Below are 42,236 nucleotides of genomic sequence, written 5' to 3'. Positions count from 1 at the left end.
TACAAATCCTGGTTAGTGTCTTTGGCTTACAGGGTTGGAAAATATACACCGTACGTTTATTACACCGAGTTTAAAGAGCCTTATTCAAAAGACATTGCTCCAGGCGGTATTTCGGCTGGATTTGAAGATGAGGAAACCGGTACGTTGGACGTTGATTATAATACACTCGCCTTTGGTACGAGGTATGATATTAACCCACGACTTGCACTTAAAGTCGAATACACGATATTCTCTGACGAAGGTGATGCGGCCGTTTTCATTGATGAAAACCAAGATGGTATGACAGATTCAAAGGGCGTATTTGTTGGTTTGGACTTCAAGTTTTAAGGTAAGAAGATGAAAAATTTAATGTTTATTCTGCTGTTTAGTTTTTCTTTGCCGTCTCTTGCCGGAAATGTGGTTGTGGTGCACAAAGATAATCCAACGACATTTTCTATATCGGACGCCAAAAAGATATTTCTAGGGCGCAAAGGTGCATTCGACAATGGTCAGCGCGCAGTGCCTATTACATTAGTTGAGGGAAATACGATTCGGCAGTCGTTTAATCGAATGGTACTAAATAAGTCTGAATCTCAATATTCGGGTTACTGGGCCAAAATGTCTTTTACGGGTCGTGCTGTCCCTCCAAAGGAGTTTGTATCATCACAAGAAATAAAAGAGTACGTAAGTAATAATCCGGTCGCCGTTGGCATAATGGATGATAAGTACGTCGATGATAGCGTACGAGTCGTCGCCGAATTTTAGTAAGGCAATCACAACTTTTCAAAACGAACCAAAAGGTTCGTTTTTTTATGCCCTAATGCCGCTAAATTTGCTAATAATATTAATTAGATAACCAGTTTTTTAATTTAGTAAGCAAAAAAAGCGAACAAAAAAACAAAAATACTCAAACTTTTTTTAAACCTCCCACGACTATAGAGACAGAATAAAGAGCAAGCGCTCGATAAAGGAAATAGACAGGACTTATTTTGTTTTTTAAGCAATCTGACGACACGCTGATCACAAAGGCATTAAATGGCGACCAACAAGCCTGGCATAAGCTCGTAAAGCGTTATGAAGCTTTGGTGTATTCCTATGCGTTAAGAATGACGAGTAACTCGTCTGATGCAATGGACTTAATGCAAGAAACTTTTGTCTCAGTGTGTAAAAACTTGCATCAGTTTAAAGGACAAAGTGCATTTAAAACCTGGTTAATGTCGTTGGCTCATTTTCGCTGTGTGGATTATTACCGTCGAAGAAAATTGGATCTAGATGATGAGCAAATAGTCGACAACCTAGTAAGTATTGACGAGGGTGGTCATCCAAGCCAGCACTTTGAAAAGAACAAAACAAAAGGCGAGTTACTGTCATACCTGAGCCAATTACCCTTTGAACAAAAACTAGTGGTAGAGCAAAAGGTTTATCAACAACTGACGTTTGAACAAATAGCTGAGCAAATGGGCGTATCGACGAATACGGTTAAATCTAAATTTTATAGCGCGTTAGATAAATTAAAGCGAGCAATAGAGAGTACAGAAAATGCAGCATGACGAAAAACAAAATGAGCTCGAGTCGCTTTTTAATAAGTGGTTGGTGGGTGACGTGCTGACACACAGTGAGTTGGCAAAGTTACGTAACGACTCGCAATGGCATGAACGTATGATGGTCACAGAGCGATTACAAACAGATAACGCCGCACTGACCGAATCTTTGAAAGTGCCTGAATGGAATATAGATCAAACATTCAGCCGCCATACGTCAAAACAAAGCTGGTGGAATCAAAATGGTTTTTCTGCTCTGGCTATGACGTTTTCTATTTTTGCGTGCTCTGTTTTGGCTTTTGACTTAAAAGTGCATTGGACCGATTCAGGTTTAACCGTCATGACAGGTCAACAGCAACAACAAGCGTGGCAACAAGCACAAAACGAACGTTTACAAAACCAGCTTGATAATTGGTTATTACAAAGCAACGAACATATTAGCGATACTTTTGCGATGCTCGAGCAACGCCAAGCTGAGCAGTCTGCCAAAATTGCGAGCTACCTAATGGAAAGTAGCCGTTTAGAGCGACAAGAGGACTTGCAACGGCTCGCTAAAGCGTTTCAGACACAACAAGCGGAAGACTTGCAATACATAGAGTCTGAAATCAACCGTTTGCAATATAGATTTCGAATGGCCTCGATGGGTCACACTAATGAGTACGACGGTGCGCCTGTGCGCGGCCTAAGTGAAGAGTAACCCAAGCGACTTGGTTCTTTAAAACCAACGTCAATTGATCAGAAAAGGTAAATAAAATGAATATTAAGTTTTCAACATTGGCTGTCACTGTTATGAGTCTTCTGGCATTCGTTGCGGTAGACGCAAAAGCAAATGATAAAGACATTAGTGACCAAATCGGCCAGGCTAAAAAAGACATAAAAATCATGTCTTCTATTCTTAAGACGTCCCTAAACGAGCAGCTTGGCAGACATTCGAGCCGAGTAGAAGGCAGCTATTTGGCCAATCAAGGCTTGTTTTTTGAATTAAGTAGTAGCGGTCACATCGCGCCGAGAGTGTTTATTTCTAGAAATGGCGAGCACTTTTCAAGTGATCCGTCAGCGCCCGTACCTCCGCCTCCACCGCTGCCTAATGCCGTGAGTGAATCTGATATTGAAGAAGGACTTGAGCTCGCCCAAAGCATTACCGAAGCCATTGTAGAAATGGAATACGCAACAGAAGAAAACGAAGAATTTCTTACTATGAGTCGTCATGAGTTACATGATATTGAGCGTGAAATTCACCGCGCGACAATGATTGCTGAAGCGGTGAGCGGAGTCACATCAAAAGAACAACGAGAGGCACGTGAAAAACAACGCGAACTGCGTAAAAAGCACCATGAGCTTGCCAGAAAGGCGGCTCGTGTCGAGCGAGAAGTACGCCGCGTAGAGCGTGAGATCAGGGATGCCGAATTAGCGTCTGAGTTAGGTGACGATAAGAGCAAAGCCAAACTATCATCACTTGAAACAGTAATGAAGGACTTGAGTAAGAAGCTCAAAGACATCAATAAGGATATGGTTCAATACAAGGTTGAAGTGAAAAAAGTGTCGGACAAGGCGCGCAAAGAAGCGCAAGACAAGCAACGAGAACTCGTTAAGTCGTATGCCAATGTTATTGCTGATGTGACCTGTAACTTTGCTGGAGGCCTGCGATCTTTAAAAGATGACGAGCATGTGACGTATCACGTCAACGGTTTCGCTAACCAATATTTTGTTTTTAAGTATAAAGACATCGAAAAGTGCTCAGCGGGTAAAATGAACGCAAAACAATTGTTATCTAAAGCGACGATATACACGTTTTAATCTGACAGTCTTTCATTTTGACAGCCTACTTCAACAACGAGGTGGGCTTTTTTATTTCTGTATCAGGAAATCACTATTCGTACGCTCTCTTCAGTAGCTCGCTGATATAAAAATAAAATCCTAACTATCTGATATCACACATTCCCTTTTTGACCTATGAAAGGCACAATAAACCCAATTATAAGTTCTCGTAAAAAAGGGTTTTCTTTTGCAATTTCAGTTCGGTCAGTTAGAAATAATCATCTTAGTGTTAGCCATTGTCATCATAGCGTTGTTTGTCGCGCGACTACGCGCTTTAAAGTCTATACAAGCCCTACAAAGCCAACTCAATGAACAGCAGTTACGCATTGAGCAAGCCGATCTCAAACTTTCCGAGTTGACCAATAATTTACAACGTAGTGACGATGCTAAGCTCAATTTCCAAACACAAGCGCAAGTCGCAAACCAACAGCTATCGGGTGCGAACGCTGAAATAGAAGGGTTAAAAACCCGTATCGAAGAGCGCAACCAAGCAATAGCAGAGCAACGTGTATTGACTGAAAAAGCCCAAGCGCTACTTGATGAAAAGCAACAAGCCTTAATGGCGGTGACGGCAGAGCTAACTGAAATCAAAACAAGCCTAGCCGAAAAACAGCAATTCTTTGAAGAGCAACAAGCACAAGTTGAAAAACAAAGAGAGCAACTCAAAACTGAGTTTGCCAATCTTGCCAATAAAATACTGGAAGAAAAAAGTCAGTCTTTTAGTCAATCAAATAAGTCAGAGCTTGATGCGATTTTGAAGCCGTTTAAAGAGCAAGTGGAAGGCTTCCAAAAACGCGTTAATGAAGTGCATTCTGAGTCTATTAAAGGCCAGGCGACAGTAAGCTCAGAGCTGAAAAAAGTGCTGGAAGTCGGCATGCAGATGACGTCGGAAGCTAACAACCTAGCAACGGCGCTAAAGGGCGACAAAAAAACCACGGGTAACTGGGGTGAAGTACAACTAGAGCGTACGTTGCAGTTAGCGGGTCTGATTAAAGGTTCACACTACGATACTCAGGAAAACCTAAAAGACGAAGAGGGCAACCGTCGTTTACCTGATTTTGTGATAAAACTACCTGATAACAAACACATTGTGATTGATAGCAAAGTGTCATTAGTTGCGTATGACCAAGCGATATCGGCAGAGTCAGAGGCTGAACGTGCAGCGGCGTTAGACAGTCATTGTGAAGCAGTTAAAAACCACATTAACGACTTGTTTAAGAAAGACTATTCTAACTTAGTCGGGTTGCGAAGTCCGAGTTTTGTTCTAATGTTTATGCCTATAGAGCCGGCGTACATTGAAGCGTTAAAACACCGTAAAGACTTGTTCAATTATGGTTATGAGAAGAACGTTATTTTGGTATCACATACGACGCTTATGCCAATATTAAAAACCGTGGCGAATTTATGGCGCATTGAGCAAGGCAATAAAGAAGCCAAAGAGATCAGTCAAAAAGCGGGTGATATTTATAACCAAGTTTGTATTGTCGCAGAGCGCCTACAAAAGTTGGGTAAAACCTTAAATACGGTTAGTAATCAATATAATGACACCGTTAAGGGACTGGCAGGTAAACAAGGTTTGGCGGGCAAAGTAGAGCGATTTACTCAGTTGTCTCATAAAGTCACTAAGTCGATGCCAGCGCTTGAGCCGAATCACGTGGATGTCGAACACGAAAAGCTCGAACTTATTGCTGAAGCGGTCAGTTCTGCTCAAGAAACTGAAACGCAGGACGCAGACAAACAACAAGACGTAGCGCAACAAGTACAAGACAATTCAGAATAATTTTAGAAACGCGGTAGTTTGTTCATTCATACTTACTTAGCAGTTTAAAGAAGGTCAGGTGTATGCAAGATCAGCAAGAAGCATTTAAGCAAAAACGAAAATTCATCGTTCGTTTAGGCAAAATGCTACACAAGTATGGAACGCCCGCGTACCGTCTTGAAGCGCACTTGATGACGCTGGCCGATGCCTTGGGTTTGCGTTCTTCTTTTATTATTTCACCGACCTCAATGACCTTTGTGCTTTGGACCGAAGGGCACGAAGATGAATATACCCACGCGGCACGAGTAGAGCCCGGTGACTTGGATATGGGCTCCTTGTCTAGGACTGATGATGTTGTTGATTTGGTCTTAGGCGGTGAACTCAGTGTTGAAGAAGCACAATTGCGCCTAGATGAAATCGAGTTTATGCCAAACCCTTATGGGCGTTGGGCAACGGCCTTATCCTATGGCTTGACCGGTGGCGCATTTGCCATGCTGATGAATACCAGTGCCAATACGGCGTTGTGGTCAGCGTTACTTGGCTTAATCGTCTATGTTTTTATTTTGTGGTCCGAGCGCTCAAAGGGTGTGGCAAACATGCTTGAGCCTTTGGTCTCTATGGTCTCTGCGATTGGAGCTTGTGCAATAGCAGCATACATAGACCCTGGCATAAACATACATCTAGCGGTTTTATCTTCCATTATCGTTTTGGTTCCGGGCCTTGCCTTAACCATCGGTTTGCAAGAACTCTCTGCGCGTCACTTAGTGTCTGGTACCGCCAAGGTGATGGATGCGGTGATGATTTTATTTAAGCTATTTTTTGGTGCCTTTGTGGGTATCGAAATTGGTCACAGTGTCTTTGGCCAGGTCGAATATATGATTCAGCCAATGTTACCGAAATGGAGTGCATGGCTAGCCATATTTATTTTGGGCTGGGCTTTGATCATTGCCTTTAGAACCCGTCGAAGACATATTATTTGGTCACTCCTTATTGGTTTTGTTTCCTATGGCTCTAGTCACTATGGCGCGGTTTATTTTGATTTGGGCATAGGTGCATTTTTAGGTGCATTTATGGTGGGAGTTTACGGCAACTTATTTACTCGAATTGCCAATGCACCCGCGGTAATTGTTACTATGCAGGGTTTAATTGTCTTGGTTCCAGGCAGCAAAACCTTTATCAGCCTTAACTCTTATATTGTGGGTGAAGGCTTTGCGTCAGCAGAGCTGGCAGGACAGCAATCATTGGTTATTTTGATGTCGATTGTGGCTGGACTCATCTTTGCAAACTCGGCACTTCCTCCAAAGAAAAGTCTTTAAATTACATTTCTCTAAAATGCGACTGGTTAATATTTGTTCACTTGGTCGCATTTCATCGATTAAAATTTGCACTCTTCGTGCAATCGTTATACGTTATTTTTTGTTGAATAAAAAATAATCATATCAACACGGCACCACAAAGTGGTTCGGGATATAACAATAATAAATATAAAAACATTCAGGGGACATAGCCAGTAGATCGAGCGTGTGGGTTTTCGTCGGTCTAGGCTCTGAGGTGGGTAGTACAGAATTCCCTTTTTGTTTTTAACAATGGAGGATTCTGTGTGACTGCTAAGCAATCTAGCTGGCTAGCGCTGGCTGCCGTATTTGCTAATACCGCCAAAGCAGATGAGATGCGTCTCAACCTGACTCAAGGTGTGACGGATATAAGTGCAAGTGTCTACAACTTGCATATGATCATCTTCTACATATGTTGCATCATTGCCGTATTAGTGTTTGGAGTAATGTTTTGGTCCATGCTCCATCATCGTAAGTCCAAAGGGGTAACCCCAGCCAACTTCCACGAAAGCACCAAGGTGGAAATTATTTGGACTGCAATTCCGTTTCTCATCTTAATTGGGATGGCGATACCTGCAACTCAAACCTTGATCGAAATGGAAGATACAAGCCAAGCCGATCTTACCGTTCAGGTAACGGGTTCCCAATGGAAGTGGCACTACAAGTACTTTGACCACGACTTAGAATATTACAGTTTGTTGGCTACGGCCCCTGAGCAAATTGTTAATAAGCGTGAGAAATCAAACAACTACTTACTTGAAGTTGACCGTCCATTAGTCATTCCAACTGGTCAAAAAGTTCGATTTTTGATCACCTCTGACGACGTAATCCATTCTTGGTGGGTACCTGAGTTTGCCGTTAAAAAAGACGCCAACCCAGGCTTTATCAATGAAGCGTGGACACGTGTTAACGAGCCAGGTATTTATCGAGGCCAATGTGCGGAGCTCTGTGGTAAAGACCACGGCTTCATGCCAATTGTTGTTATTGCTAAAGAACCTGCAGACTTTCAGGTTTGGGTAGAAGAGCAAGAAGAGCTGGCCCGTTTAGCCAAAGAAGAAGAACAAAAGCTTCTGGCAATGAACATGTCCTATGACGAACTAATGGCAGTAGGCGAGAAGGCTTACGTGACCAACTGTGCGGCATGTCACCAAGTAAATGGTGAAGGTATTCCTGGTGTATTCCCGGCTCTGAAAGGCAGCAAAATTGCCTTAGAAGATATGGATGCTCATATTGATGTTGTCGTTAATGGTGTGCCTGGTACAGGTATGCAGGCTTATGGCAAACAGCTTGGCTTGAAAGACCTAGCTGCCATCATTACCTACGAGCGAAATGCTTGGGGCAACGATACCGGTGATGTGGTTCAAGCATCACAAGTTTACGCATATCTTAAAGAGCAATAGGAGGCAACATGAGTTCTGTAGATAATACTGCTGTCGATCATCACGACGACCACGAACATCATGGTGCCCCTAAAGGCATCATGCGTTGGATATTAACCACCAACCACAAAGACATAGGTTCACTTTACTTGCTGTTTTCTCTACTGATGTTTTTCATTGGTGGGGCAATGGCAATGGTTATCCGAGTTGAGTTATTTCAACCAGGTTTACAGGTGGTAGAGCCTGATTTCTTTAATCAGATGACCACAGTACACGGTCTAATCATGGTCTTTGGTGCCGTGATGCCAGCCTTTGTTGGTTTGGCCAACTGGATGGTTCCAATGATGATAGGTGCGCCCGATATGGCATTGCCTAGAATGAACAACTGGAGCTTCTGGATTTTACCATTCGCGTTTTTGATCTTATTGCTGTCGTTATTTATGGAAGGTGGTGGTCCTAACTTTGGTTGGACTTTCTATGCACCACTTTCTACGACGTACAGTAATGACAGTACCGCATTCTTTGTATTCTCGGTTCACATAATGGGTATCTCATCCATCATGGGTGCAATCAACGTCATTGTAACGATTTTCAATATGCGTGCTCCTGGCATGACTTTCATGAAAATGCCATTGTTTGTCTGGACCTGGTTGATTACGGCTTTCTTACTGATTGCGGTTATGCCAGTACTCGCCGGTGCCGTTACTATGGTCTTAACCGACAAGTACTTTGCAACGTCATTCTTTGATGCTGCAGGTGGTGGCGACCCAGTTCTGTTCCAGCATATTTTCTGGTTCTTTGGTCACCCAGAAGTGTACATCATGATTTTGCCAGCGTTTGGCATCATCTCTCAAATCGTCCCAACGTTCAGTCGCAAAAAGCTATTTGGTTATGCATCAATGGTGTACGCGACAGCGTCTATTGCGATCTTATCCTTCATGGTTTGGGCGCACCACATGTTTACGACGGGTATGCCGTTAGCCGGTGAGCTGTTCTTCATGTACTTCACTATGTTGATATCCGTGCCCACCGGGGTGAAGGTTTTCAACTGGGTGGCAACCATGTGGCGCGGGGCAATGACCTTTGAAGTGCCGATGATGTTCTCAATCGCCTTTATCGTGTTGTTTACAATCGGTGGTTTATCAGGACTCATGTTGGCTATTACACCAGCTGATTTCCAGTACCACGATACCTACTTTGTTGTCGCGCATTTCCACTACGTACTAGTAACAGGTGCCATCTTCTCAATTATGGCTGGTGCTTACTATTGGTTACCAAAGTGGACGGGTCATATGTTTGATGAAGGTCTTGCAAAGCTTCACTTCTGGTTGTCTCTGATTTCGGTCAACGTGTTGTTCTTCCCAATGCACTTTGTTGGGTTGGCAGGCATGCCGCGACGCATCCCTGATTATGCAACACAATTTGCCGATTTTAACGCGATTATAAGTATCGGTGGCTTTGCCTTTGGCTTGTCGCAGCTATTGTTTGTTGCTGTGGTCTACAAGTGCATCAAAGGTGGCGAAAAGGCAACGGATCAAGTTTGGGAAGGTGCAGAAGGTCTAGAGTGGGAGGTGCCATCACCAGCGCCATATCACACCTTCGAAACACCACCAACAATCAAATAGCATAACTATATTTGACCGAATACAAGCATGAGGGGAGAGAGGATGAGTACGCAGACTCCAAACGAAGCCAACAATACACGACTAATAAAAAAACTAGTCCTAACGGTTGTGTTTATGTTTGGGTTTGGGTTTGCGCTCGTCCCTTTGTATGACGTCTTTTGTGATATCACCGGCCTAAATGGCAAAACGAGTAGTGAGGCAGCGACTTTATCCGAACAAATCGACAAAGAGCGATGGGTGACGGTCGAATTTATTGCCCACACGCAAGGTAATTTGCCTTGGCAGTTTGAGCCAGAGGTCAAACGGATGAAGGTGCATCCGGGTGAAATGCATGAAGTTAACTTTTTAGTTTCAAATCAATCGGTAAATGACATGGTGGTACAGGCTGTACCTTCTGTGAGTCCGGGTTTGGCAGCGCAGTATTTCAATAAAATTGAGTGTTTTTGTTTTAATCGTCAACCGTTAGAACAAGGCCACGAGGAAGCACTGGGGTTGCAGTTTTATATCGACCCAGAACTTCCAGTTGAGTATACAACTGTCACCCTGTCTTACACCTTGTTTGATATCTCCAACAAGATTCAAAAAGATGAGTTTGCCGACTTGTTTGCTAACGCAGAATAAATTGCTCATAGAGAGGGCATTACAATGACAACAGAATATCAAAAGTATTATGTACCTGCACAAAGTCCATGGCCAATCGTTGGTGCGATTGGCTTGTTCATGATCGCCTTTGGCGCAGGAGGTTACGTCAATGACGTAAGTAAAGGACAAGATGGCTATAGCGGTTATTTATTATTTGCTGGCATCTGTACCATTATTTTTATGTTGGTGGGTTGGTTTCGCAACGTCATCGACGAGTCAATGCAGGGTTTGTACAGCTCACAAATGGACCGTTCGTTTAAACAAGGTATGGCGTGGTTTATCTTTTCTGAGGTAATGTTCTTTGCTGCCTTCTTTGGCGCTTTGTTATACATCCGAATGTTCTCAGTACCTTGGTTAGGTGGTTCGAGTAACAATGCGATGACACACGAAGTCTTGTGGCCAACGTTTGAAGCTATCTGGCCGCTTGTCAAAACGCCTGACGGCACAACAACTCAAGCGATGGGTCCTTGGGGCTTACCACTTATCAACACAATTATCTTAGTTGTGTCTTCCGTGACCTGTCACTTTGCGCATGTTGGCTTAGAGCAAAACAAACGCAAGCAATTGTCCATCATGTTAGGACTGACTATCTTGTTAGGTTCTGTGTTCTTAGTGCTTCAAGTAGAAGAGTACATTCACGCTTATCGTGAATTGGGCTTGATGTTAACAAGTGGTGTTTACGGTAATACCTTCTTCTTATTGACGGGTTTCCACGGACTACACGTGACCTTGGGTACGATTATGTTGATCATCATGTTCCTAAGAATTGTACTCAAAAACCACTTTACGCCGGAAAACCACTTTGGTTTCCAAGCAACAAGCTGGTACTGGCACTTTGTTGATGTGGTGTGGTTGTGTCTATTTGTTTTTGTTTACATTTTGTAGGCAGCTAAGAGCGAAGGTATGGGTTTGGGTTGGGCTCGATAATACCGAGTCCAATCAAGACCAAAATCAATAACAAAAGGCTGACGGTAAACATTAAGCGTCGGCCAATAAAATGGCTCATTGAACGGTTTTTATTGTCACCTTTTATCATCGCGATACCCGCCTTGGATAGGTTGTAAATAACGCTGATCAATAAGCCTACAATGATAATTTTTATAAAGATTTCCATGGTGTTACCTATTTGGGCTGTTGGGGTATGGTGTAAAAAACGTGATAATTCTTAACCGCTTTTCGATTGCTTTTTGGCCTTCAGTTGTCACTTTGACTGCTTTTGTCATTTTGTGCAAGTTAGGTATGTGGCAACTTGACCGGGCTGAGCAAAAACGCAACCTTTTACAAGAACACCGTTCTCAAACACTGCTAAATTTTGATCAATTTGCATCAATTGCCAACGACTCTCCTGAAGTTCTACACGGTCGTGAAGTGCAAGTTAGAGTTCAAAGAACCGACGATGTTATGTGGCTTATTGACAATAAAGTGAATCAAGGAAAGGTCGGTTATTCGGTTGTCGTGACAGTCCAATTGGTCGGTACCGAGTTGCGTTTTTTAGTTGATTTGGGCTGGTGGCCAGCACCGGAGCAACGATCGGAATTACCAAAGATACAACTACCAAATAACTTTGATGTTATCGGCAAAATAAAAGCAGACAAGTTCGACTCCTTTCAACTTGGCGAGTCTGAAATTTCTGATAGTTGGCCACAACGTATTCAATCATTAAAGACAGCAGTTTACTACGACTATTCGTCGCCAATTTTACCGATAGTCGTCTTTGCTCAGTCCAATACGATTTTGGGTCACCCACAGCTTTATAAGCCAGTGGTAATGCCACCCGAAAAACACGAAGCGTACGCATTACAATGGTTTTTATTAGCAGGGTTTGCACTTGTTGTGTTCTTGGCGGCGAGTTATCGAAAAGAGCCTAAACCTGTCACTCCAACGAAGGAAGATTAGTATGAAAGCAAAAACATTTTTTGGGATTTTTGTGGTGATGGCCGTTGTGCCATTGGCGTTGGCTTACATGACGTTACAGTTTAATTGGTTTACGCCAGCAGCTACCAACAAAGGTGAATTCATGGCGGAAGAAGTGTCTATTTCGATTGAAAAAGAAAACCCGACTTGGAGCATTGTTTACCAACCTACTGGTAGTGATTGTGATCAAATTTGCAAAGAGCAACTGTACGGCTTAAATCAAACCTATATCGCGCTAGGTAAGTTACAAAAACGTGTTGAGGCGTACGTACTTACAGATGCGTTGGACATTTCCGATTATCCAGCGACACGTCCGTATCAAAAGCAGTTTGCTGAACTAGACCCAAATTTTTTATACGTCGTTGACCCCATGGGTAAAGTGGTTTTGCGTTATCAAGCAAGCCCACAAAGAGAGCAAACTATTATGACCAGTAAATACATCTTAAGTGATTTGAAAAAGCTGCTTAAGTATGCTCGTATAGGTTAAATAACCAACAGGTCCCGAGCGGCAATTTTACTCCTACCCAACTTACAAAAATAATAAAAAGAGGGTGTTATGTTAGAGATTCGATACAAACTGACACAAGTGGCATTGGCACTCGTCTGTGTCGTGATTATTCTTGGTGCCTACACGCGATTAACAGATGCTGGCCTTGGTTGTCCTGATTGGCCAGGCTGTTATGGCTTCTTGACCGTGCCGACGGGGGCAGAAGAAGTGGCGATTGCCGAACAAGCCTATCCAGAGCGTCCTGTGGAGGCTTTTAAAGCCAGGAACGAAATGGTCCATCGCTATTTTGCTGGCACGTTAGGATTACTGATTTTACTGCTTTGGTCGCTTAGTTTAAGAGCAAAACAACAAGTTAAATTGACGACGTTAATGTTGGCTACGGTTACATTCCAAGCGGTTCTGGGGATGTGGACGGTGACAATGAATCTCATGCCGCTAGTGGTCATGGGGCATCTGTTAGGGGGATTTACGACCTTTTGCTTAATTTTAATATTGGCACTTAGGCTCAGGCATCAAATTCGAATAAAACAAGATAAGTTAGCCGAGCACTCAGAGCAATTAGCGAACGATAAACGACTTCCTGTCGTTATTAAAGCGGCGGCCGCCGTGGTGATTTTACAAATCGCTCTTGGTGGCTGGACAGCGGCGAACTATGCTGCGGTAGCTTGTACAGATTTGCCTATTTGTGAACCGGGCTGGCAACAAAAATTTGATATAAAACAAGCACTGTCAGTACCAACAGGATATGCCGATTATGAATATGGTGTATTTCCGTTTGAAGCGAGAATGTCTATCCATGTGTTACATCGATTCGGAGCAATCGTCGCAACACTCACTTTAGCATTACTGGTAATGATGATGGTGAAACACGCCAAACTCAGACCTTTTGCACTTTCGATCACGGTATTAACCTTAATGCAGATTACCTTAGGGGTATCGAACGTTGTTTTCCATTTACCTTTATATGTGGCGGTTGCCCATAACTTTGTCGGTTTACTTCTTCTTGGCTCAGTGATCTTGAGCTGGTTTTACCTCCACAAACACAACCACCTGACATCACCGGTCCATTTTAACCAAACGCGCTATAGCCAAATGGCTGAAGTTGAGCAAGGAGCCTAACTATGCAAACCACGTCTATTTCAAAACAAACCGTTTCGATATTTGGTTTAGCTAAAGACCTTTACGAAATTACTAAGCCAAAAGTCGTCTTTATGTTAGTTGTCACCGCTATCGTAGGTATGGTGTTGGCTCAAGAAGGTTGGCCACCATTAGATCTATTGGTCTTTGCTTCTGTCGGAATTGGACTTTTATCAGCAGCGGCTGCCGCATTAAATCATATTGTCGATCAGAAAATTGATGCCAAAATGGCTCGCACCTACAATCGGCCCATCGCCAAAGGAAGAGTAACGAACGAGCAAGCCGTTGCGTTTTCATTTTTACTGGCAGGGTTAGGGTTTGTCTTACTGTATGCACTGGTAAACCCTTTAACAGCCTGGTTAACACTCGCTAGTTTATTTGGCTATGCAGTTGTCTATACATTAGTGTTAAAGCGTCTTACACCACAAAATATTGTGATAGGTGGCTTGGCAGGTGCAATGCCACCATTGCTCGGCTGGGTCGCAATGACCGGTCAGGTTCACCCTTATTCATTACTTCTTGTGATGATTATATTTACGTGGACCCCACCTCACTTTTGGGCGTTGGCTATTCATCGACGTGATGATTATGCCCGAGTGAATATTCCGATGTTACCGGTCACACATGGTTTGTCATTTACCAAAAATGCGATTGTGCTATACACGGTCTTATTGACGTTAGTGTGCTTTTTACCGTATTTGGTCGCAATGACAGGGCTAATTTATTTGGTTTCAAGTACGCTACTGAATGTCATCTTTTTAAAGTACGCATGGCAACTCAAAACGTCAGACGATAAACAGTTGGCAATGGAGACGTTTAAGTTTTCAATTTGGCACCTGTTAATTTTATTTGTTGCTTTGCTGGTCGATCACTTTTATTTAATTAGGCTTTAACCGATCTATTCTGGTGTGTATATAAAATGAAAAAAAACCAATCGATAATTATCGCTGTTGTAGCAATTCTCTCTTTTGTAATTGGTGTGAGCTTATTCCAGTCTAGCCAGCCCAAAACGGATCCGACAACATTGGTTTATCAGTCTCCAAGAGCATTAAAATCATTTTCATTAGAAGCACATACCGGAAAAAGTTTTTCAAATGAAGACTTAAAAGGGAAATGGAGTTTGTTATTTTTGGGCTATTTATCCTGTCCGGATATTTGTCCTATGACAATGATGAAGTTGAGCAAAATTTTGCCTGAGCTAAAACAGATAGATAGTGATACTCAAGTGCTATTTTTATCTGTCGATCCCAAACGCGATACACCAGAGAAAGTCGGTCAGTATGCTAATTATTTTCACCCAGAAATTATTGGCTTACGGGCCGAACACAAAGACCTCTATCCGTTGGTTCGTGATCTAGGCCTGATGTATTCTATCCCGAGCAATGAAGTAACTGATAATTACTATGTCGATCACAGTGGCTCAATTGTCATTATCAATCCTAAAGGTCACATTCATGGCATGTTTAAGCCTGAGGTAAATCTAGGTGAAGTGCCAACAATTGATCCTAAAACTTTGCTAAAAGATTTCAAAATTATCAGTACGTAACATTTTGTAAGAAAAAATGTATTCTATGGATTTTTAGATATTTAGGTCTATTCTATTATTTCGAGAGAGAATTCGGAATTGGTTAGAGCCTAAATATGGCAATGAAACTCCAAACAAAACTTCATATCAGTGATGCAGAGTCGCTCGCCGAGCAACTTGTGTCTTGTTTAGAATCTTCAGAACCTATCGTTTTGGATGTCAGTGACGTTACTGACGCCGATACAGCCTCTGTTCAAGTACTTTGTGCATTGCAAAAGTCTCTTTCTTTAACTCAAAACAGTATTGAGTGGTCTGGTGTTAGTAAACCGCTGGCGGATGCTGCCAAGCAGTTAGGTGTACAAGACCTCTTAAATCTTCCAAGTTAATTTTCATTTTAAGAACCTAAGGAATCCATTCATGAAAAGAATACTTGCCGTTGACGACTCAGCATCAATGAGACAAATGGTGGGCTTCACCCTTAAAAATGCTGGCTACGACGTTACCGAAGCAAAAGACGGACAAGAAGCATTAGATATCGCGAAAAGCAGCGAGTTTGACGTGATTATCTCTGATGTCAATATGCCCAATATGGACGGGATTGAGTTGGTTCAAAACTTAAGAACGCTCCCGCAATTCAAATTCACGCCTATCCTTATGTTGACGACCGAGTCTGGCGCAGGAAAAAAGGGCGAGGGTAAAGCAGCCGGAGCGACAGGTTGGATTGTTAAGCCGTTTAACCCTGAGCAACTTTTGGCTGTAATCAAAAAGGTCGCCCGCTAGACGGATTAGGTGGAGTGGGTGTGACAGCATTCCACCTTTTAGCCTATCGCGCTTAAGTCACTGACCGTATGCAATACCAAGCACAGTCGTAAGATTTTAATCAGCGGAATTGACACTATGAGTATTGATTTATCCCAGTTCTATGAAGTTTTTATTGATGAAAGCTTTGAAGGTTTAGAAACGATGGAAGCGGAGCTTCTAAACCTAGAACCCGGCGACGTAGAAAGTGAAATAATCAATAATATCTTCCGTGCTGCCCATTCAATTAAGGGCGGCAGCGGTACCTTTGGCTTTAATGCCATCGCCGAGTTTACTCATGAGATTGAGACGCTGCTCGACCAAATCCGCAATGGTGAAAGAGAGCTAGCTGCGAATCACGTCGACTTAATGCTGAAGTCCATTGACTGCCTGCGCGATATGTTAAGGGCAATTCAAAATGACGAACCGCAAGAGTCAGAAGATGCGGTTCAGTTAACACAACAGTTTAGAGCGATTTTGGCCGATGAGACCCCAGATCCTAGCGGCACCGATTCTGGTTCTGATGGAAGTGTGGAAAGCACCGCGCCTGTTGCCACCAAAGTCACCAATATTTTAGACATTACCTTTGCCCCAGAGCCTCACCTATTCAAAACCGGTAACGAACCACTGTTCATTTTCGAAGACTTAGCCGAATTTGGTGAAATGGAAGTGGTCGCTAACGTCGATAAGATTCCACAGCTCAACGAACTTGTATCAGAAGACTGCTATTTTTCTTGGAATATCACCCTAGACACATCTTCCTCAGCCGAAGAGGTCCAGCGAGTGTTTGAATGGGTCGAAGACGATGCCAAAATTGAGATCAAAGTTGTTGCTCAGTTTGAAGAGGAAATTGAGGTTGATTCTGAGCTAGATACATTGAGTGATAGCGAAGGTCAATCGTCGAGCCCAATACAAAGCGCAGAGCCAGTCAGTAGCGGCCCGGCTAACGCTGAAAATAACGCCGATCATACCGCAGACTCAGCTCCTTCTAACACGACACCGACTAAACCAGACTCTGCAGCAAAATCAGAAGCCCCTAAGAAAGAATTCAGGCCGGTTGCGAGCAAACAAAAATCTACCGACAAAGCCAAGTCAGATTCGAGCTCTATTCGAGTCGGGACTGACAAGGTCGATTCTTTGATTAATATGGTCGGTGAACTTGTCATTACCCAGGCTATGCTCAATGAATTGGGTGAAGATGATCAGTTTGACCACAGCAAACTCGTCGCGTTGCGCGAGGGACTTGCCCAACTGGCACACAACACTCGTGACCTACAAGAAAGTGTGATGAGAATTAGGATGTTGCCTATTTCTTTTGTGTTCTCAAGGTTCCCAAGGCTCGTTAGAGACATCTCTCAAAAACTCGACAAACAGGTCGAATTAAAATTGTTGGGTGAAGGCACAGAATTAGACAAAACCGTGATGGAAAAAATCTCAGACCCTATGGTGCATCTGATCAGAAACTCTTTAGATCACGGTCTGGAAACAACCAGCGAACGAATTGAAGCCGGTAAACCAGAGACTGGCAATGTGACGCTGAACGCTTACCATCAGGGCGGCAATATCGTCATCGAAATTATTGACGATGGCCGCGGACTGAATACTCAAAAAATCAAACAAAAAGCGATTGATAATGGCTTGATAGAAGAGACCGACGTCTTGAGCGATCAAGAAATAAATGAGCTCATTTTTCAACCCGGCTTTTCAACGGCGGACGAAGTCAGTGATATCTCCGGTCGCGGTGTCGGAATGGATGTGGTTAAGCGAAATATCAACGCGCTGAATGGCACAGTTGAAGTCGCTTCAGAACCCGGAGTTGGCTCGACGTTCACTATTAGATTACCTCTAACCTTAGCCATTCTCGACGGTCAGCTCGTCAAAGTCGGTGACAATATTTATATCATTCCTTTGGTGTCGATAGTCGAATCTCTTCAAATCGACAGAAGCAAGGTCAATTCGGTCGGTGGCGGAGTGGATGTATTGCGACTCCGCGAAGAATACATTCCTATATTGCGTTTGCATCAACTGTTTAATCATCCTGAAGCAAGTCAGTCCTTAGACGACGGGTTATTAGTTGTCGTTGAAAGTGATAATGAAAAAGTCGGTTTGCTTGTCGATGACTTACTTGCTCAACAACAGTTTGTAATCAAGAGCTTAGAAGCAAACTACAAAAAAGTAGACGGAATTTCAGGGGCGACCATCTTAGGATCTGGCAGTATTTCACTCATTATCGACATTTCGGGTGTCGTCAAAATGGCCGGCCTCAAAAAGCCGGGGCAGGCTGGTTTAGATTTTACCAAACCACTTTCGGAGGCCGTGTAAATGCAAAGCGTATCAACGACAAGCAATGACCCACAAGAGGCCATTAATTTAATTACAGCTGAAAGTGAAAATAGCGATTTGGTGCAGTACCTCACATTTATGATGGCTGATGAAGAATACGGTATCGAAATTTTGTCAGTCCAAGAGATCCGCGGTTGGGAAAAAACCACCGTTATTCCTAATTCTGAAGCCTTTGTAAAAGGCGTAATCAATCTAAGAGGCACAGTGGTTCCTGTCATAGATTTGAGACTTAGATTTGGTTTACCCAAAGTGGATTACAACGAATTAACCGTAGTCATAATCGTCAAGGTCGAGCTCGAAGGCCAAATCAAGATTATGGGTATTGTTGTTGATGCAGTTTCAGATGTTTACAACATCGAAAAACAACAAGCGAAAAAGGCGCCTGAGATTGGCGACGTTGAAAATAGGGCCTATATTGAAGGCTTGATAAACGTTGGCGACAAGATGGTGGTGTTATTAGATTTGGAAAAAGTATTGTCGCTCTGATGTTTGCGACACAGCAACCTAAAATAAAAGGTAGGATTTAGTATGGGATGGTTAAGCAATTTATCGAAACCTAGCTCAACCGAGAGTGATTTGGTTCTAAAGGCTCTCGACAAGTCTTTGGCGGTAATTGAGTTTGAACCAAACGGGACAATCATTACGGCCAATAATAATTTTCTTAGCGTAATGGGCTACCGACTGGATGAAGTTCAAGGGCGACACCACAGTTTGTTTGTCGAGCGCGAATACGCCGCTAGTGATGAATACAAGAACTTCTGGCAGCGTTTAGGCCGTGGTGAATTTATGTCAGATGAATTCATGCGCGTGACCAAAGACGGCAGCGAAATTTGGATTCAGGCGTCCTACAATCCTGTTATTGATGAAAATAATAACGTCCTAAAGGTTGTTAAGTTTGCCTCTGATATTACCGAGCGCAAGGCCGTTGCCGCAAACTACCGAGGTCAAATTGACGCCATCAACCGTTCGCAAGCAGTTATCGAATTTGAACTAGACGGTACCATTCTTCATGCCAACGACAACTTTCTGAGTGTCATGGGCTATTCACTAGATGAAATAAAAGGCCGACATCACAGCATGTTTGCGCCACCTGGCGTTGCCGAGTCCAAAGAATATAAAGACTTTTGGGCTAAGTTAGGTCGTGGCGAATTTGACAGTGGGGAATACAAGCGCATCGCGAAAGATGGCAGTGAAATTTGGATTCAGGCATCTTATAACCCTATCTACGACGCCAATGGCACCCCATACAAAGTCGTGAAGTTTGCCTCAGATATTACCCAAGAAAAAGTCCTCAATGCAGACCGTCGCGGACAACTCGATGCCATCAGCCGTTCACAAGCAGTCATCGAGTTTGAACTTGACGGTACTATTTTGGACGCCAATGAAAACTTCTTGACGACATTGGGTTACACAAGAGATGAAGTTCGCGGTCGCCATCACAGTATGTTCGCTCCTCCTGGTGTTGCTGAATCTGCAGAATATAAACAATTCTGGGAAAAGCTGGGACAAGGAAACTTCGACAGCGGAGAGTACAAACGCATTGCCAAAGACGGCAGTGAAATATGGATTCAAGCTTCTTACAACCCAATCTTTAACCTCAATGGCGAACCGTACAAAGTGGTTAAATACGCTACGGACATTACTGAACAAAAACGAATGGAAGAGGAAGCAAAACGTTCAGCAGACTTAGCTCAGGCACTTAAAACATGCCAGGCAAGTGTCATGATTGCTGATAACGATCTGACCATTGTTTACATGAATGACGATGTAGAACGCATGTTCCGTCGCCGTGAAGCTGAGCTCAAAAAAGTCTTTGGTCAATTCGACGTTGACCGTTTGATTGGTACTTGCGTTGATGACTTCCACAAAAATGCATCACATCAGCGTTCGATGGTTGAGCGCATGCAACAGCCTTACAACACCAAAATTAATGTTGGTCCATTGGTCTTCGAATTATTTGCAACTCCGTGGCGTAATTCTAAAGGCGAACGTTTAGGAACGATCGTTGAGTGGGTAGACAAAACAAACGAAGTGTCTATCGAAAAAGAAATTGCCAGTGTAATTAATGCCGCTTCTGAAGGTGATTTAAGTATTCGTTTATCAACGGACGACAAAGAAGGGTTCTTCAAGCAGTTATCTGAGGGACTTAATGAAGTCGTGGGAATATCTGAAGGCGTAATTCAAGATACCGTCAACATGTTAGACGCGTTGGCTCACGGTAACCTGACTCGTCGAATCGACAAAGAATACCAAGGCATGTTCGACAAGTTAAAACGCGATGCGAATGCAACGGTCGAAAAACTAACTGAAGTTATTGGTCAAATTGATAAATCTGCAACGACGGTTTCAGCGGGCGCAGAAGAAATGGCGCAAGGCAATGCTGATCTGAGTCAACGTACTGAAGAACAAGCATCGAGTCTCGAAGAAACCGCATCAAGCATGGAAGAGATGACAGCAACGGTTAGACAAAACGCCGAAAATGCTCAAACTGCCAATGAGCTAGCAGAAAATGCGGCGAGCAAAGCCGAATCAGGCGGTGAAATTGTAAGCCAAGCGGTGATGAGCATGGCGGAAATCAATGACGCGAGTAAGAAAATTGCTGACATCATTGGTGTGATTGATGAAATCGCTTTCCAAACCAACCTACTCGCATTGAATGCCGCGGTAGAAGCAGCTAGAGCGGGCGAACAAGGTCGAGGTTTTGCGGTTGTGGCGGGTGAAGTTCGTAACCTAGCACAACGCTCAGCGGCAGCGGCAAAAGAAATCAAAGACTTGATCAGAGATTCCGTCACGAAAGTGGAAGACGGTACGTCACTAGTGAACCAGTCTGGTGAGATGTTGCAAGAAATTGTAGAAGCCGTTCGCAGAGTGAACGACACAATTGGCGACATCAGTGTTGCGTCGCAAGAACAGACATCTGGTATTGAGCAAGTAAACAAAGCAGTGTCACAAATGGACGAAATGACGCAACAGAATGCGGCATTGGTTGAACAAGCGTCGGCAGCTGGTGAGTCAATGTCTGAGCAAGCTAAAGCAATGCGCGATCTCCTTAGCTTCTTCACGTTATCGGAAGGTGGAAGCACTCAAGCGAGCATAAGCCATCAACCACAAGTGGCCCGTTCAACACCGAGTCCGCAAAATGGCATCGCTCATAAGCCAATGGCGCCATCTTCGTCTGATGAGGAATGGCAGGAGTTTTAATTAATAATCAAAATTGAGTTTTCCAAAAGGAATCGTATCTGTGGAAAATAAAGAGTTTTTGATGACGGATAAGGATTACCGTTATATCAGCGAGCGCGTGTATGAGACTTGTGGCATTGTCCTGTCTGAACAGAAAAAAGACATGGTTTATGCCCGAATCTCAAGACGAGTTAGAAAGTTTGGACTGAGCTCTTTCTCTCAATATATTGATTATCTAAAAGAAAATGAAGACGTTGAATTTGTTGAGTTCATCAACTCGATCACCACAAATTTGACGTCGTTCTTTCGAGAGCGACATCACTTCGAGTTCCTTGAAACTCAAGCATTGGCCGAGATCAAATCGCGCCATACGGCAGATAAACGTGTCAGAATATGGTCCGCAGGTTGTTCATTAGGCATGGAGCCTTATTCCATTGCGATGGCGCTATACAATGCTTTCCCCTCAAATTGGGACTTCAAAATATTAGCAACCGATCTAGATACAAACGTATTGGCAACGGCCAAAGAGGGTATTTATGAAGCGAATCAAATCGACGGTATCAGTAAGGCTCAATTAAAACAGTTTTTCTTTAACGATCCCAAAACAAACCGCTACAAAGTAAAACCTTTGTTGACACCCAATATCCATTTTAAGCAACTCAATTTATTAAAGCCCTGGCCAATGAACGGCCCATTTGACGTTATTTTCTGTCGAAATGTCATTATCTATTTTGACCATCCAACAAAATTGGCCTTATTCAGTCGTTTTGCAGAAATGTTGGCCCCTGGCGGGTATTTGATATTGGGCCATTCAGAAACCATGAGTCGTGAAACAAAGGAATTTAAGCCGTTAGGACAAAATATCTATCAAAAGGTTGGCGTATGAATATGGATTTTAAGCCAACCTTACCCAAGTTTGACCACATCAAACGATATTTTGACCAGTCTAGAAACAGTGTTGTGGCTAAGATCTTACCCGGAGAGTATTACGTAACGACTGAACAAGAAGCCATCGCAACGGTCTTAGGGTCATGCATTTCGGCCTGCATCTGGGACGAAAAAAGAAAAATCGGTGGTATGAACCATTTTATGCTGCCGTTGAGGGGCACCGACCATTCTCAAGCACGATGGGAGTTTCATGACAGCTACAGTTGCCGCTACGGTATCTGGGCAATGGAATGTTTGATTAATGAATTGCTGAAATACGGCGCAAAGCGAGAGTCTATGCGCGTCAAAATATTTGGCGGGGGTAACATTATTCAAGACATGAATACACCCATCGGTGACCAAAACATAAAGTTTGCATTAGAATATATCAAAAAAGAGTCACTCGACATGATCGGCTCTGATGTCGGTGGGCCTTGGCCACGCAAAGTGTTATTTTATCCGCAAACAGGTAAGGTGCTCGTGAAGCGACTACAAAGTATGCACAACGATACGATTCAAAAACGTGAAGTTCAGTATCAAAGTGCCATTATTGAACCTGACAACATACAGTCTGACGTCGAGCTGTTTTAAGGGTGTATTTATGATCAAAGTATTAATTGTTGATGACTCTAAACTTATACGTATGATTGTCCGCGAACTGATTGAAAAGTCAGGTGACATGGAAGTGGTAGGTGAAGCAGAAGACCCAATTGAGGCCAGAGAGCTGATTAAAAAGCTCAACCCAGACGTTCTGACACTCGATATAGAAATGCCAAAAATGGATGGTATTACCTTCCTCAAAAATCTTATGCGTTTAAGACCCATGCCGGTGGTGATGCTTTCCACTCTCACCGCTGAAGGTGCGCCTGTCACATTAGAAGCATTAGAAATTGGTGCCGTCGACTTTCTCGAAAAGCCCAAAGCGGATGTCGTAAACCAGCTCAATCGTTACGCTGAAACGTTACTCGAAAAAATTAGGGCCGCTGCAAAAGTCCGAATTAGCCAGTTGCTTAGAGCGCGTAAACAAACCGAATCCGTTCGAGCGCCAACCAAAGTTAACTTTGAGTTTAAGAAAAACCACCTTATTGCCATTGGTGCATCGACAGGTGGAACAGAAGCCATTAAAGAGGTCATTAAACGATTACCAGCTTCGTTCTCACCGATTGTCGTCACTCAACATATTCCGCCAGTATTCAGTAAAACTTATTCAGAGCGTCTAGACCGAACGGTCGCGATGAATGTGCACGAAGCTGAACATGGCCAACTCATTCAAGCCGGTAACGTCTATATTGCACCGGGAGATCGCCATTTGACGGTTCTTAAGCGTGGCAGCAAATTGTATTGTCAGCTTCACGATGGAGAGCCGGTCAACCGTCATAAACCATCAGTAGACGTGTTGTTTGATTCTGTTGCAGCACAAATGGGTAAATATGCCTCTGGCGTCGTACTGACAGGAATGGGCGGCGATGGCGCAAAAGGCCTATTAAATATGAAAAACGCAGGGGCTTATACACTCACTCAAGATGAGGCGAGTTGTGTGGTTTATGGTATGCCAAGAGTTGCAAAGGAATTAGGTGGCGGGCTTCAAGAACTGCCCTTAAATAAAATAGCAGACCGCCTAATGGAGTTAGCCGGTCGGACTATTTAAGTTTTTTAACCAAGATTGTTTGCGATTGTTATTCCGTCAGAGCTGGCTCAGCCAACACTTCTGGTAAAGTAATCCACAACTTACTGGTCCAATAAAAGCGCCCTGAGTGCTTAATAGACGGCGCGGTACAGTTGTATTTCACCCGACCTGTCTTCAATGCCTCAGGGGCGGTAATTTTAAAGGACAAATCGCCAGTCCAATCCGGTTTGTAAGGGCCCGACTGACCAGTGATAAAACACGCCAGTTGGCTTTTGTAAAAGTCTTTAGCACCTAGGGTGACGGACCATTGTGGTGCTTTGTTAGTATCTTCACCCATCACGTTAACGACCATCGTATCGGTAGGCGTTTGTGATGCAACGTCAAATGGCAGACTTTTTATTTTTGCCTTTAACGTTTTTGGGTTGGCATAAATGCCATTCGCTGGAAAACGAGTTAATGCCTGTAAATCACTGCCATTGCCGATGGCACCAGAGTGTTGGGCAAAGCCGACAAAACCGTGTTTTTTAAGAATCGCTTTAATGGTGTCGTTGTACTCACCAAATGGATAAGCAACCATTTTGTGATTTTGGCCGAGCTTTTCTTTGATCATTTGCTCAGTCATTAAAATATTCGATTCAATTTCCTGTTCCGTTAAACCATCTTGCACGAGATTCTCATGGGCCAAGGTGTGGTTCATGATTTCACCACCGTGTTGAGTTAGCTCTTTGAGTTGATCCCAATCCATGTAGGTTTTGCTTGGCTTAACCATTTTGGGGTTTACAAAGACGGTAAAAGGCAGGTTTCTCTCTTTTAGAATAGGAAAGGCATTGTGATAGACATTGGCAAAACCATCATCAAAGGTTAGGGCAGTCCAGTTGTGATCGACCGGTTCATTCGCCTTAATAGCATCAACAATTGTGGTCAGAGGCACCACTTTTAAACCCAACTCATCAATCATATCTAAGTGCTCAACGAACTGTTCTGTCGTTACGCTGGTGGATTTTGGAGTATTTTCATCGACATGATGATAAATTAGAACGGTTGCGCTGTGCGCCTGTTGTGTCCACATCACAGCAAGCAACAGTATCGTCACTACGCTTTGAAACATAATTGTTGAGATATTTTTTTGCATATGAATCCTCTGATCCGTGTTACCTCGTCATTAGGCACAAAATTAGATTTAAAAATTTGGCACCTTGCTTGGCCTATGATTCTAGCAAATATTAGCGTGCCTTTGCTCGGATTTGTCGATACAGCGGTCATTGGCCACTTACCAGAGAGTCATTTCTTAGCTGGCACTGCATTGGCAAGCCTTTATCTATCAGTGATTTTTTGGTTGTTGGGCTTTTTGCGCATGTCAACGACAGGTCTAGTTGCTAAAGCCCGGGGTCAAAAATCCACAGACAAAGTGATGCAGCATTTATGGCAAGCGTTGTTACTGAGTTTTGTCCTGTCAGTGATTATTTTGGCGATACAACAACCGCTATTTCAGTTGCTTACCTTTCTATCTTCCGATGACATTGCCATGGCGCAAACCTATGCGGCAGCCAAAAGCTATTTTGATATCCGAATTTGGGTGGCGCCCATTGCATTGGCAAACATGGTGTTGTCAGGCTTTTTAATTGGTTCAGGAAAGACCCGTTGGGTATTGCGCGCTGTTATTATCTGTAATCTAGTGAACTTGGTTGCAGATATTATCTTAGTGCCTGTCATGGGCATGGGCGTTGAAGGTGTTGCTTACGCTTCTATTTTGGCCGAAGCAGTGCAGTTCGGTATTATCGTTAAACTGATTTGGCCCGAAGTCAAAACCGTCTCGTTGCGGTTTGCTGATGTCGTTAGCGGTTGGGCGCGATTGCTCAAAATGAACGGCAACTTGTTTGTTCGAAGTGCCTTGTTACAGCTGTGCCTCTCCTTTATGACGATTTATGCCACTCAGTTTGGCAGTCAGGTCGTGGCGATTAACTCCATTTTGATGCAGTTCTTTTTGTTTTTATCTTTTGCTTTAGATGGGGTGGCGTTTGCGCTTGAATCTTTAGTAGGTAATGCCTTTGGCCAAAAGAAACAACGTCGCCTGAATGCTTTTATCCAACGAGGCTTAATCATTGGGACGCTTTTTGCGGTTGGTTATCTGGTGGTATACCTATTGTTTACGCCTTTGATTATCGGCTTGCTAACGGATATCCCAGAGCTACGAGAACAGATCTCTGATTATTACCTTTGGATTTACCTGTTGCCGTTGTGTTGCTTTATGAGCTTCTTGATGGACGGTATATTTGTTGGTCTTAGCTGGGACAAAAGAATGCGTGACAGTATGGCTATCGCTGCAGGTGTGTTCTTTGGGTTGGTGTGGTTGGCGCAACCACTACAAAATCATGGGCTTTGGTTGGCATTTTGTGCCTTTATGCTGATGCGAGGCTTGGCACAAGGCGTGATGTTAAAACGAAAAGTACTTATTTGATGTGTTTGTATTTTTCTTTGTTGAGTTTGGCTTGGTGTCTAAAGAACGCCACTCGGTTCGCAAAGATACCGACATAACCTCTAGCAGCGATCACAAAGCCAATCACCATGAGTAATACGCCCGGTATTTGCACCCAAACCCACTGAGCGCTACCGACGTACACAATCATTAAGCCTAAAAAGAAAAGTAGTGCTCCGGCAATAAAAAAGCGGACACTGCGCTTGGGGTTTTCTCCCAGTCGAACCAGTATCCGCTGTAATTTATCAGGCTTGTCGTTAGCCACAATCTATCTAATTGGGTTAGTCAATTAGTAGTATGAGTGCTCGCCAGCTTGGTGTTCTGTTACGTCTTTAACACCTGTCACTTCACCATCAAACTGTTGAAGCATTTGTTTTTCGATGCCTTCTTTTAACGTAACATCAACCATAGAACAACCGTTACAACCGCCACCAAACTGAAGTACGACCGTACCGTCTTCGGTAAGCTCAACTAGGTTTACGTGACCGCCGTGGCTAGCCAAACCTGGGTTTACTTCTGACTCGATGAAGTATTGCACACGAGCTTTAAGAGGTGCGTCATCAGCAACTTTACGCGCTTTTGCGTTTGGTGCCTTAAGAGTAAGCTGAGAACCCATTTGGTCAGTAACAAAATCGATTTCTGCATCTTCTAAAAACGGTTGGCTTTCTTCATCAACCACAGCTTCAAAACCGTTATATGGAATGATCTTATCTTCAGGTTCTACAGAGTCTTCAGGGCAGTACGATACACCGCACTCGGCGCTGCTTGTACCAGGGTTCACTACAAATACACGAATACGTGTGTTTGGAGCTTGAGTATCGAGCAATTTGACAAAGTGCTGCTCAGCGCTTTCTGAAATATTGATCATAATAATATCTGACTAATTTAGTAGGTTATTGCAATGGCGCAATCATACGTAGATACGCCTATTACTGCAAGTAAAGACGGGTTATTGGTGACGTAAATTGGCCTAAATTTAACCTAATATATAAGGGCATTTTGTTATAAATAAACCCTTCCGTACTTCTGTTGGTCTTGGTTTTTGGCGGTGTTTGTCTCGTAATTGGGCGTTAGGCTTGTTGTTTTTGCTGATTAATTGCTATGTTGTCGGTCATAATAACAACGAATATGTATAGACAGCGACAGGAACATAGAATGACCAAAGGTAAGTCTAAACTTAGTACTGCAATAAGCGCCTTATTATTAATGGCCAGCAGTGGTGCAGCCGTAGCACAAAATTCACATCAGCACAGTGCAGAACATGACGAGCATGCTCATAGCACAGTGAATGTGGTTGGCCACGAATACAAAGTCGACTTGGGCTTTTATTTGCCCGATGAACAGTACAATCCCGCTATTCCTACACCTGAGTCAGTATTAGGTGCGCAAGTAGGCGAATGGCACGTGCGTCACGACCAATTAGTGGCTTACTTCAAAGCCCTGGCGGAATCGAGCGATCGTGTCTCAATTAAAACCATTGGTAAAAGTCATCAGAATCGTGAATTACTGCACGTTTATTTCAGTAACCCGAAGCATTTATCGCGTTTGGACTCTATCAAACAGGCCCGTTCGGAGTTTTTTGAGAAGTCGAATGCAGCAGATAAAGAGCCGCTAATTGTGAACTTAAACTACAGCGTGCACGGTGATGAATCTTCAGGTAGCAACGCATCATTATTGGTTGGTTACTACTTAGCGGCGTCAAACAGTGCGCAAGTTCAGCAATACCTAGACAACATGGTTATCATCATTGACCCAAGTCTAAACCCAGATGGTTTGAGCCGTTTTGCACATTGGGCCAATCAGCATAAGGGCATGAATCTAAATAAAGATTCAAACAACCGCGAGCACAACCAGCCTTGGATCCGTGGCCGAGTAAATCAATATTGGTTTGACTTAAACCGCGATTGGTTATTGTTACAACACCCAGAATCACGTGCGCGTATTGCTGAGTATCAACAGTGGCGTCCACATGTACTGACCGATCACCATGAAATGGGCACAAACAGTACCTTTTTCTTCCAGCCAGGCATCCCGTCTCGTAAAAACCCATTAACACCGGATCGCAATGTCGAACTCACCAAAGAGCTAGCGGTGTTTCATGCCAATGCTTTTGACGTGACGAATACTCTGTATTTCACTGAAGAAGCTTTTGATGACTTTTATGCGGGTAAAGGCTCTACGTATCCCGACTTACACGCGTCTATTGGTATCTTGTTTGAGCAGGCTTCAAGCCGTGGTCATTTGCAAGAATCCATCAATGGTGACTTAGACTTCCCTACGACCATCAAACACCAAGTGATGTCGTCGTTCTCAACATTAGAGGGTAGCTTGGCGAATCAACGCAAGCTAAAAGACTTCCAAAAAGAGTTTAAGCAAAAAGCCAAACAAATCGCTAAAGACGCCGACTTTGACGGTTACATTATCAGCGAAGCAAAAGACAAAACCCGCTTTAATGCGCTGATTGACCTGTTACAACGTCATGGCATCAAGGTGTACGGCGTTGGTCGTGACAGCAAAATTGACGGAAAAACTTATGCAGCCAAACATTCTGCGTATATTCCGTTAGATCAAAGCCAGACTCGTTTGATTCAGTCTGTATTCTCGACCCAAAAGTCCTTCAACGACAATACGTTTTATGACGTATCTTCGTGGAACTTAGGATATGCCTTTGACATCGAGTTTGCCAAAGTTGAGTCAGCTCGTAAGCTAAGAGTAAGCAACCAAGAATGGCAAAAACCAAATGCAGAGACGCCAAAACTAACCGAATCGTATAGCTTAGCGATCGATTGGCATGACTTTAATGCACCAGGCTTAGTCTATGAATTGTTAGAAAACGGTATCGTCATGAGAGCTTCTCTGACTGACTTTTCTGCTAAAACAAAAACATCACCAAACCAGTCCTTTGCAGCAGGTACTATGCTGATCAATGCCGGCCTTCAAAACGACGGTTGGCTAGAAAAAGTTCAAGCGGCTTTGGCTAAGTACCCTGTAAAAATCAGTGCCATTACAAGTGGTTTAACTGCCACAGGTGCGGATTTGGGTAGTCGTAAAATGATGCCTGTTGAGCTACCAAAAGTGTTAATGGTCGGTGGCATGGGTGTTAACTTATACGAAGCGGGAGAAGCTTGGTACATGCTAGACCGTCACGTAGGTTTCTCGCCAAGTATCGTAAACAAAAGCAGCCTGCGTTATGTCGACCTGAACAAATACACGCACATCGTAATTCCAGATGGCAACTATGGCAGTGCAGACGACAAATTAGCCGAGCGAATCGAAGCATTTGTTAAAGCCGGTGGTATTGTTTGGGGCCAAAAGCGCGGCGCGCAATGGTTAGCAAAAAAAGGCTTATTAGACGTTCAAACTATTTCTCAACGCGAGATGTTTAAGCGTTTTGATGACAGTAACTTGAGCTTTGGTGATAAGGAAGCATTAGGTGGTCGTCAACGTGTTGCTGGCGCCTTCTTTGAGACCAAGCTTGATATGACGCATCCGTTAACGTTTGGCTTGTCTGACGATACGATTGCTTTATTCAAGAACCGCACAGACTTGCTACTAGAAAGCAACAAACCGTTTAGCGCAGTCGCGACTTATACGAATGAGCCATTGTTATCAGGGTATGCAGATGACAAAAACGTCGAAAAAATTGCTAACGCGTTAGGCGTCGTCGCACAACGCAAAGGCCGCGGTGTGGTCATTGGTATGACGGACAACCCTAACTTTAGAGCAATTATGTACGGTTCAAACCGTTTATTTGTAAACAGCTTGTTCTTAGCAAATGGCGTGAAGTACTAAAAACTAGTTTTCAAAAGTATCGAGCTACAAAAACTTACAGGAGCGTCACACAAAGTGTGGCGCTTTTTATTTTCTCCTATTCATGCGCTTTTGTTTCTAACACCTTGAGTGCCGCACAAACAACATAAACCTTGTTTGCGCCCGCGTTTTTTAAGGCCTTAGCTGCTTGATTAATGGTGTTGCCCGTCGTTAACACATCATCAACCAACAACACATTTCCCGACAGTATCGGCTGTTTACAAACAAAGACACGCTCAACATTTTCTCTGCGTTGAGGTTGGTTCAACATGGCTTGTGGTTTGGTATATCGCCGCCGTTTTAAAAATGGGTAACAATGGGCGCTCACTATCCAAGGTTCATATCCTTTGTACTTATTTTGTATAGACAACTTGGTGGAGTGGGTAAGGGCCTCCAGAAGTTTTTCGGACTGATTGTAGCCTCTCCGCCATTGCCTTAAAGGGTGAAGTGGCACAGCACAGGTATAATCAAACTCCCATGTTTGTTGCTCTAATTGTCGAGCCATGTAATAGCCCATCGTCCTTGCGTATTCAGTGTGTTTACCGAACTTCAAGCCTGATACCCACTTTGTAACAGGCCACTGATACATCAAAGCTGCACAAACGCCATCAACATGCGTTAATATGAGCGCTTCATTAGCTTGGGTACAGGTTATATCAGTTCCAAATGGAAGAAGAGGTAGCTTGGACTGGCAGTAAAAACAAATATTAGTGGTGTCAGGTGACTTGATTGTTGAGCCATTTATCAAAAGCGGCTGCTCACACGTAAAGCAGATTTTGAGTTGGTTCATCATCCAGTTCAACATAAGTACGTCTCCTCAATCGTTAGGTATATAAATATGCAACAAACGGACGCTTTGCCAATTGTGCTTTTGCACGGTTGGGGCATGAATAAAGAAGTATGGCGGGGCTTGTTAGCGCAAGTACCACAAGGCTTGGCGAACCGCGTGTACAGGTTGGATTTACCTGGCTTTGGCGATAACAAAACTGTCCCAAACCTGTACTCGATGGAGAACTTAAGTACATGGCTTGATACAGAAGTCGAGCGTATCCTGAGTGAGACCAAAGCCAAACAATGCCATGTCGTAGGGTGGTCGTTGGGCGGACTGGTTGCCCTGCAATATGCGTTAGAATATCAAGATAAGGTCAATTCGCTGGGGCTCATTGCCAGCACAACGAAGTTTCAAGCTGAATCAAAAGAAGGCCAACTCGATTGGCCAGGCATAAAGCCTGAGGTACTTAGTAACTTTGCCAAGCAACTCGAAGCAAACCATCAACTGACTATACAGCGGTTTTTAGCGATTCAAACGTTGGGTAGTGAAAGCGCCAAGCAAGATGTAAAACAATTAAAGACCTGGTTGTTGGACGCTGGGGAGCCCGATCAAAAAGCGTTAGCGGGCGGCTTAGATTTGCTCAAAACCGTCGACTTAAACCACCGGATAGGTGAACTTTCCGTCCCGGTGTTTGGCCTGTATGGCAAGCTCGACAGCTTGGTACCGGTAGCTGTACTCGATAGATTAAACGCCTCTATACCAAACCTCGAGGTGAGCATAATCAACAAAGCGTCTCATGCGCCTTTTATCTCTCATGTAGAACAAAGCGCGCAGTGGTTCGAGACTCACTTTTAAGGTTTACTACCCAAAGTTCGGTGTACTGGATTACCTTGGGTAAGTTTATCTTTTTTAAATAGAGTAGCTTAGGTAGAAAGGGTGCCGAGGTGCTTTTCATTTAGTCAATTTTGGTTAATAATTAACCGTGAGGTTGTGTGTGTTAAATACACCAATATGTCGTTATTTGTTAGGAGTGTGCGATGGAATTAAGACCAATACCAGCTGCCATTCAGTCAGGCCTAAATGGCCTACAAGATGCCCAACGAGGTGTTGCTGAAGCTGCGCATAATATTGCAAATCTGAACACAAATGAAACGTCTGTCAACGCGAGCGTTGGGGCAGAGCAGGTGGTGTCACAATCTCAAAACCAAGCGTCGGTATTAACAACGGAAGCCGTCAATTTGGTGGTGAATGAACACTTGGCAAAAGCCAATGTAAAAGTCATTCAAACCGCCGATGAAGTACTCGGCACCTTGATAGATACCAAAGTTTAACGTCGAACGATAACGGATAAAATGACGGTATGGCCTTAAATATTACGCCACAGATACCACAAGTCATCGTCAATGCAGCGGCGCCGACCACTGAGGCATTGCAGCGCACTAATGCCCAAAAAGAAGTGGTACCAGCTCCGGTTCAAGTTGAAGCAGCCGTCCCTCAAAAGTCACGTGAACAAGACGCCAGACCATCCAATAACAGTGCCGCAGGTGATACCACCTACGACAACATTTTCAAAAACCAAGACAAAGTCATTCCTGAAGACGCCAATGAGCAAGGTCAGTCTGAGCAACAGTCCGGACAAGGCGCAAGTCAAGATTCGGGTGAACAAGCCAGCCAAGCTAATAGCCAACCAGGTAGCTCTGAAAACGAGTCAGATGAGCAAACAACACGTGCTGATGGCCAACCTTCTGAGTCATCATCTGAAGAGACAGAACAAGCCGAAAAGCAAGCGCAGCAGCAAGTTGACCAACGTGAAAAAGAGCTAGAGCGAGTCGAACGCCAAGAGATTCGTGAACTTGAAGCTCGCGACCAAGAAGTTCGCGCTCATGAATTGGCCCATGCTGCCGTTGGTGGTGCCTATGCAGGTGCACCAAGTTATGAGTATCAAACAGGTCCAAATGGTAAAAAATATGCCGTTGGTGGCGAAGTCCAAATAGACGTTTCTAAAGAAGCCAACCCACAAGATACCATCGAAAAAATGCAAACGGTGAGAGCCGCTGCATTAGCGCCAGCCGAACCGTCCTCACAAGACCGTAAAGTCGCGGCAGAAGCGAGTCAAAATATCGCTGAAGCTCGAATGGAGATGTTACAAGAAAATGCCGAGCAGCGCGAAGCAACCGCGGCGAATGTCTCAAGTCGTTTTGAAGAACGCGATGAAAATGTAAGTCGAGTGGCTGATGTCGTCGCCGCTAAGTATCAGTCTAGTTATCAGGCTCAAAACGACACCCAAACGGGGTTTTCTACCGTCGCCTAAGCCAATATCTAGGCAACTGGCAAATACAACTCACTGTGTTTTTCCTTTAACCACCTTTTTGTATCGCTACACACATCACAAAACTGCTTATTGAGATCCCAAAAACGACGACTGTGGTCCATGTGTTTGAGGTGACACAGCTCATGAATAATCACACAACGAATCACCGACACTGGCGCACCCATCAATAACGGATTGAGAATGACTTTACCGCTTTGATAACAGCATCCCCAGCGCCATTGATAAAACTTAAAATCCAACGAACTACTATGTAATTCTGTCTCGGATTCACATTGCTGAACCAAGCTAGGCAAAAATGATTTGGCTTCGTTTAAATAAAACTCGTGCAGTAGTTTGCGTATTTGGGCGTTGTGGTTTTTGACGCGGCTCGACAAATAGACTTCGATAGTTTGGCCGTCTTCGTTTTTGATAACCGCTGACGATGGGCAATCTGTATGAATATCGAGCTCATAAGCCGTGCCTAATAACCAAATAGGCTCACCCGATTGATACAAACGAGTAAAAGACTGTTTTTGCTCTGAGGATTTTAACGCGCGTTTAATCCACGACTGCTGGCTGATCAGAAAGTCTCGAACAAAACCATTGGTGCAGTGAGGAGGGGACTTAACCGTGATCTGCTGGTTTTTTACTTCAATACTCAGGCGAGTACGGCGCTGGTGGACTTTTAGGATATACGGTGTTGGCTCTGTGTAAACATCGAGCTGAATTTCAGCTCGACCGGCCACCACCGTTTTATTTAGAAACAATATTACTTCTTAACTAGTTCTAATGCTGCCGCTTCAACTTGATCGAATAGTTGATTGTACGTGCGAGCGTCAAAACCTTGGTTAATGATTTTGTATTTACCATTAACGATGAACGTAGGAACGCCAGTAAGGATACGCTTGCTCGCTAATTTGTTTTGCTCAGACTTCATGCGCTTCGCTGCTGCTTTAACCGCAAAGCTGTTGAACACTTTGTTGAACTCTTCTTCGCTAACACCATTGGCTAAGAATATTTGGCGTAAGTCTTGTTCACCAGTGAATGCAGAGCGCTGCTTGTGAATGTGAGCAAAAATCGCATCACTTGCTTGTGGCTTATTTAATTTCTCAGCAGTTACTAACGCTTTTGTTAACATGAACTGAATGTCTGGGCCCGCTGCACGTAAGAAATCAACGTGGCTCTTTTTAAATTCAAAACCTTTTGCTTTTGATTGTTCTTTTAAACGCTCAGCAAGTGGTTCAAACGCCAAACAATGCGGGCAGTAATATGAGAAAAATTCTTTGATTTCTGGTTTAGCAGTAGCGGTTTCACTGATGACTTCGTAGTGCACGCCTTCTTTAAGAGTTTGAGCAGAAACCTGCAGGCTTAATAAACAAATGGCGAAAAAACTAAGGATCTTTTTCATGTGGTTTGTAATTCCTATTTTAAATTAACTGGCGACTTTTGAGATGCCCATTTAAGCGCTTACCTTACCAGAATATTGTCAATATCCAAGTGTTTAGAGACTGACTCAAAAGCCTAATTTAAGTGGCGCCTGTTGCAACGCCGCGTACTGTTCTTTGATTGCTAAAACTTGTTCTTCCCAGTATTTGTCTGTATTGAACCAAGAAAAGTTCCTTTGAAAAGCAGGATCTTGCCATCTTTTTGCTAACCAAGTGGTGTACATCAACATTCTGCGGGCACGCAGTGGCTCAATTAGCTTAAACTCACTACGGTTAAATGACTGAAATTGTTCATATCCTTCGATGAGCGTATCAAGCTGAAGGGTTTGTTGCTGGCGGTCACCATTGAGCATCATCCACATGTCTTGAATGGCAGGGCCAGAGATACAATCATCAAAGTCGACCAATAAGGCATCGTCGCCGGCATCGTGTTGTTGCCATAAAATATTACCGCTGTGACAGTCACCGTGCAGACGAATCGTTTCAAAATTCCCAGAAATATCCTTTGTGCTTTCTTTAATCAACATTTCCAAGTCATTAAAAAACGCCAACTCTAAGTAGTTAGGAATGAGGTTTGAGTCTTTTAGGTAGGCAAAGGAGTCATGTAAGTCTTTTTCGATATCGATGGTATCTCGATGCGCAAAGTTGCCTTCTTTACTGACGGTATGAACGCGTCCAAGCAATTGGCCTAGGCGCTCAAGCTGATCTAAGTCATCGAGTTCGAACATTCGACCACCGACACTCGGGAATATACAAAAGCGATAGCCTTCGTGTTCTAACAAAGACTGACCATCAAAGCGAAGTGGTGCAACTGCGGCTATGTCACGCTCGCTTAATGTTTGAGAAAAGTCGTGCTCTTCAATGATTTGTTCGTTGGACCAGCGTTTCGGTCGATAAAACTTAACCACGTAGCGTTTGTTGTCATCGGCTTTGAATTGATAAACGCGGTTTTCGTAACTATTTAGGGCCAGAAGTCCTGACTCTGGATAAATGCCTTTCGACTCAATCGCATCTAAAATCAGGTCAGGGTTTAAACTCGTAAAATCAAATTCTGGCATTACATTCCTTTAAAAAATCGGGATTCTTGAACGGCAGTATGTTCGCCGTTTTCATTGGTGACCGTGATAGTAATCGTGGTTACTGGTTTCTTCAAATCATATGGGTCGACTGAGACACTCACTGGTAACTTAAATACTTCACCAGGCGCGACGATAACCTCTTTGTCACCGCTGTAAACAAAGTCCTCAAGTCCTTCAATATCAACCGTGTAGGTTTGTTGCTCTTGGCTTTTGTTGACGATTTGAAGAGTGAAGGTGTTTTCGATAAGGCCTTCATTCGTTGTGCGGTAAAGAACGGTACGATCACGCTCAATACTCAGCTCTAACGGTACTCGAGAGGTAAGTTGCCACGCAAAAGCCGCGCACATTAAGACTGTTACTACCAAGTAGCCGATCATTTTTGGACGCCAAGTATGCGTTTGTTTACCTTCGATTTTATGTTCGGTGGTGTAGCTGATTAAGCCTTTTGGATAATTCATTTTATCCATGGTTTCATCACAGGCATCAATACAGGCACCACAGTTAATGCACTCGTACTGCAAACCATTACGAATATCGATGCCGGTTGGGCACACTTGTACACACAAGTTACAGTCAATACAGTCGCCAAGTTCCAATTCTTTTGGATCGGCTTTACGTGGTCTTGGGCCGCGTTTTTCACCGCGGTTGGCATCGTAAGTCACCGTAAAGGTGTCTTTGTCGAACATTGAAGACTGAAAACGCGCATAAGGGCAAATATGCAGACACATGATTTCACGCATCCAGCCAGCGTTGCCATAGGTCGCGGCAGCAAAAAACAAGGTCCAACTCACCACAGCAACTGAGGCTTCAAAGGTGAAAAAGTCGATAAAGAGTTGATCGATAGGCACAAAATAACCAATAAAGGTTAAGGATGTCAGCAGTGAAATAATCCACCAGGAGGTGTGTTTGGCGGTTTTTCGCCAGGCTTTATTAAAGCTCATCGGCATAGAATCGAGTTTTTTACGTTTGTTGGCTGAGCCTTCGATTTTTTCTTCAATCCAAATAAACATAAAGGTCCAGACGGTTTGAGGACACATATAGCCACACCAAACCCGACCATAAATCGCAGTGACAAAAAACAAAATAAAGGCAGCGATGATTGAGACAATAGCCAGTAGCGGTAAGTCTTGTGGCCAGAATGTCATACCAAAAACAAAAAATTCTTGCTGACCAATATCGAGTAAAATCGCTTGGCGGTCATTCCACTGTAACCATGGTAGCAGCGCAAACAAACCTAAAAAGAAAATGCCCATACGACGGCGTATTAATTGATGTAACCCTTTTACCGCGCGCACATAAATACGACTGCGAATATTGTATTGCGGCGCACCATGATTGTCGGGCTTGTGAACTTTGACTTCACTTGGAATATTTTTTACATCAATTCGATTGTTCATACTTCGTTCCGTATTGGCGTATCAAAATGTAGAAAAACTGAACTACACGCTTGATTATAAGTCATTAGGTAGTAGTTTATTTAAAATTTATGGGTTAACTTTGATCTGTTTCACACTTAGTTAACTTTTTTCAAACTTATTTGACGTCGTTACTTTTAACGGCGGCGGTTCAAATTTGGAGTAACAATGAAATTTTTGATTTTCGTGCTGTTGGTCATCTCGTTGCTGACGGTTGATCACCCGCAAGTAAATAAAGTTCGCGAAATGCTCGCGACGCAAATTGGCGTTTTGGTTGAAGGCGAATATTCGCGCGGCCACACAGCCAAAAAAGTATACGATGAATTAGCAGGAAAATTTGACTCTTTTAAGCCTCGAGAAGAGGAATACGTAAAAGAAATTACTGAATCTTCAGCAATTTTGTATGACTTTCATACTGAGTACTGCAAACAAAAGATATTTAACGAAAAAATATCAGCCTATAACCTAAGAGTCGTTTGCCGCACGGTTGGCGATCACTACGTGGATTTAGAAAACGAAGTGATACGCCAAAAGAAACAACGTTAACGCTAGACTCGATAATTAAAAATCATCATAAGGGGCCACATCGGTCCCTTTCATTTTGTAGCCTACCTGAGCCAGTTCACCTTCCCACGTTTCTGTTGTTATACGTCCTGTGATCCAGACTGGGTCATAAAACGCAGACGCTGGCGCGCCTTTTTCCATCGTTACGTGGATGACCTGGTTAGACGGTGGTGGCGGAACGTGAACACAAGCACCAAAATACGGCACTAATAAAAACTCAGTGACGACTTCATCGTCGCCTTCAAGAGGTACAACAAAACCTGGGATTTTGACCATTTGGCCATCGAGTTCTTCTACCACAGGCGCGTTGATTGATTGTGGGCCTGCCATTGCTTGACCGATATGTTCAATCGACGTTGGAATTTCGGCTTCGTAATCACCCGGCACTAGGTCTTGCCATTCAAGTTCTTGAATTTGGTCTTTGTCGACGGCTTTGGCGGCTTCTGCATGGGCGGCAGTAGAAAGAGAAAGGGCAACGAACATAACGCCAAACAGCGCTTGTACATTCAGTGAAAATCGTTTGAATACATTCATCAATTTGCCTCGAGTAATAAGACGATTTAAGTGGCTTGGAGGATACTCCGCTGGTCGCTAAAATCCAAGTCTAACTGGGAATTTTACGACAAACATGCTTTCATACGCGTCAGTCTCGATTTACGCTGCAACCTTGCTGAAATACGCAAAAATAAGCAGAAACACACAGAAAAAGGAACCGACTTCATGACTTCAAATGCGATAACTTGGCAAATTAAACCTTTTGAGGCGCTAACGGTTTATGAGCTGTACGATATTCTAAAATATCGCAGTGATGTCTTTGTGGTCGAGCAAGACTGCGTATATTCCGATATGGATGACTTAGATACCAGACCGGATACTTTGCATTTATTCGGTTACGAGGGCGACGAATTTGTTGGAACGTGTCGTTTGCTTGCACCAACAGTGGCGTATGATGATTATTGTGCCATTGGCCGAGTGCTCATTAGTGAGCCCAAACGCAAGCGCAAACTAGCCGAACAAATGATGCGCGCTGCAATTGTAGAGACACAGCGCCGCTGGCCAGACGTCGACTGCAAAATTTCAGCCCAGCAACACCTCGAAGCCTTTTATCAAAACTTGGGGTTTGAAACCGTCTCTGACATGTATCTCGAAGACGGCATTCCACATATCAGTATGGTTCGAAAGAATAACTAATTTGTTTTTAAAGATTTAATCTCAAAGGCTCTTTCTATAGAATAGGGCGCAGATGAACGATTTGGCTTTTCGACTCGTAGTTAGTACTTCGTTAATAAAACGAATTAAAAGCTACCGTTAAAATTATCGTTTATGAAACACCAAGGGGTGCCAACGCGGTTTTGAAACCATCATGACCACGTTGACTGAGACGCAATGCGAACCCTTAGAACCTGATCCGGCTTGTACCGGCGTAGGGATGGTAAAAATTAGAATCCAGACTCCTCGCTTACGACCGGATCTTTTGTAATGACAATAACAAGAGATCCTCAAATGAAATTATCCTTGGTTGCTGCTGCAACACTCTCTACCTTAGCCTCAGCCCTTGTTGTACCTGCATTCGCTGCAGAAAAGGCATCACCTGCTCAACAAGACAGTTCAACAGCAAAAACCACAGCCAGTGCTTCTAACAATCAAAACAAAATAGAAACGATTGAAGTCAAAGGTGAGCTGCTTAAAACGCCAGCGAGCAAAGCGGCGAATTCACTGCATGTGTTGACTGCAGAGACATTAGAAAAATCAGGTGCCAGCCACCTTGAGTCTGTACTTCAGCAACTTGGCAACGTGAACTTTTCATCGGGTGCATCACGTGCGCGTTTTATTCAAATTCGTGGCATAGGTGAGCGCAGCCAGTTTGTTGATCCAATTAACCCATCTGTGGGCATGAGCATCGACGGCATCGATTATTCGGGTATTGGTACAGCAGCTGGCCTATTCGATATCGAACAAGTCGAAGTTTTTAAAGGCCCACAAGGTACTAATGCTGGTGCCAATGCAATGGCGGGTTTTGTAAATATGGTCAGCACACAGCCAAGCGCTGGCGCGATGAACAAATTGCGCGTAGAAGCAGGCAACTATGGTTTGCTTAACTTAGGCGTTGCAGCGGGAACAGACTTCACAAGCACAAGCTCAGCGCGTGTCGCAATCAGCAAAGTAACGGCCGATGGTTACATTGAAAACACACACCTAAACAGAGACGACACCAACAACATCGATGAGTTGTCAGTCCGTGCCTTGTTTGATGTCGAATTTAATAAAGACACAAGCGCACAGTTTGTTTTACATCACTTCGATATCGACAATGGTTACGATGCGTTTTCATTAGACTTAGACCGCACCACACTGTCCGACAACCCAGGTAAAGACACCCAAGACACCACCGCATTTGGCGTAAATACCGAATACACAGGCCTTGATACTGTCGATATTAAATTGTCGGCCAGCACGTCTAGTTCTGACATGACTTATGGTTATGACGAAGACTGGGCGTATGAAGGGATTCACCCGTGGGAATACTCTTCAACGGATTATTACTTCCGTGACCGCGATGCGCAGCAGTTTGACGTTCGTGCGATGGATAAAAACGGCAGTTGGGTCACGGGCTTGTATATACAACAAAGAGGCGTTGACCTAACCCGTGATTACACTTATGCCGAAGGCTTATTCAGCAGTGAATACCAACAAGACAATATCGCCGTTTATGGTGAACGTCGCATGGCATTGTCAAAGCAATTGACTGTATCTGCTGGTGTTCGTGTCGAAAATCACACAGGTGATTACAGCGACAACAATGGCGTTGTCGACGAAGCTTCTAAAACTATGATTGGTGGTCACTTGACCGCAACCAACCAATACTCTAAAGCCGCGATGGCTTATGTTCGACTAAGTCGTGGCTTTAAGTCAGGCGGTGTCAATGGCGAAGCCTTAGCGCGTGTAGGTGAAGAAGGGCTAGAGCGTTTTAGCCAAGACTTACTCAACAACGGTACATTTGAGCCAGAAGTGCTTAACAACGTTGAGCTAGGTATGCGCTACAACAACCGCAAGTCTGGCTTGAACGCGAATGCAGTATTGTTCTACTCAAGCCGCAGTGATATGCAAGTAAAACAGTGGTTTACCAACGATCAAGAAGTGTTGGCTCAAGGCGAGCAACCAGTGTTTGTTGGTTATATTTCAAATGCACCAACGGGCAGCAACTACGGTGTTGAAACGTCATTACAGTACCAAGTGACACCAACCGTTGAGTTATTAGCGGGTGTGTCGTGGTTAAGTTCTGAAATCAACGATATTTACCGTCTAGAGTCTGACCCAGAAACCGGAGAAGACATTCGTGTCAGTATCGATGGTCGCGAACAAGCCCATGCACCAAGCTACCAATATCAACTAGGCGCAAACTGGCAGCTAGCGGACCGTATTAAATTACACGCAACGGTTAATGGCCGCGATGGTTACCTTTATTCAATCAGTCATGACGAAGAAGCCGACAGCGTAGCGCTTGTAAACTTAGCCCTGACGTACCAAGGTGACTTTTACGACGTGACATTGTGGACACGTAACCTAACAGATGAAACATACGGCGTTCGTGGTTTCTACTTTGGTAACGATCCTCGAGATTTTTACACGGCTAAAAAATACGAGCAATTTGGTGAGCCAAATGTATTTGGCGTTCGCGTAGACGTTTTGTTTTAAATAACCAATGTTAAACGACTAGGTTAAATCGACTAAGCCGACTTAATGTTGGCTTAGTGGTTTTTTAAAACACCATGGATTCTAATAGAAAAAAGAGTAATTAATGAAACTAAGTGTTGAAATAAGTAAATACCCACTAACTGAAGTGGATTATGTCGCGGCGATAAAAGATTTTATCGATCGCATTAACGAACACAACGACATCAAAGTCATCACCAATTTAATGAGTACGCAGCTTTTTGGTGAGTATGATGTGGTCATGAATGCTTTATCGACTGAACTAAAGCGCAGTTTTGAGCAACACGGAACTAGCGTGTTTGTGTGTAAGTTTATTCCGGGTGATTTGGCTGAAAAATACGGCCACAGCGATTAATCAGTCGTGAACACTGAGCGCCACGTTTATAAAAACAGATAAAGAAGTATTGGTGAGTAATGACAGAACAATTGTTAGAAGGGTTTAAAGCCATGTCAGGTTGGGAATACGTAGGCGTATTCTTTGGTTTGTTGTACCTGATACTCGCCATGAGACAAAGTTTGTGGTGCTGGCCTGCGGCGTTTATCAGTACTTTGGTTTACACAATTTTGTTTTGGCAAGGTGCTTTGTTAATGGAAAGCGCGCTTAACGTTTATTA

General features: G+C 43.6%; 43 protein-coding genes, 1 pseudogene and 1 riboswitch. Of the genes and pseudogenes, 34 read left to right on the top strand and 10 right to left on the bottom strand.

The window, feature by feature from the left end:
* The 11 genes and pseudogenes from AC4E96_RS00965 to AC4E96_RS00915 all read left to right on the top strand — a co-directional run.
* Nucleotides 1-327, top strand: a pseudogene (locus AC4E96_RS00965) (hypothetical protein); the annotation flags it as partial.
* A gap of 9 nt (nt 328-336) precedes the next feature.
* On the top strand, nt 337-744 hold the full coding sequence (locus AC4E96_RS00960) for a type 2 periplasmic-binding domain-containing protein (protein WP_490254634.1): 408 nt from the start codon (nt 337-339) through the stop codon (nt 742-744).
* A 224-nt stretch (nt 745-968) separates the two neighbouring features.
* Nucleotides 969-1,529: an RNA polymerase sigma factor gene (locus AC4E96_RS00955; RefSeq protein ID WP_490254633.1), complete on the top strand. Its 561-nt coding sequence runs from the start codon at nt 969-971 to the stop codon at nt 1,527-1,529.
* Complete coding sequence (locus AC4E96_RS00950; protein ID WP_490254632.1) at nt 1,519-2,217, top strand: hypothetical protein; 699 nt, start codon at nt 1,519-1,521, stop codon at nt 2,215-2,217. Before AC4E96_RS00955 ends, AC4E96_RS00950 begins: the two co-directional genes overlap by 11 nt.
* Nucleotides 2,218-2,273: 56 nt before the next feature.
* Nucleotides 2,274-3,317, top strand: coding sequence for a hypothetical protein (locus AC4E96_RS00945; protein WP_490254631.1), 1,044 nt, complete (start codon nt 2,274-2,276; stop codon nt 3,315-3,317).
* A gap of 208 nt (nt 3,318-3,525) precedes the next feature.
* Nucleotides 3,526-5,118: a DNA recombination protein RmuC gene (locus tag AC4E96_RS00940; protein ID WP_490254630.1), complete on the top strand. Its 1,593-nt coding sequence runs from the start codon at nt 3,526-3,528 to the stop codon at nt 5,116-5,118.
* A 62-nt stretch (nt 5,119-5,180) separates the two neighbouring features.
* Nucleotides 5,181-6,413 carry a threonine/serine exporter family protein gene (locus AC4E96_RS00935; protein ID WP_488033492.1) on the top strand — a complete coding sequence of 411 codons (1,233 nt, stop codon included), beginning with the start codon at nt 5,181-5,183 and terminating at the stop codon, nt 6,411-6,413.
* A 353-nt stretch (nt 6,414-6,766) separates the two neighbouring features.
* Complete coding sequence (gene coxB / locus AC4E96_RS00930; protein ID WP_488033531.1) at nt 6,767-7,831, top strand: cytochrome c oxidase subunit II; 1,065 nt, start codon at nt 6,767-6,769, stop codon at nt 7,829-7,831.
* A gap of 8 nt (nt 7,832-7,839) precedes the next feature.
* Nucleotides 7,840-9,435 (top strand): cytochrome c oxidase subunit I, encoded by a 1,596-nt coding sequence (ctaD, locus tag AC4E96_RS00925; protein ID WP_488033493.1) that lies wholly within the window; start codon nt 7,840-7,842, stop codon nt 9,433-9,435.
* Between the two features lie 42 nt (nt 9,436-9,477).
* Entirely contained in the window at nt 9,478-10,056 is a 579-nt protein-coding gene (locus AC4E96_RS00920; protein ID WP_488033494.1) for a cytochrome c oxidase assembly protein, read from the top strand.
* Between the two features lie 24 nt (nt 10,057-10,080).
* A complete protein-coding gene (locus AC4E96_RS00915; RefSeq protein WP_488033495.1) occupies nt 10,081-10,962 on the top strand; it encodes a cytochrome c oxidase subunit 3 in 882 nt (293 codons plus the stop codon).
* A gap of 4 nt (nt 10,963-10,966) precedes the next feature.
* On the opposite strand, the gene AC4E96_RS00910 is transcribed toward AC4E96_RS00915, so the two are convergent.
* Nucleotides 10,967-11,191, bottom strand: coding sequence for a DUF2909 domain-containing protein (locus AC4E96_RS00910; RefSeq protein ID WP_488033496.1), 225 nt, complete (start codon nt 11,189-11,191; stop codon nt 10,967-10,969).
* 41 nt (nt 11,192-11,232) lie between these two features.
* Here AC4E96_RS00910 and AC4E96_RS00905 point away from each other — a divergent pair, with 41 nt between their 5' ends.
* From AC4E96_RS00905 to AC4E96_RS00845, 13 genes are all read left to right on the top strand, one after another.
* Nucleotides 11,233-11,973 (top strand): SURF1 family protein, encoded by a 741-nt coding sequence (locus tag AC4E96_RS00905; RefSeq protein WP_490254629.1) that lies wholly within the window; start codon nt 11,233-11,235, stop codon nt 11,971-11,973.
* Between the two features lies 1 nt (nt 11,974).
* On the top strand, nt 11,975-12,478 hold the full coding sequence (locus tag AC4E96_RS00900) for a transmembrane cytochrome oxidase associated protein (RefSeq protein ID WP_490254628.1): 504 nt from the start codon (nt 11,975-11,977) through the stop codon (nt 12,476-12,478).
* 69 nt (nt 12,479-12,547) lie between these two features.
* Complete coding sequence (locus tag AC4E96_RS00895; protein ID WP_490254627.1) at nt 12,548-13,618, top strand: COX15/CtaA family protein; 1,071 nt, start codon at nt 12,548-12,550, stop codon at nt 13,616-13,618.
* Between the two features lie 2 nt (nt 13,619-13,620).
* Nucleotides 13,621-14,529: a heme o synthase gene (gene cyoE, locus AC4E96_RS00890; RefSeq protein WP_488033500.1), complete on the top strand. Its 909-nt coding sequence runs from the start codon at nt 13,621-13,623 to the stop codon at nt 14,527-14,529.
* A gap of 26 nt (nt 14,530-14,555) precedes the next feature.
* Nucleotides 14,556-15,182 carry an SCO family protein gene (locus AC4E96_RS00885; protein WP_490254626.1) on the top strand — a complete coding sequence of 209 codons (627 nt, stop codon included), beginning with the start codon at nt 14,556-14,558 and terminating at the stop codon, nt 15,180-15,182.
* A gap of 95 nt (nt 15,183-15,277) precedes the next feature.
* The gene (locus AC4E96_RS00880; protein WP_488033502.1) at nt 15,278-15,547 is read left to right on the top strand and encodes an STAS domain-containing protein; all 270 of its coding nucleotides are present in this window, start codon (nt 15,278-15,280) and stop codon (nt 15,545-15,547) included.
* A gap of 31 nt (nt 15,548-15,578) precedes the next feature.
* On the top strand, nt 15,579-15,941 hold the full coding sequence (locus AC4E96_RS00875; RefSeq protein WP_488033503.1) for a response regulator: 363 nt from the start codon (nt 15,579-15,581) through the stop codon (nt 15,939-15,941).
* Nucleotides 15,942-16,058: 117 nt separating this feature from the next.
* A complete protein-coding gene (locus AC4E96_RS00870) occupies nt 16,059-18,281 on the top strand; it encodes a chemotaxis protein CheA (protein WP_490254625.1) in 2,223 nt (740 codons plus the stop codon).
* A complete protein-coding gene (locus AC4E96_RS00865; protein ID WP_488033505.1) occupies nt 18,282-18,788 on the top strand; it encodes a chemotaxis protein CheW in 507 nt (168 codons plus the stop codon).
* A gap of 42 nt (nt 18,789-18,830) precedes the next feature.
* Nucleotides 18,831-21,503, top strand: a complete 2,673-nt coding sequence (locus AC4E96_RS00860; RefSeq protein ID WP_490254624.1) for a PAS domain S-box protein — start codon at nt 18,831-18,833, stop codon at nt 21,501-21,503.
* A gap of 61 nt (nt 21,504-21,564) precedes the next feature.
* The gene (locus tag AC4E96_RS00855) at nt 21,565-22,368 is read left to right on the top strand and encodes a CheR family methyltransferase (protein WP_490254675.1); all 804 of its coding nucleotides are present in this window, start codon (nt 21,565-21,567) and stop codon (nt 22,366-22,368) included.
* Nucleotides 22,365-23,000, top strand: coding sequence for a chemoreceptor glutamine deamidase CheD (gene cheD / locus AC4E96_RS00850; RefSeq protein WP_488033507.1), 636 nt, complete (start codon nt 22,365-22,367; stop codon nt 22,998-23,000). Before AC4E96_RS00855 ends, cheD begins: the two co-directional genes overlap by 4 nt.
* 10 nt (nt 23,001-23,010) lie before the next feature.
* Complete coding sequence (locus tag AC4E96_RS00845) at nt 23,011-24,057, top strand: protein-glutamate methylesterase/protein-glutamine glutaminase (RefSeq protein ID WP_490254623.1); 1,047 nt, start codon at nt 23,011-23,013, stop codon at nt 24,055-24,057.
* A gap of 28 nt (nt 24,058-24,085) precedes the next feature.
* On the opposite strand, the gene AC4E96_RS00840 is transcribed toward AC4E96_RS00845, so the two are convergent.
* On the bottom strand, nt 24,086-25,168 hold the full coding sequence (locus AC4E96_RS00840) for a polysaccharide deacetylase family protein (RefSeq protein ID WP_490254622.1): 1,083 nt from the start codon (nt 25,166-25,168) through the stop codon (nt 24,086-24,088).
* On the opposite strand from AC4E96_RS00840, the gene AC4E96_RS00835 reads away from it, so the two are divergent.
* Entirely contained in the window at nt 25,169-26,494 is a 1,326-nt protein-coding gene (locus tag AC4E96_RS00835; RefSeq protein WP_488033510.1) for an MATE family efflux transporter, read from the top strand.
* On the opposite strand, the gene AC4E96_RS00830 is transcribed toward AC4E96_RS00835, so the two are convergent.
* Both AC4E96_RS00830 and nfuA read right to left on the bottom strand, forming a co-directional pair.
* A complete protein-coding gene (locus AC4E96_RS00830; protein WP_488033511.1) occupies nt 26,487-26,777 on the bottom strand; it encodes a hypothetical protein in 291 nt (96 codons plus the stop codon). The genes AC4E96_RS00835 and AC4E96_RS00830 overlap by 8 nt on opposite strands.
* 24 nt (nt 26,778-26,801) lie before the next feature.
* Nucleotides 26,802-27,380: a Fe-S biogenesis protein NfuA gene (gene nfuA / locus AC4E96_RS00825; RefSeq protein WP_488033512.1), complete on the bottom strand. Its 579-nt coding sequence runs from the start codon at nt 27,378-27,380 to the stop codon at nt 26,802-26,804.
* Nucleotides 27,381-27,667: 287 nt separating this feature from the next.
* Here nfuA and AC4E96_RS00820 point away from each other — a divergent pair, with 287 nt between their 5' ends.
* Entirely contained in the window at nt 27,668-30,304 is a 2,637-nt protein-coding gene (locus tag AC4E96_RS00820; RefSeq protein WP_490254621.1) for a M14 family metallopeptidase, read from the top strand.
* A gap of 76 nt (nt 30,305-30,380) precedes the next feature.
* Here AC4E96_RS00820 and AC4E96_RS00815 read toward each other — a convergent pair whose 3' ends face one another.
* Nucleotides 30,381-31,127, bottom strand: a complete 747-nt coding sequence (locus AC4E96_RS00815) for a ComF family protein (RefSeq protein ID WP_490254620.1) — start codon at nt 31,125-31,127, stop codon at nt 30,381-30,383.
* 33 nt (nt 31,128-31,160) lie between these two features.
* Between AC4E96_RS00815 and bioH the strand changes: the two genes are divergently transcribed.
* The 3 genes from bioH to AC4E96_RS00800 all read left to right on the top strand — a co-directional run bounded on the left by bioH (nt 31,161) and on the right by AC4E96_RS00800 (nt 33,405).
* Nucleotides 31,161-31,949 (top strand): pimeloyl-ACP methyl ester esterase BioH, encoded by a 789-nt coding sequence (gene bioH / locus AC4E96_RS00810; protein ID WP_490254619.1) that lies wholly within the window; start codon nt 31,161-31,163, stop codon nt 31,947-31,949.
* A 182-nt stretch (nt 31,950-32,131) separates the two neighbouring features.
* Nucleotides 32,132-32,425, top strand: coding sequence for a hypothetical protein (locus AC4E96_RS00805; protein WP_488033516.1), 294 nt, complete (start codon nt 32,132-32,134; stop codon nt 32,423-32,425).
* Nucleotides 32,426-32,454: 29 nt separating this feature from the next.
* Nucleotides 32,455-33,405, top strand: coding sequence for a putative metalloprotease CJM1_0395 family protein (locus AC4E96_RS00800; RefSeq protein WP_490254618.1), 951 nt, complete (start codon nt 32,455-32,457; stop codon nt 33,403-33,405).
* An 8-nt stretch (nt 33,406-33,413) separates the two neighbouring features.
* Here the strand turns inward: AC4E96_RS00800 and AC4E96_RS00795 are convergent, their stop codons facing one another.
* From AC4E96_RS00795 to ccoG, 4 genes are all read right to left on the bottom strand, one after another.
* Nucleotides 33,414-34,172: a M48 family metallopeptidase gene (locus tag AC4E96_RS00795; RefSeq protein ID WP_490254617.1), complete on the bottom strand. Its 759-nt coding sequence runs from the start codon at nt 34,170-34,172 to the stop codon at nt 33,414-33,416.
* Nucleotides 34,173-34,174: 2 nt separating this feature from the next.
* The gene (locus AC4E96_RS00790) at nt 34,175-34,813 is read right to left on the bottom strand and encodes a thiol:disulfide interchange protein DsbA/DsbL (protein WP_488033519.1); all 639 of its coding nucleotides are present in this window, start codon (nt 34,811-34,813) and stop codon (nt 34,175-34,177) included.
* A gap of 105 nt (nt 34,814-34,918) precedes the next feature.
* A complete protein-coding gene (locus AC4E96_RS00785; RefSeq protein ID WP_490254616.1) occupies nt 34,919-35,908 on the bottom strand; it encodes a serine/threonine protein kinase in 990 nt (329 codons plus the stop codon).
* The gene (gene ccoG, locus AC4E96_RS00780; RefSeq protein WP_490254615.1) at nt 35,908-37,326 is read right to left on the bottom strand and encodes a cytochrome c oxidase accessory protein CcoG; all 1,419 of its coding nucleotides are present in this window, start codon (nt 37,324-37,326) and stop codon (nt 35,908-35,910) included. Before ccoG ends, AC4E96_RS00785 begins: the two co-directional genes overlap by 1 nt.
* Nucleotides 37,327-37,512: 186 nt before the next feature.
* Between ccoG and AC4E96_RS00775 the strand changes: the two genes are divergently transcribed.
* Nucleotides 37,513-37,890: a hypothetical protein gene (locus AC4E96_RS00775; protein ID WP_490254614.1), complete on the top strand. Its 378-nt coding sequence runs from the start codon at nt 37,513-37,515 to the stop codon at nt 37,888-37,890.
* A 15-nt stretch (nt 37,891-37,905) separates the two neighbouring features.
* Here AC4E96_RS00775 and AC4E96_RS00770 read toward each other — a convergent pair whose 3' ends face one another.
* Nucleotides 37,906-38,442 carry a DUF3299 domain-containing protein gene (locus tag AC4E96_RS00770; RefSeq protein ID WP_488033523.1) on the bottom strand — a complete coding sequence of 179 codons (537 nt, stop codon included), beginning with the start codon at nt 38,440-38,442 and terminating at the stop codon, nt 37,906-37,908.
* Between the two features lie 186 nt (nt 38,443-38,628).
* Between AC4E96_RS00770 and AC4E96_RS00765 the strand changes: the two genes are divergently transcribed.
* The 4 genes from AC4E96_RS00765 to AC4E96_RS00750 form a co-directional block, all read left to right on the top strand.
* Nucleotides 38,629-39,099: a GNAT family N-acetyltransferase gene (locus AC4E96_RS00765; RefSeq protein WP_488033524.1), complete on the top strand. Its 471-nt coding sequence runs from the start codon at nt 38,629-38,631 to the stop codon at nt 39,097-39,099.
* Between the two features lie 133 nt (nt 39,100-39,232).
* A riboswitch (TPP riboswitch) is annotated at nt 39,233-39,355 on the top strand.
* Nucleotides 39,356-39,411: 56 nt separating this feature from the next.
* On the top strand, nt 39,412-41,604 hold the full coding sequence (locus AC4E96_RS00760) for a TonB-dependent receptor (protein ID WP_490254613.1): 2,193 nt from the start codon (nt 39,412-39,414) through the stop codon (nt 41,602-41,604).
* 103 nt (nt 41,605-41,707) lie between these two features.
* Nucleotides 41,708-41,977 (top strand): hypothetical protein, encoded by a 270-nt coding sequence (locus AC4E96_RS00755; RefSeq protein WP_490254612.1) that lies wholly within the window; start codon nt 41,708-41,710, stop codon nt 41,975-41,977.
* A gap of 59 nt (nt 41,978-42,036) precedes the next feature.
* On the top strand, nt 42,037-42,236 hold a 200-nt coding region (locus AC4E96_RS00750; protein ID WP_490254611.1), incomplete at its 3' end, for a nicotinamide mononucleotide transporter.

Source organism: Psychrosphaera sp. (genome assembly GCF_982872775.1).
This window is presented reverse-complemented; position numbering and strand designations above follow the sequence as displayed.

Coding starts and splice junctions, on each gene's coding strand:
- AC4E96_RS00960 (WP_490254634.1), top strand. CDS start 337: ATGAAAAATTTAATGTTTATTCTGCTGTTTAGTTTTTCTTTGCCGTCT.
- AC4E96_RS00950 (WP_490254632.1), top strand. CDS start 1,519: ATGCAGCATGACGAAAAACAAAATGAGCTCGAGTCGCTTTTTAATAAG.
- AC4E96_RS00945 (WP_490254631.1), top strand. CDS start 2,274: ATGAATATTAAGTTTTCAACATTGGCTGTCACTGTTATGAGTCTTCTG.
- AC4E96_RS00935 (WP_488033492.1), top strand. CDS start 5,181: ATGCAAGATCAGCAAGAAGCATTTAAGCAAAAACGAAAATTCATCGTT.
- coxB (WP_488033531.1), top strand. CDS start 6,767: ATGCGTCTCAACCTGACTCAAGGTGTGACGGATATAAGTGCAAGTGTC.
- ctaD (WP_488033493.1), top strand. CDS start 7,840: ATGAGTTCTGTAGATAATACTGCTGTCGATCATCACGACGACCACGAA.
- AC4E96_RS00920 (WP_488033494.1), top strand. CDS start 9,478: ATGAGTACGCAGACTCCAAACGAAGCCAACAATACACGACTAATAAAA.
- AC4E96_RS00915 (WP_488033495.1), top strand. CDS start 10,081: ATGACAACAGAATATCAAAAGTATTATGTACCTGCACAAAGTCCATGG.
- AC4E96_RS00910 (WP_488033496.1), bottom strand. CDS start 11,191: ATGGAAATCTTTATAAAAATTATCATTGTAGGCTTATTGATCAGCGTT.
- AC4E96_RS00900 (WP_490254628.1), top strand. CDS start 11,975: ATGAAAGCAAAAACATTTTTTGGGATTTTTGTGGTGATGGCCGTTGTG.
- AC4E96_RS00895 (WP_490254627.1), top strand. CDS start 12,548: ATGTTAGAGATTCGATACAAACTGACACAAGTGGCATTGGCACTCGTC.
- cyoE (WP_488033500.1), top strand. CDS start 13,621: ATGCAAACCACGTCTATTTCAAAACAAACCGTTTCGATATTTGGTTTA.
- AC4E96_RS00885 (WP_490254626.1), top strand. CDS start 14,556: ATGAAAAAAAACCAATCGATAATTATCGCTGTTGTAGCAATTCTCTCT.
- AC4E96_RS00880 (WP_488033502.1), top strand. CDS start 15,278: ATGGCAATGAAACTCCAAACAAAACTTCATATCAGTGATGCAGAGTCG.
- AC4E96_RS00875 (WP_488033503.1), top strand. CDS start 15,579: ATGAAAAGAATACTTGCCGTTGACGACTCAGCATCAATGAGACAAATG.
- AC4E96_RS00870 (WP_490254625.1), top strand. CDS start 16,059: ATGAGTATTGATTTATCCCAGTTCTATGAAGTTTTTATTGATGAAAGC.
- AC4E96_RS00865 (WP_488033505.1), top strand. CDS start 18,282: ATGCAAAGCGTATCAACGACAAGCAATGACCCACAAGAGGCCATTAAT.
- AC4E96_RS00860 (WP_490254624.1), top strand. CDS start 18,831: ATGGGATGGTTAAGCAATTTATCGAAACCTAGCTCAACCGAGAGTGAT.
- AC4E96_RS00855 (WP_490254675.1), top strand. CDS start 21,565: ATGACGGATAAGGATTACCGTTATATCAGCGAGCGCGTGTATGAGACT.
- cheD (WP_488033507.1), top strand. CDS start 22,365: ATGAATATGGATTTTAAGCCAACCTTACCCAAGTTTGACCACATCAAA.
- AC4E96_RS00845 (WP_490254623.1), top strand. CDS start 23,011: ATGATCAAAGTATTAATTGTTGATGACTCTAAACTTATACGTATGATT.
- AC4E96_RS00840 (WP_490254622.1), bottom strand. CDS start 25,168: ATGCAAAAAAATATCTCAACAATTATGTTTCAAAGCGTAGTGACGATA.
- AC4E96_RS00835 (WP_488033510.1), top strand. CDS start 25,169: ATGAATCCTCTGATCCGTGTTACCTCGTCATTAGGCACAAAATTAGAT.
- nfuA (WP_488033512.1), bottom strand. CDS start 27,380: ATGATCAATATTTCAGAAAGCGCTGAGCAGCACTTTGTCAAATTGCTC.
- AC4E96_RS00820 (WP_490254621.1), top strand. CDS start 27,668: ATGACCAAAGGTAAGTCTAAACTTAGTACTGCAATAAGCGCCTTATTA.
- AC4E96_RS00815 (WP_490254620.1), bottom strand. CDS start 31,127: ATGTTGAACTGGATGATGAACCAACTCAAAATCTGCTTTACGTGTGAG.
- bioH (WP_490254619.1), top strand. CDS start 31,161: ATGCAACAAACGGACGCTTTGCCAATTGTGCTTTTGCACGGTTGGGGC.
- AC4E96_RS00805 (WP_488033516.1), top strand. CDS start 32,132: ATGGAATTAAGACCAATACCAGCTGCCATTCAGTCAGGCCTAAATGGC.
- AC4E96_RS00800 (WP_490254618.1), top strand. CDS start 32,455: ATGGCCTTAAATATTACGCCACAGATACCACAAGTCATCGTCAATGCA.
- AC4E96_RS00790 (WP_488033519.1), bottom strand. CDS start 34,813: ATGAAAAAGATCCTTAGTTTTTTCGCCATTTGTTTATTAAGCCTGCAG.
- AC4E96_RS00785 (WP_490254616.1), bottom strand. CDS start 35,908: ATGCCAGAATTTGATTTTACGAGTTTAAACCCTGACCTGATTTTAGAT.
- ccoG (WP_490254615.1), bottom strand. CDS start 37,326: ATGAACAATCGAATTGATGTAAAAAATATTCCAAGTGAAGTCAAAGTT.
- AC4E96_RS00775 (WP_490254614.1), top strand. CDS start 37,513: ATGAAATTTTTGATTTTCGTGCTGTTGGTCATCTCGTTGCTGACGGTT.
- AC4E96_RS00770 (WP_488033523.1), bottom strand. CDS start 38,442: ATGAATGTATTCAAACGATTTTCACTGAATGTACAAGCGCTGTTTGGC.
- AC4E96_RS00765 (WP_488033524.1), top strand. CDS start 38,629: ATGACTTCAAATGCGATAACTTGGCAAATTAAACCTTTTGAGGCGCTA.
- AC4E96_RS00760 (WP_490254613.1), top strand. CDS start 39,412: ATGAAATTATCCTTGGTTGCTGCTGCAACACTCTCTACCTTAGCCTCA.
- AC4E96_RS00755 (WP_490254612.1), top strand. CDS start 41,708: ATGAAACTAAGTGTTGAAATAAGTAAATACCCACTAACTGAAGTGGAT.